The organism is Streptomyces sp. NPDC006393, assembly GCF_040628575.1.
GTDB lineage: Bacteria > Actinomycetota > Actinomycetes > Streptomycetales > Streptomycetaceae > Streptomyces.
Genome location: NZ_JBEXZD010000022.1, coordinates 1 through 56,401, shown reverse-complemented (window position 1 = coordinate 56,401; position 56,401 = coordinate 1). Strand labels below are relative to the sequence as shown.

The following is a 56,401-nucleotide window of genomic DNA, read 5'->3' as shown; positions in this document are numbered from 1 at the left end:
CGACATCTTCAGGCCACTGAGCTTGAAGGTTCCGGCGGTGGTCGCCCACGCCGTCTGCTTCACGCCGGTCAGCGTGGCCGAGTCGGCCTGCTGGGCGAACCCGTACGGGTTCGACATCTCGCCGTTGCCCTTCATGCCCGGACCCTTGTTGGCGTCCTTGGCGGCCACACCGATGTCGATGTTGTTGAAGGTGGCGTCGGCGTTGAGGTCGGCGACGTCGATGTAGAGGTTGTCGGCCTCGACCGGCTTGTCACCGCCCGCCTTCAGGACCAGGCTCACCGAGCCCAGCAGCGGGATGTCCGGCGTGACGACGGACTGGCACATGTTGTTGATCGAGGCCTTCTTGAAGGCCGAGACCGCGACCGGGTGTGCCGTCTTCTGACCGTCCAGGGTGTAGCCCTGGTCGATCGCGCCGTACTGCTCGAACCCGGTGCCGACCAGCTTGTCGGCCGACACCTTGAACGACTGGCCGGAGACGCTGAACGACGCGGCGAGAGCACCCTGCGCCAGGGCCACGCCTATCGCCGCCGTGGCGGCCACGCTGGGCACCATGACGACGGCGAACCGCTTCCATCTGGTCCCGCCACGCACCTGGGACTCCATATTTCCTCCTTCTCGGACGTACATCTCCTGGCCTCGGCTCGCCCCCGGGTCGGCGGCGGAAGCCGGGCAGGGATGGGAGAAGTGCTACGTCCTCGGGAAGGAGAGCGCCCGCACTCGGAGGCGCGAACCGCGCCCGAATCACCGGCGATCACCCCCGAGCGACAACCACTGGTCGCGCCTGACACGCATCACGCACAACCTTGCTGGACAGGCTTCGCCGGGAAGGACGAAGACCCCCCTGCCCAAGAGCCGGCGCCACTGCCGCCGGCTCTGCTCGGTGGGGACCCAGACATCCCGCGACCCGACCGGCTGCCGGGGTACGGGAATGGACCGAGCGTCGCCGATCGTGGTGCATTCTCGCCGCCCGCACAAGGGGGTTCGTTACTGGCTAGTAACGGCCGGATAACCGCGTGGCGACGCACCGGCCCCGAACGGCGACACTCGGTGGTAACAAGGGCCGGTACAAAACTGTTGATGACTGGATAGAAGCGGGCAGAACAACGCCCTCGACTTACTCGCAGTAACAGCGGCCGCGATTACCAAGTTTTGGTAAAGCGCGGCCGCTGTGACGACTCGTCGGCAGATCTTTCACCCGGGCATCACATGCCCTGACGTTTAGCGACTGGTCAGCCGAGGGGCTTGGGAACGGCTCAGAACAGCGCCCGCGCGAGCGCCCGGCGCGCCCCCGCCACCCGGGGGTCCTCGGCTCCGACCACCTCGAAGAGCTCCAGCAGCCTCAGCCGCGCCGCGTCCCGGTCCTCACCGGCGGTGCGCCGCACGGTCTCGATCAGCCGGCCGAAGGCGTCCTCCACATGGCCGCCCACCAGGTCCAGGTCGGCGGCGGCGATCTGCGCGGCCACGTCGGCCGGCTTCTCGGCCGCCTCCTGACGCACCCTCTGCGGGTCCATGCCCTGCACCCGCTGGAGCAACTCGGCCTGCGCGAGACCCAGTTTGGCCTCGGGGTGGGCCGGGTCGTCGGCCAGTACGTTCTTGTACGCCTGGACGGCGCCGCCCAGGTCACCGGCGTCCAGGGCCTGCGCGGCGGCGTTCAGGAGCGCGTCGTACGGGCCCTCCTTGGGCTGGGGGGCCTCCTCCGCGCCGCCCGGCCGGGCGTCCGGGTCGACCGTCAGGCCGGTCAGGCCGAAGCGCTGCTCGGCGACCTGCACCAACTGGTCCAGCGTCTGCCGGATCTGGGCCTCGCCCGCGGCCCCCTGGAACAGGGGCAGGGCCTGGCCGGCCACCACCGCGAAGACCGCGGGGATGCCCTGGACCCCGAACTGCTGCATCAGCAGCTGGTTGGCGTCCACGTCGATCTTGGCGAGGAGGAAGCGCCCGTCGTACTCGAGGGCGAGCCGCTCCAGGACCGGGCTCAGCTGCTTGCAGGGCTGGCACCACTCGGCCCAGAAGTCGATGACGACCGGGACCTCGGCGGAGCGCTGGAGGACGTCTCGTTCGAAGGTGGCCTCGTCGACGTCGATGACGAGATCGGCCGGGGCGACGGCCCCTGCCCCGCCCTCCCGGGCGGCTTGGGCGCGCGCCTGCTCCGCCTTCGCCTTGGCCTCCTGGGCCGCCTTCACCGCGGCGAGGTCGACGACTCCGCTCATGGACATGTTCCGTGGCTGCATGCGTCTATCCTCCCCCGATCCACGTGCCTGAGTGAAAACGGCTGGGAAAGCCGGTTCGTTCCGGGCGCCTGGTCCCCACCGGGCGCCGGTGTGCTTGATGGTGCGTGATGCCGTTCTGTCCTGCTGTGCGGCGGTGCCGCGGTGTGGTCGTCGCTCGGGCGCGGGCTGCCGCCCACGCTTTCGATACGACCCGTAGCGTAATGGCACGGGGTGCCTTCGCGAAACCGCGCCTCGGTGATCTCCCTCACGACCGCTCACGAACGGCGGATTTCGGTCCGGTTATGGTCATGGGATGCAGAGCCGCACCTCGCCCGCCCGTGCCGGCCGCCCGCGCAGCGCCGCCGCGGACGCGGCGATCCTGGCCGCCACCCGCGCGGCCCTGGTGGAGCTCGGCTGGTCCAAGCTCACCCTGCAAGACGTGGCCACCCGGGCCGGGGTCGCGAAGACCACGCTGTACCGCCGCTGGGCAGGCAAGAACGAACTGGTCGTGGACGCGGTCGCCGAGCTTTTCGACGAACTCCGGCTGCCCGACCGCGGCAGCCTCGCGGCCGACATCGAGGGCGTGGTCCTTCAGTTCGCGGCGATCCTGGCCCGCCCCGAGGCCAAGAGCGGCCTGATGGCCGTCGTCGCCGAGTCCACCCGCGACGACGCGCTGCGGGAACGGATCCGCGCCTCGATCGTGGAACGCCAGAAACGGCTGGTTCTCGAGGGCCGCGCCCGCGCCCAGGCCCGCGGCGAACTCCCCCTGGAACCAAGCCCCCAGGAGGCCTCCCGCACCGCCGACCTCATCTTCGACGTGGTGGCGGGCGCGGTCGTCCACCGCACCCTGTTCAGCGCGGAACCGGCGGACGAGGAGTGGGTACGGAGCTTCACCCGGGTGCTGTTGCTGGGGCTGGGCTCTGCATCCGCCTAGGGCCTGTCCGGCGGATCATGGCGCAGACGCGCGGGCTCACCTGGGTCGATCGGCGCCGCCGTTTGCCTGCGCCTTGATCCGCCGGACAGGCCCTAGCTGCGGGCAGTCGTGCCTCCCCCAGTGCTCAACGCCTGGGAGGTACCCCCAGGGCGGCACGGGTGGGCGGTGGGGGTGCCCCCGCGCGAGCGCATTCGAGCGTGGGGGAGGCACCCGCACGCGCGGGCAAGCGCCCCCCCACCTCGCGCCCGCCCCCGCTCCGGTCACCTAGAAGCCCGCGGGCTCCGTGTACACCCCCCACTCGTCCCGCAGCACCCCGCAGATCTCGCCCAGCGTCGCCTCGGCCCGCACCGCCTGAAGCATCGGCTCGATCATGTTCGCCCCGGACCGCGCGGCCGCCAGCATGGCGTCCAGCGCCGAGCGCACCGCCGTCTCGTCCCGCGCGGCCTTCCGCTCGGAGAGCACCCGCACCTGCTCCCGCTCCACCTCGTGGCTCACCCGCAGGATCTCCAGGTCCCCGGTGACGGACCCGGTGTGCACGTTGACGCCGACGACCCTCTTGTCGCCCTTCTCCAGCGCCTGCTGGTACCGGAACGCCGACTCGGCGATCTCGCCGGTGAACCAGCCGTCCTCGATGCCCCGCAGAATGCCGGAGGTGATCGGCCCGATCGGGTGCTGCCCGTCGGGGTGGGCGCGCAGCCCCCGCTCCTTTATCTGCTCGAAGATCTTCTCGGCGTCCGCCTCGATGCGGTCCGTCAGCTGCTCGACGAACCACGAACCGCCCAGCGGGTCGGCGACGTTGGCGACACCCGTCTCCTCCATCAGCACCTGCTGCGTGCGCAGCGCGATCTCGGCGGCCTGCTCGCTCGGCAGCGCGAGGGTCTCGTCCAGGGCGTTGGTGTGCAGCGAGTTGGTCCCGCCGAGCACCGCCGCGAGCGCCTCCACGGCCGTACGCACGACGTTGTTGTACGGCTGCTGCGCGGTCAGCGAGACACCGGCGGTCTGCGTGTGGAACCGCAGCCACTGCGCCTTCTCGCTCTTCGCGCCGTAGACGTCCCGCATCCAGCGGGCCCAGATGCGGCGCGCCGCGCGGAACTTGGCGATCTCCTCGAAGAAGTCGACGTGCGCGTCGAAGAAGAAGGACAGGCCGGGGGCGAACACGTCCACGTCCAGGCCGCGGCTGAGCCCCAGCTCGACGTAGCCGAACCCGTCGGCCAGCGTGTACGCCAGTTCCTGCGCGGCCGTCGCCCCGGCCTCGCGGATGTGGTAGCCGGAGACGGACAGCGGCTTGTACGCGGGGATGCGCGCGCTGGTGTACTCCATCAGGTCGCCGATGAGGCGCAGGTGCGGCTCGGGCTGGAAGAGCCACTCCTTCTGGGCGATGTACTCCTTGAAGATGTCCGTCTGGAGGGTGCCGTTGAGGACGGAGGCGTCCACGCCCTGCCGCTCGGCGGCGACCAGATACATGCAGAAGACGGGGACGGCCGGCCCGCTGATGGTCATCGACGTGGTGACGTCGCCGAGCGGGATGTCCTTGAACAGGACCTCCATGTCGGCCGCGGAGTCGATGGCCACCCCGCAGTGGCCGACCTCGCCCAGCGAGCGCGGGTCGTCGGAGTCGCGGCCCATGAGCGTGGGCATGTCGAAGGCGACCGAGAGCCCGCCTCCGCCGTTGCGGAGGATCATCTTGTAGCGCTCGTTGGTCTGCTCGGCGTTGCCGAATCCGGCGAACTGCCGGATGGTCCACGTCCGCCCTCGGTAGCCGGTCGGATACAGGCCGCGGGTGTAGGGGTACTCACCGGGCCAGCCGATCCGCTCGAAGCCCTCGTAGTTGTCCCCGGGCCGGGGTCCGTACACCGGCTCCACGGGGTCACCGGAGAGCGTGGTGAAGTCCGCGTCGCGCTTGCGTGCGGCGTCGTACCGGGCCTGCCAGCGTCGGCGGCCCTCTTCGATGGCGTCAGCGTCCATACCTTCGAATTTACTAGGACGTCCTAGTAAATGTCGACGGCAGACCGCCGTACGGAGGTGTGACGTACGACGGTCCGCCGGAGTCCGAGGTCGCGGTCACGCCTCGGCGACCGCGGGCGCGGCGTCCGCGACCGTGGCCTCGAGCTCGCGGCTGACCTTGCGCTCCACGAAGAAGGCGGCGGTCGGGATGGTCCCGGCCAGCAGCACCCACAGCTGCTTGGCGACCGGCCACTTCGCCTTGGAGCCCAGGTCGAAGGCGAAGACCAGGTAGATCACGTACAGCCAGCCGTGCGCGATGCCGATGACGGTGGTGAACTTGGCGGCGCCGTCGATCTGGAGGCCGTACTTGGCGATCACGCCGAGGGTCAGCAGGACCAGCAGCACGCCGGTGACGTAGGCCATGACGCGGTAGCGGGTCAGCACGCTCTTCTTCATGGAGTCGAGCGTAACCGCCCGTTCCGGGAGATCTTGTCCCGGGTCACCCCCGGCGGTCCGCGGGTCGCTCCGCGGGCCGAGGGGCGCCGTCAGTCCTCTTCGAAGTCGTGTGCGGCGACGCGGAGCGGGCGCAGCATCGCGAAGATCTCCGCGCACTCCTCGGCGTCGTAGGCGCCCAGGCCGAAGTCCATCGCCATCAGGTCGCGGGTGGCCGACTCGACCACCTCGCGCCCCTTGTCGGTGATCACGGCGAGGGTGCCGCGGCCGTCGTTGGGGTTGGGGCGCTTGGCCACCAGGCCGGACCTGACCAGGCGGTCGACGGTGTTGGTCACGGACGTGGGGTGCACCATGAGCCGCTCGCCGATCTTGGACATCGGCAGTTCGCCGGCCTTGGAGAAGGTGAGCAGCACCAGGGCCTCGTACCGCGCGAACGTCAGTTCGTACGGCTTGACCACCGCGTCGACCTCGGCGAGCAGGATCTGGTGCGCGCGCATGATCGAGGTGATCGCCGCCATGGACGGCACATTGCCCCAGCGCTGCTTCCAGAGCTCGTCGGCGCGGGCGATGGGATCGAACGGGAGACTGAGGGACTTCGGCACGTCACCAGACCCTACCCGCCGGTCATATCCCGGTCAGCCCTGTCTCGCTCCTCGGTCGATCCCGGGGCCGATGCCGCGTCGGGCGGCCCTGGCGAGCAGCGCGCAGGACGCCGTACCCAGCGCCCCGGCCCCCGCGATCGTCGTCGTCACCCCGGCGAACTCCGCCGCGACGCCCGCCAGGGCCATGCCCACGCCCTGGATCGTCATGAGACCTGCCGTGAGCAGGGTCATCGCCCGGCCGCGCAGCTCCTCGGGCACGGCCCGGACGAACCACTGGTCCAGGCCCAGCGTGTACGCGGACCCCGCACCGGACACCAGCAGCAGAAGCAGTGAGACGGCCAGACCCGGGTGGAAGGCGCAGCCGAGGTACGGCAGCAGTGTGACGCACACCAAGGGAAGGGCGATCCGCTCCCGGGCGGCGGGCCGCAGTCGCGAGCCGGCGTACAGCTCGCCCGCGACGGTGCCGACCGGCAGCGCGCACATCAGCAGGCCGAGGCCGGTGGAACCGGTGCCGAGCGCGGCGGCGTACGGAGCCGCCAGCGCCTCGGGCACCACCGCGAACATCGGCGGCACCCAGAACAGCAGGAGCAGCAGCCGGACCCGGCGGTCGGCGAGCACCTGCCCGGCGCCCCGGAGCGAGTCGCCCACCAGGGCGCCCGGTGCGCCGCCGCGCGCCGGACGGCGCCGGGTGCCGAAGCGGAGCACGGTGGCGGAGACCAGGAAGGTGCCCACGGTGATCAGCAGCGCGTGCCGGGGGCTGACCACGCTGAGCAGCAGGCCGCCGAGGCCGAAGCCGACGAGCAGGGCGCTCTGCGAGACGATCCGCAGCAGGGAGCGGCCGAGGACGAACAGGTCGCCGTCGCCGAGGATGTCGGTGAGGGTGGCCATGCGCGTCCCCTGGAACACGGGCGACACGACGGCGAGGGCGCACCGCAGGGCGAGCACGACGCCGATGTGCGCGCCGGGCACCGTCATGAGAGCCACGCAGGCCGCGCACACCAGATCGCACACCACCAGGACCCGGCGGGCGGGGAAGCGGTCGGCGATCCCCGCGAGGAGCGTGCCGCCCACGACGTACGGCAGGAAGCCCAGTGCGAAGGTGAGGGCGCTGATCAGGGGGGAGCCGGTGAGGTCGTAGACGAGGACCGAGAGGGAGATCTCGCTGACGATCACGCCGAGGAGGGAGAGGGCGTGGGCGGCGAAGACGGCCCGGAACTCGGGGACGGCGAGGGCCTGGGCGTAGCCGGGAGCGACGTCGTGGGCGGCGGTGCGGGTCTCGGTCGGCGCGGAAGAAGCGGCGGGGCGCTGTTGCATACAGGGCAGGGTGCGGTGGGGGTGGCGCACGGCCTAGAGTTTCGGCGTCCGCCGAATCTTCGCCCCGGGGTGGGTCGCCGTCATGCCGTTCCGTCTGCACTTCGGGGACGACGACCTGCTGCGGTGCCGGTTCGCCGTGTCGCCGCTGTGGGAGACGCAGGAGGCGGTACGGACGCTGGGGCGGCCCGATCGGCACGGGTACCACCCGCACTGGCTGCGGCGGATCCGGCAGGCCGCGCGGGAGCTGGATCTGGCCCCGCTGTGGCTGCTCATGCCGTCGCGCGGGCACAGCCCGGACTTCCTGGGACCGCCACCGATCGGGCCGGCGGCCACGTTCGAGGAGGAGATCGCGGCGGTACGGGCGGCCGACCCCGCGGCGGCCCGGCGGGATCTGGCGCTGTCGCTCGCCGACACCGCCGGTGCGCTGGAGTCCACGCGCGGGCGGGCGCTGCTGGCCGATCCGGAACGCGCGGTCCAGGAGTTGGCCGATCTGATGGAGGCCGCCTGGCATGTGCTGGTCGAGCCGGAGTGGCCGCGGTTGCGTGCGCTGCTCGAGGCCGACGTGGCCTTCCACTCCCGGCGGCTGGCCGAGGTGGGGCTGGGCGCGCTGTTGCCGGAGCTGGACCGGCGGCTGTCCTGGGACGGGCGGACGCTGACCGTCGACTGGCACGGCGAGCACGGGCGTGAGCTGGGCGGGCAGGGGCTCGTGCTGATGCCGAGCGTCTTCTGCTGGCCGGACGTGATCAGCGGCTTCGAGCCGCCCTGGCAGCCGACGCTGGTGTACCCGGCACGGGGACTGGCCGGGCTGTGGGCGGAGCCGGGCGCGCGGAGCGCGTCGGCGCGGGCGCTGGTACGGCTGCTGGGGCGGGGGCGGGCGGCCGTCCTGACCGCGCTGACCGATCCGGCGACGACGACCGCCCTGGCGCATCGGCTGGGGCTGGCGCCGTCGTCGGTGTCCGCGCACCTGGGGGTGCTGCGGGACGCGGGGCTGCTCACGTCACGGCGGTACGGGCATCAGGTGCTGTACGAGCGGACGCCGCTGGGGATGGCGCTGAGCTCCGGGGACCGCTCCGGCGACTGAGCCGCTCGGGCGGCGCGTCGCGGTGCGGCCGTCCTGACCGCGCTGACCGATCCGGCGACGACGACCGCCCTGGCGCATCGGCTGGGGCTGGCGCCGTCGTCGGTGTCCGCGCACCTGGGGGTGCTGCGGGACGCGGGGCTGCTCACGTCACGGCGGTACGGGCATCAGGTGCTGTACGAGCGGACGCCGCTGGGGATGGCGCTGGCCTCCGGGGACCGCTCCGGCGACTGAGCCGCTCGGGCGGCGCGTCACGGTGCGGTCGTCCAGTGCGTCGTGGGTCGGGGCCGTGGGGGTGCGTCCAGCCCGCCGCACACGGACATACGGCCCGGAGGAATCATGGTGGGCGGAGGAGGGACCGCAGTACGCGGCGGGCTGTGACGCACCCCCACGGCCCCTTCCGCCGTCGTGCGGCCGCGGGGTTCGTCGGCTATTCGCTCTGCGCGGCCAGGTGGCGTTCCACCGTCTCCACCTTGGAGGTGAGGCCGTCCGTCACGCCGGGGCGGATGTCCGCCTTGAGGACCAGGGAGACGCGCGGCGCGCGTGCCTCCACCGCGGCCACGGCGCGTTTGACGACGTCCATGACCTCGTCCCACTCGCCTTCGACGGAGGTGAACATCGCGTCGGTGCGGTTGGGGAGGCCGGACTCGCGGACCACTCGGACCGCGTCGGCCACGTACTCCCCCACGTCCTCGCCGACGCCGAGGGGGGTCACGGAGAAGGCGACGATCATGCGTTCACGATCCCTTCGCGGCGGGCGCGGGAGGCGATCACGGCGTCCTCGGCCTCGCGCTTGAGCCTGCGCTCGGCGAAGAAGCCGCCGGTGGGCAGGACGGAGAGGACGAAGTAGAGGGCGGCGGTCTTCAGCGGCCACTTCGTGCGGTTCCAGGCGTCGGCCCAGAAGATCACGTAGAGGATGAACAGGACGCCGTGGATCGAGCCCATCACCGGTACCGCGTTGAAGTCCGTGGTCCGCTTCAGGACCGAGCAGACCAGCAGCAGGATGAAGGACACCGCCTCGGGGGCGGATACCAGGCGGAGGCGGCGGAGGGCGGTGGCGGTCTTGATGTCCACGGATCACCTTCGGTGGGAGAGACGCGCGTTTGTGAACGCGGGCACAAAGTTTCGTCCATTGTGGCAAATCGTCCGGGGATGGAGGGGAGGGGGTGTCCCCACCCGTGTCCGCCGCTACCTTCGCACCGTGGCGATGTTTCGACTCCAAGGCAGCAAGGTGCTCGCCGTCGACATGACCGGGGACGCCGTGAAGGCGAAGAACGGCTCGATGGTCGCGTACGACGGGCAGATGGCCTTCAAGAAGCTGACGGGCGGCGGTGAGGGCCTGCGCGGGATGGTGACGCGGCGGCTCACCGGTGAGCAGATGACGGTGATGGAGGTGCGGGGGCAGGGGACCTGCTGGTTCGCCGACCGGGCGTCCGAGATCAATCTCGTGCGGTTGCAGGGCGAGAAGCTGTTCGTCGAGTCGAGCAATCTGCTGGCGACCGACGAGGGGCTCAGGACGGGGACGACGTTCACCGGGCTGCGGGGCGCCTCGCAGGGCAACGGGCTGTTCACGACCACCGTCGAGGGGCACGGGCAGGCGGCGATCCTGTCGGACGGGCCGGCGGTGGTGCTCCGGGTCAGCCCGCAGTATCCGCTGATCGTCGATCCGGGGGCGTATGTGGCCCATCAGGGGAACGTGCGGCAGTCCTTCCAGTCCGGTGTGACCTTCCGCACGCTCCTGGGTGAGGGCGGCGGGGAGGCCTTCCAGATCCGGTTCGAGGGGGACGGGCTCGTGTACGTGCAGCCGAGCGAGCGGAACACGATCGCGGGGGACGTGTGACATGACCTTGCGGGAGATCAACTCCAAGATGATCGAGGCCACGGTGGTGCCGGGGCAGCGGCTGTTCAGCCAGCGGGGGGCGATGCTGGCGTACAAGGGGGATGTGTCGTTCACGCCCAACATCCAGGGCGGTCAGGGCGGGCTGATGTCCATGATCGGACGGCGGGTGGCGGGTGAGGCCACGCCGTTGATGACCGTGGAGGGCAGCGGGACGGTGTTCTTCGGGCACGGCGGGCACCATGTGCAGGTCATCAACCTGTCGGGCGACACCTTGTACGTGGAGGCGGACCGGCTGCTCGCCTTCGAGGGCACGCTCCAGCAGGGCACGATGTTCATGGGCGCGCAGGGCGGGGTCATGGGCATGGTGCGCGGCCAGGTCACCGGCCAGGGGCTGTTCACCACCACCCTCAAGGGGCACGGCGCGGTCGCCGTCATGGCGCACGGCGGCGTCTTCGAGGTGCCGATCACCCCGCAGCGCCCGGTCCACGTCGACCCGCAGGCCTACGTCGCCCACCACGGGGACGTACGCAACAAGCTCTCCACGGCGCTGGGCTGGCGCGACATGGTGGGGCGCGGCTCCGGCGAGGCCTTCCAGCTGGAGCTGAGCGGCAACGGCGCGGTGTACGTGCAGGCCTCGGAGGAGAAGCTGTGAGCGGTTACGGAACGGCCGGGCCCGTGGTGCACGACCCGATGAGCCTGCCGGCGGACGACAACGTCAACAGCTACACCTTCTGCGTGGAACTCAAGGGAAGCCAGTGGTTCCTGCAGAAGGGGAAGATGATCGCCTACTACGGGACGATCGAGTTCAACGGTGTCGGGCACGGGCGGCTGGACCGTCTGGTGCGCACCTCGTTCCATTCGCCTCTGCACGCGAGCGACTGGGTCGTGGCGGAGGGCTCGGGCAAGATGCTGCTCGCCGACCGGGCCTTCGATGTCAACTCCTACGACCTGGACGACGGCAATCTGACCATTCGCTCGGGCAATCTGCTTGCTTTTCAGCCAAGTCTCGCGCTCAAACAGTCGATCGTGCCGGGCTTTCTGACCCTGATCGGAACCGGGAAGTTCGTGGCCGCGTCTAACGGGCCGGTGGTGTTCATGGAGCCGCCGCTCAGGGTGGACCCGCAGGCGCTCGTCGGGTGGGCCGACTGCCCCTCGCCCTGCCATCACTACGACCATGGGTACATGACCGGGGTGATGGGTGGTCTACGTGCGATGACGGGCCTGGGCGGGGCCTCCGGGGAGGAGCATCAGTTCGAGTTCGTGGGAGCCGGCACGGTCCTGCTCCAGTCGTCCGAGACCCTCATGGCCGAGCAGGCCACGGGAGTGGTTCCGCACGAGCCCGGGGTACCCGGTGGCGCGGGAGTGTCCGGAAGCCACGGACCGCAAGCCGGCGCACCGCGCCTTCCCGGACAGCTCGGAGACCTCCAGCGTCGCTTCGGGCTGTGAGCGGTAGTCTGCGGAGTGTGACGGCTCGAACGCGTGCGCGCCGTCACACCACCCTCACTAGTTCGCCTTTCAACTTTTTAGGTAGACTTCATTCATGGAGACCGAGACGGCCACGCGCTGGCTGACCGATGCGGAGCAGTGCGCCTGGCGCACCCACCTGGAGGTCAACAGGCTGTTGACGTACCAGCTCGAAAAGGACTTGCAGCCGTTCGGCCTGACGATCAACGACTACGAGATCCTGGTGAATCTCTCCGAGTCGGAGGACGTGCGGATGCGGATGAGCGACCTCGCGTCCGCCACCCTCCAGTCCAAGAGCCGGCTCTCGCACCAGATCACCCGCATGGAGAACGCGAACCTGGTGCGCCGTGAGAACTGCGAGTCCGACCGCCGGGGACTGTACGCGGTCCTCACCGAGCACGGCATGGAGACCATGCGGAAGGTCGCGCCGCACCACGTGGCGTCCGTGCGGAGGCATTTCATCGACCTGCTGGAGCCCGAGGCGCTGATGGAGCTGGACAAGGCCCTCAAGCCCATCGCCGAGCATCTGCGGGGGCAGCGGGGGCGCCCCTGAGGGCCCCTGAGGGCCCCTGAGGGCCCCTGACGGTACGGAGAAGGCGGAGCCCCTGGGGGCTCCGCCTTCTCCATGTCCGTGCCACTGACCGGGCTCAGGCCTGCGTCAGGCCCTCCACCAGCTCGTCCGCCGCGCGGTACGGATCCAGCTCGCCGGCCACGATGCGCTCGGCGAGGGCACCCAGATGGCGGTCTCCGTGGAGGTCGCCGATGCGTTCGCGCAGGGCCGTGACCGCGATCGTCTCCACCTCGTGCGCGGCGCGGGCCAGGCGGCGCTCGGTCAGGACGCCGTGCTCCTCCATCCACGCCCGGTGCTTCTCCAGGGCCTCGACGACCTCGTCGACGCCCTCGGCGCGGGCCGCCACCGTCTTGACGATGGGCGGGCGCCAGTCGCCGGGGGCGCGGGACTCGCCCAGGCCCAGCATGTGGTTCAGCTCGCGGGCCGTGGCGTCGGCGCCGTCGCGGTCGGCCTTGTTGACGACGTAGACGTCCCCGATCTCCAGGATGCCCGCCTTGGCCGCCTGGATGCCGTCGCCCATGCCGGGGGCCAGGAGGACGACGGAGGTGTCCGCCTGGGAGGCGATCTCCACCTCCGACTGGCCGACGCCGACCGTCTCGACCAGGATCACGTCGCAGCCCGCCGCGTCCAGGACGCGGATGGCCTGCGGCGCGGCCCAGGCCAGGCCGCCCAGGTGGCCCCGGGTCGCCATCGAGCGGATGTAGACACCCGGGTCGGAGGCGTGCTCCGACATGCGGACGCGGTCGCCGAGCAGCGCGCCGCCGGAGAAGGGCGACGACGGGTCGACCGCCAGTACGCCGACCCGCTTGCCCTGCTTGCGGTACGCGGTGACCAGCGCCGAGGTGGACGTCGACTTGCCGACGCCCGGGGAGCCGGTGAGGCCGACGACGTACGCGTTGCCGGTCAGCGGGGCGAGCGCCGCCATGACCTCCCTGAGCTGCGGGGACGCCCCCTCCACCAGGGAGATCAGCCGGGCGACGGCCCGCGGCCGCCCTTCCCTGGCCTGGGCCACCAGCGAGGAGACGTCCTGCATCACTGCTCCGTTCACATCATCCGCGTAAAGAGGTTCGGTCGTCGGGCGGGGCTTACGCCTTCGGCACCCGGACGATCAGCGCGTCGCCCTGGCCGCCGCCGCCGCACAGCGCCGCCGCGCCCACGCCGCCGCCGCGGCGCTTCAGCTCCAGCGCCAGGTGCAGCACGAGCCGGGCCCCGGACATCCCGATCGGGTGACCCAGGGCGATGGCGCCGCCGTTCACGTTCACCTTTTCCGTGGACACGCCGAGGTCCTTCATTGACTGCACGGCCACGGCGGCGAACGCCTCGTTGATCTCGATCAGGTCCAGGTCGGAGACCTCCAGGCCCTCCTTCTTCAGGGCGTGCAGGATCGCGTTGGAGGGCTGCGACTGGAGGGAGTTGTCCGGGCCGGCCACGTTGCCGTGGGCGCCGATCTCGGCGATCCAGTCCAGGCCCAGCTCCAGGGCCTTGGCCTTGCTCATCACGACCACGGCCGCCGCGCCGTCGGAGATCTGCGAGGAGGAGCCGGCGGTGATCGTGCCGTCCTTGGCGAAGGCCGGGCGCAGCTTGGCCAGGGACTCGGCGGTGGTGTCGCCGCGGATGCCCTCGTCCTTGCTGAACAGGACCGGGTCGCCCTTGCGCTGCGGGATCTCCACCGGGGTGATCTCGGCCTCGAAGACGCCGTTCTTCTGGGCGGCGGCGGCGCGCTGGTGGGAGAGGGCGGCGATCTCGTCCTGCTCGGCGCGGCCGATGCCCAGGCGCGTGTTGTGCTTCTCGGTGGACTCGCCCATCGGGATGGACTCCCACGGGTCGGTCAGGCCGTCGTGGGCCATCGCGTCGATCATCTGCACCGCGCCGTACTTGAAGCCTTCGCGGGACTTCGGCAGCAGGTGGGGCGCGTTGGTCATGGACTCCTGGCCACCGGCCACGACCACGTCGAACTCACCCGCGCGGATCAGCTGGTCGGCCAGCGCGATCGCGTCCAGGCCGGACAGGCACACCTTGTTGATCGTGAGCGCCGGGACGCTCATCGGGATGCCCGCCTTGACCGCGGCCTGACGTGCCGGGATCTGCCCCGCGCCGGCCTGGAGCACCTGGCCCATGATCACGTACTGCACCTGGTCGCCGCCGATCCCCGCACGGTCGAGGGCGGCCTTGATCGCGAAGCCGCCGAGGTCGGCTCCGGAGAAGGACTTCAGCGAGCCGAGCAGCCGGCCCATGGGCGTACGGGCGCCCGCGACGATCACCGAGCTGGTCGTACCGGGAGTTCCAGAAGACATGAGCTGCGATCCCCTTACCGGCCTGCACAGCCGAGGAGTGAACGAGGGTTTACTTCGAATGTACTGAGGGGCGGTCGGCTCCGTCATCGGGCCGTCGGTGTGATCGCGCGCACGTTGCGTAACCACCGGGTTGGCGTTGCACTGAAACCATGCTGACGCGAATCGACCACATCGGGATCGCCTGCCACGACCTCGACGCCACCGTCGAGTTCTACCGGACCACCTACGGCTTCGAGGTGTTCCACACCGAGGTCAACGAGGAGCAGGGCGTGCGCGAGGCCATGCTCAAGATCAACGAGACCTCCGACGGCGGCGCCTCCTACCTGCAGCTCCTGGAGCCGACCCGCGAGGACTCCGCCGTCGGGAAGTGGCTCGCGAAGAACGGCGAGGGCGTCCACCACATCGCCTTCGGTACGGCGGATGTGGACGGCGACGCCGCCGGGATCCGCGAGAAGGGCGTACGCGTTCTGTACGACGAGCCCCGACGCGGCTCCATGGGGTCACGGATCACCTTCCTGCACCCCAAGGATTGTCACGGCGTCCTGACAGAACTGGTCACTTCGGCGGCTGTTGAGTCGGCTGAGCACTGACCCTCGTACATAAGGGCCGGTAGGGTTGGGGGCGGTCGTCCCTGACGCAGGGGCGGCCGGGTTCTGCCGTCGCGGCCGGGTTGTGCCGTCGTGGGCGGCGGAACCTCGCCGGGGTCCGGGTTTCGGGGGACGAGCGACGGGGCAGCAGCCCATGCTCCGCCGTTGATCTGACACCATTCCCCCGGGGGCCCCGTTCGGCGGATGGACGGAGCTCGTTTGGACAGGCTTGCGACCAGGGGACGGATGGGACCGCGCAGTGCGGGGCTACGAACGCCAGGAGCGAGAGCCGGCGGCTGACGTCGACCACCTCTCTCGGTTCGAGGCCGAGATGGATCGGCTGAAGACCGAGCGGGAAAAGGCGATCCAGCACGCCGAGGACCTCGGCTACCAGGTCGAGGTGCTGCGCGCCAAGCTGCACGAGGCGCGGCGCACCCTCATGACCCGGCCCGCCTACGACAGCGCCGACATCGGCTACCAGGCGGAGCAGTTGCTGCGCAACGCGCAGATGCAGGCCGACCAGCTCCGCGCGGACGCCGAGCGGGAGCTGAGCCAGGCCCGCGCGCAGACCCAGCGCATCCTCCAGGAGCACGCCGAGCAGGCCGCGCGCCTCCAGGCCGAGCTGCACCAGGAGGCGGTGACCCGCCGCCAGCAGCTCGACCAGGAGCTGGCCGAGCGCCGGCAGACCGTCGAGTCGCACGTCAACGAGAACGTGGCCTGGGCGGAGCAGCTGCGCGCCCGCACCGAGCAGCAGGCCCGCAGGCTCCTCGACGAGTCCCGCGCCGAGGCCGAGCAGGCGATGGCCGCCGCCCGCGCGGAGGCGGAGCGGCTGACCGCCGAGGCCCGGCAGCGGCTCCAGAGCACGGCCGAGGAGGCCCGCGCCGAGGCCGAGCAGATCCTGCGCCGGGCCCGTACCGACGCCGAGCGCCTGCTCAACGCCGCCTCCACCCAGGCCCAGGAGGCCACCGACCACGCCGAGCAGCTGCGCAGCAGCACGGCGAGCGAGTCCGACGCCGCCCGCCGCCAGGCCACGGAGCTGAGCCGCGCCGCGGAGCAGCGCATGGCGGAGGCCGAGGAAGCCCTGCGCAAGGCGCAGTCCGAGGCCGAGAAGACGGTCACCGAGGCCAAGGACGCCGCGGCCAAGGCGCTGGCGAGCGCCGAGTCCGCCAACGAGCAGCGCACCCGCACGGCCAAGGAGCAGGTCGCCCGGCTGGTCGAGGAGGCCACGAAGGAGGCCGAGCAGACCAGGTCCGAGGCCGAGCAGCTGGTCGCGGACGCCCGCGCCGAGGCGGAGAAGATCGTCGCCGAGGCCGCGGAGAAGGCCCGTACGATCACCGCCGAGGAGAGCGCCACCCAGCTGTCGAAGGCGGCCAAGACCGCCGAGGACGTGCTGAACAAGGCCGCCGAGGAGGCCAAGCGGACCACGAAGGCCGCGGCCGAGGAGGCCGAGCGGATCCGCACCGAGGCCGAGGCGGAGGCGGACCGGCTGCGCGCCGAGGCGCACGACATCGCCGAGCAGCTCAAGGGCGCGGCGAAGGACGACACCAAGGAGTACCGCGCCAAGACCGTCGAGCTCCAGGAGGAGGCGCGCCGGCTGCGCGGCGAGGCCGAGCAGCTGCGTTCCGAGGCGGTCGCCGAGGGCGAGCGGATCCGGGCCGAGGCCCGGCGCGAGGCCGTGGCGCAGATCGAGGAGGCGGCGAAGTCCGCCGAGGAGCTGCTGGCCAAGGCCAAGGCGGACGCCGACGAGCTGCGCGGGACCGCGACCGCGGACAGCGAGAAGGTGCGTACCGAGGCCATCGAGCGCGCCACCACGCTGCGCCGGCAGGCCGAGGAGACCCTGGAGCGCACCCGCAAGGAGGCCGAGCGGCACCGCGCGGAGGCGGAGGAGCAGGCGGAGACGGTCCGGGCGGACGCCGAGCGCGCCGCGGCCGAGCTGCGCGAGGAGACCGAGCGGGCGCTGGCCACCCGGCAGTCGGAGGCCGCCGAGGAGCTGACCCGGCTGCACACCGAGGCCGAGGAGCGCCTGACCGCAGCCGAGCAGGCGCTGACCGACGCCCGTGAGGAGGCCGCGCGGATCCGCCGCGAGGCCGGCGAGGAGGCCGAGCGGCTGCGCACCGAGGCCGCCGAGCGGATCCGCGCCCTTCAGCAGCAGGCGGAGGCCGAGGCCGAGCGGCTGCGGGACGAGGCCGCCTCGGACGCGTCCGCCTCGCGCGCGGAGGGCGAGGCGATCGCCGTACGGCTGCGTTCGGAGGCCGCGGCGGAGGCGGAGCGGCTCAAGGCGGAGGCCCAGGACACCGCGGACCGGGTCCGTGCCGAGGCGCAGGCCGCCGCGGAACGGCTGGGCTCGGAGGCGTCCGAGACGCTGGCCGCCGCCCAGGAGGAGGCCGCCCGGCGCCGCCGCGAGGCCGAGGAGCTCCTCGGCGCGGCCCGGCAGGAGGCCGACCAGGAGCGCGAGCGGGCCCGCGAGCAGAGCGAGGAGCTGCTGGCGTCGGCGCGCAAGCGCGTGGAGGAGGCGCAGGCGGAGGCCACCCGGCTGGTGGAGGAGGCCGACCGGCGCGCCACCGAGATGGTCACCGCCGCCGAGCAGCACGCGCAGCAGGTGCGGGACTCCGTCGCCGGGCTGCACGAGCAGGCACAGGAGGAGATCGCCGGGCTGCGCTCGGCCGCCGAGCACGCGGCGGACCGTACGAGGCGGGAGGCCGAGGAGGAGGCGGACCGGGTCCGCACCGACGCCTACGCCGAGCGGGAGCGGGCGAGCGAGGACGCGTCCCGGCTGCGGCGCGAGGCGCAGGAGGAGACCGAGGCCGCCAAGTCGCTCTCGGAGCGCACGGTGTCGGAGGCGATCGCGGAGGCGGAGCGGATCCGCGCCGATGTCGCCGAGCACGCCCAGCGGGTGCGTACCGAGGCATCGGACGCGCTGGCCGAGGCCGACCAGGCCGCGGCCCGCACCCGGGCGGACGCCCGCGAGGACGCCAACCGCATCCGGTCGGACGCGGCGACGCAGGCGGACACGCTGATCTCCGAGGCGCGCGCGGAGGCCGACCGGTTGCAGACGGAGACCATCGCGGAGGCCGACCGGCTGCGGACGGAGACCATCGCGGAGGCCGACCGGCTGCGGACGGAGACGATCGACGAGACGGACCGGCTGCGCGCGGAGACGGCCGCGGAGGCCGAGCGGGTGCGGGCGGAGTCCGTCGCCAGGGCGGAGAAGCTGATCTCGGACGCCACGGGGGACGCGGAGCGGCTGCGTGCCGAGGCCGCGGAGACCGTGGGTTCCGCGCAGTCCCGTGCCGAGCGCATCCGCACCGAGTCCGAGCGGCTGAAGGCCGACGCCGAGGCGGAGGCCGAGCGCACGCTGGCCGCCGCCCGCGAGGAGGCCGAGCGGACCCTGGACGAGGCCCGCCAGGACGCCAACAAGCGGCGTTCGGAGGCGGCCGAGCAGGTCGACACGCTGATCACGGAGACCACCGCCGAGGCCGACAAGCTGCTCACCGAGGCGCAGGCGAGCGCGGTCAAGACCAAGGCGGACGCGGAGTCCCAGGCCGACACGATGGTGGGCGCGGCCCGCCAGGAGGCCGAGCGGCTCGTGTCCGAGGCGACCGTGCAGGGCAACACGCTGGTGGAGAAGGCCCGTACGGACGCGGACGAACTGCTCGTCGGCGCCCGCCGGGACGCCACGCAGATCCGCGAGCGCGCCGAGGAGCTGCGCGAGCGCCTGACCGCCGAGATCGAGGAGCTGCACGAGCGGGCCCGCCGCGAGGCCGCCGAGACGATGAAGTCGACGGGCGACCGCTGCGACGCGCTGATCAAGGCCGCCGAGGAGCAGCTGGCCAAGGCGCAGGCCAAGGCCAAGGAGATCGTCTCGGACGCCAACTCCGAGGCGGGCAAGGTGCGGATCGCCGCGGTGAAGAAGGCCGAGGGGCTGCTGAAGGAGGCCGAGCAGAAGAAGGCCACGCTCGTGAAGGAGGCCGAGGAGCTGAAGGCCGAGGCGGTCCGCGAGGCGCGGCGCACGGTCGAGGAGGGCAAGCGCGAGCTGGAGATCCTGGTGCGCCGGCGCGAGGACATCAACGCGGAGATCTCCCGGGTCCAGGACGTCCTGGAGGCGCTGGAGTCCTTCGAGGCCCCCTCGTCCGGCAAGGACGGCGGCGTGAAGGCGGGCGCGACGGTGGGTGCACCCCGGTCGGGCGGCAAGGGGTCCGAGGGCTAATCTTGGCGTGGATTCCGGGCGTTTCGGGGGCTTCCTCCGAGGTCGTCCGGGAGCTTCCGGGTGCCCTCCGGGGGGCTTCCACCCGGTCCTTGGCAAGCCGTCCGGCGGTCAGCCACTCAAAAGAGGTGTCATTCTCCAGATCAAACACGTATCCGCTCGATGACACACCGCTTCGGCCCCTAGGATTCGACCTATCACCTCACCGGTCTCATTCGACAGGAACCCCATGAGCGACACTTCCCCCTACGGCTTCGAGCTTGTGCGGCGTGGGTACGACCGCGCTCAGGTGGACGAACGTATCTCCAAGCTCGTCTCCGACCGTGACAGCGCTCTTTCCCGCATCACCGCTCTGGAGAAGCGCATCGAGGAGCTCCACCTCGAGACGCAGAACGCCCAGGCCCAGATCACCGACGCGGAGCCGTCGTACGCGGGTCTCGGCGCGCGGGTCGAGAAGATCCTGCGCCTCGCCGAGGAAGAGGCCAAGGATCTGCGTGAGGAGGCCCGGCGCGCGGCCGAGCAGCACCGCGAACTCGCCGAGTCGGCGGCCCAGCAGGTCCGCAACGACGCCGAGTCCTTCGCCGCGGAGCGCAAGGCCAAGGCCGAGGACGAGGGCGTCCGGATCGTCGAGAAGGCCAAGTCCGACGCCTCCCAGCTGCGTGCCGAGGCGCAGAAGGACGCGCAGTCCAAGCGGGAGGAGGCGGACGCCCTCTTCGAGGAGACCCGCGCCAAGGCCGCGCAGGCCGCCGCCGACTTCGAGACGAACCTCGCCAAGCGCCGCGAGCAGTCCGAGCGCGACCTGGCGTCCCGTCAGGCCAAGGCCGAGAAGCGGCTCGCGGAGATCGAGCACCGCGCCGAGCAGCTGCGCCTGGAGGCGGAGAAGCTGCGCACCGACGCCGAGCGCCGCGCCCGCCAGACCGTCGAGACCGCCCAGCGCCAGGCCGAGGACATCGTGGCCGACGCCAACGCCAAGGCGGACCGCATCCGTTCGGAGTCCGAGCGCGAGCTCGCGGCGCTGACCAACCGCCGCGACTCCATCAACGCGCAGCTGACCAACGTCCGCGAGATGCTGGCCACCCTCACCGGTGCCGCGGTCGCCGCCACCGGCGCGCCGGCCGAGGACGAGCCGATCTCCCGCGGGGTTCCGGCCCAGCAGTCCCGCTGACGCACGCCCCGCCGGGGCCGGACGTCGTGGAGCCCCCCGCCGCCTTCCGGTGGCGGGGGGCTTTGTGCGCATCTAGCGTGGCCGCATGATCGAGCTGTCGGGGCTGACGAAGCGGTACGGCGAGAAGGTGGCGGTGGACGACCTCACCTTCACGGTGCGACCGGGCATCGTCACCGGCTTCCTCGGGCCCAACGGCGCCGGGAAGTCCACCACCATGCGGATGATCCTCGGCCTGGACCGTCCCACCGCCGGAGACGTGCGCATCGACGGCCGGCACTACCACGAGCTGGCGGATCCGCTGACGTACATCGGCGCGCTGCTGGACGCCAAGGCGGTGCACGGCGGCCGCCGCGCCTACCACCATCTGCTGTGCCTCGCCCAGAGCAACGGCATCCCCACCGGCCGGGTGCACGAGGTGCTGGAGGCGGTGGGTCTGACGGCGGTGGCCCGGAAGAAGGCGAAGGGCTTCTCGCTCGGCATGAGCCAGCGGCTGGGCATCGCGGGCGCGCTGCTCGGCGATCCGCGGATCCTGATGTTCGACGAGCCGGTCAACGGCCTCGACCCCGAGGGCATCCTCTGGATCCGGAGCCTGATGAAATCGCTGGCCGCCCAGGGCCGTACGGTCTTCGTCTCCTCCCATCTGATGAGCGAGATGGCGCTGACCGCCGACCACCTCGTGGTCATCGGCCAGGGCAGGCTGCTGGCGGACACCTCCATGGCCGAGTTCATCGAACGCAACTCCCGCTCCTACGTCCGGATCCGCACCCCGGACCGCGAACGGCTGCTCGACGCGCTGCACGGCGCCGGAATCACGGCCGTGGAGGGCGGTGGCGGGCACCTGGAGGTCGACGGCGGCAAGGCCGAGCGGATCGGTGAGCTGGCCGCGCGGCACCAGGTGGTGCTGCACGAACTGAGTGTCCGGCAGTCCTCCCTGGAGGACGCGTTCATGCGGCTGACGGCCTCCTCGGTGGAGTACCACGCCCGCACGGAGCCGCCGCCCGAGCGGCCGTGGGGCACCGGCTGGGACACGGGAACCGCGAAGGCCGTGGCCGACACGGCCACGACGACGGCGGCGGAGGGCTGAGGCATGGCGGCGACCCAGGTCATCCGGTCCGAGTGGACCAAGATCCGGTCGGTGGCGTCCACCGTGTGGACGCTGTCCCTGGTGGTGGTCGTCACCGTCGCGCTCGGGATGCTGATCTCGGCGCTGACGAAGCACGAGTTCGGCAACATGCCCCCGCGCGAGCGGCTCTCCTTCGACCCGACGCTCGTCAGCTTCGCGGGCATGACACTGGGCCAGCTGGCGATGATCGTGTTCGGGGTGCTGGTGGTGTCCAACGAGTACAGCACCGGCATGATCCGCACCTCGCTGGCCGCGGTCCCCCGGCGCGCCGCGTTCCTGGCGGGCAAGGTGGCCGTCGCGACCGCTCTGGCCCTGGTCGTCGGCATGGTCACCAGCTTCGCCGCCTTCTTCCTCGGGCAGGCGATGCTCGGCTCACCGCTGCGGACCTCGCTCGACGCCCCCGGCGTGCTGCGCGCGGTCATCGGCGGCGGGCTCTACATGGCCCTCATCGCGATGTTCTCGATGGGCGTCGCCGCGATGCTGCGCTCGCCGATGCTGTCGCTGGGCATCCTGATGCCGTTCTTCTTCCTGATCTCCAACGTCCTCGCCAACGTGTCCGCGACCAAGAAGATCGGCCAGTACCTGCCCGACCAGGCCGGCAGCCGGATCATGCAGGTGGTCCCCCGGGTCGGCGACGACACCCCGTACGGCCCCTGGGGCGGCCTGGGGATCATGGTGCTGTGGGTGATCGCGGCGCTCGCGGGCGGCTACGCGCTGCTGCGGCGGCGGGACGCCTGAGATTCCTGCCTCTCCACCCCCTCGGTTTTACTTTCTTTTGGCTGGAACCGTCAGCGCCCGGATATCCTCCTAACCCTTACGGGGGCGTGTGCCCCGCTGTCCTGAAATCCCGGGACGGGTACCTTCCGATGGGACCGGAGCATGATCGAGGCAGTCGGCCTGACCAAGCGCTATGGCGACAAGACCGCCGTGTACAACCTCTCCTTCCAGGTACGGCCCGGCGCCGTCACCGGCTTCCTGGGCCCCAACGGGTCGGGCAAGTCGACGACCATGCGGATGATCCTCGGCCTGGACAACCCCACCGCGGGCGCGGTGACGATCGGCGGCTACCCGTACCGCAAGCTGCCCAACGCCCCGCGCCAGGTGGGCGCCCTGCTGGACGCGAAGGCCGTGCACGGCGGCCGGAGCGCCCGCAGCCACCTGCTGTCCCTGGCCCAGCTGTCGGGCATCCCGGCGCGCCGCGTCGACGAGGTGCTGGGCGTGGTCGGTCTTCAGGACGTGGCCAGGAAGCGTTCCAAGGGCTTCTCGCTGGGCATGGGGCAGCGGCTCGGCATCGCGGCGGCGCTGCTGGGTGACCCGCAGGTGCTGCTGTTCGACGAGCCGGTGAACGGTCTGGACCCCGAGGGCATCCTCTGGGTGCGGAACCTGATGAAGGCGCTGGCCGCCGAGGGACGGACCGTGTTCGTCTCCAGTCACCTCATGAGCGAGATGGCGCTGACCGCCGACCACCTGATCGTCATCGGGCGCGGGCAGCTGCTCGCCGACATGAGCGTGACGGCCTTCATCTCGGCGAACTCCGCGGACTTCGCCCGGGTGCGCACCCCGGACACCGAGCCGGAGCAGCGGGAGAAGCTGAGCTCGGCGCTGACCGAGGCCGGTGGGCATGTGCTGCCCGAGCCGGACGGCGCGCTGCGGGTGACGGGTCTGCCGCTGCCGCGCATCAGCGACCTCGCGCACGAGTCCGACGTACGGCTGTGGGAGCTGTCGCCGCACCAGGCCTCGCTGGAGGAGGCGTACATGCGGATGACGCAGGGCGCCGTCGACTACCGCTCGACGATCGACCAGAAGGCGGGGCTGATGCAGCCGCTGCCGCCCGGCGCCCAGCCGCCGGTCCCGGTCCCGGGCCAGGGCCAGCCCGGCTGGTACGCCCCGCCGCCGCCCCAGCAGGGCGGTCAGCCCTTCGCCGCACCGCCGCAGCAGCCGCAGCCGCAGCCGGGCCAGGGTCCCTACGGCGCCCAGCCCCACCCCCAGCCGTACGGCGCTCCGGGTGCGGGCGCGCCGAACCCGTACGCCCAGCCCGCCGCCGCGCCCGCCGCGCCCTCCGTGCCGGCCGCCCCCGCCGCTCCACCCGCCGCGCCCGCCGCCCCCGCGCCGGAGGCCGCCGCCCCCGCCCCCGCCGTCGACACCACCAAGTCCGAGGACGCCCGATGAGCACGCCGCAGACTCCGATGCCGCAGGCCGCGCCGCCCGCCTGGGAGGTGGCGGCCGGCGGCCCGTACCCCGGTTACACCTCGCCGATCCCCGTGGTCCGTACGCACCTGGGGCACGCCCTCGCCTCGGAGTGGACGAAGATCAAGTCGGTGCGCTCCACCATGTGGACGCTCGGTGTGTTCGTCCTGCTCGTGCTCGGGATCGGGCTGCTGACCGGTCTGGTGATCGCCAACTCCTCGTCGGACCTCTCCGGTGACGAGAACCCGCTGTCGCTGGGCTTCTTCGGGCTGCTGCTCGGCAGCATCTGCCTCATCACGCTCGGCGTGCTGACCACGGCCTCCGAGTACGGCACCGGCATGATCCGCACGACGATGACGGCGTGCCCCAGCCGGGGGCGGGTGCTCGCGGCGAAGGCGCTGGTGTTCTTCCTGGTCGCCTTCACGATCACGCTGGTGTCCACGGCGCTGGTCGCCTTCCTCCAGATGGCCCTGCTGGAAGGCAGTGGGGCCCGGCAGCCGACCGGGGCGGAGTGGTTCAAGGGCACGGTCGGCGTCAGCCTCTACATGGCCCTGCTCGGGCTTGTCTCGCTGCTCGTCGGCTCGGTGCTGCGGCACTCGGCGGGCGGCATCACCATCATGATCGGTGTGGTCCTCGCCCCGCTGGTGATCGCGCTGTTCATGTTCACGCAGTCGCTGGAGAAGGTGCGCCAGGCCCTGTTCGAGTACTCCATCCCGAACCAGTTGAGCGTGTTCTACTCCAACTCCCTGAGCCGCTCCGGCCCTTCGGGCTGGGACCCGCTGTGGATCATCCTGGGCGCGACGGTGGTCGCCGCCGCCGGCGCCTGGGCGCTCCTGCAGAAGCGGGACGTCTAGAACGAACCGGACATTCAGGGCCGGTTCAGAACCTCGGCGCGTCACGGGACCGCCGCACCCGCGTGGTGCGGCGGTCCCTCGCGTTCCAGCAGGCCTTGTGCCAGTGCCGGCGGTCGTCCACCCCGGCGTGCTCGGGCCAGGCCACCACGTGCGGGACGCCCGAGCCGATCACCTGGTCGCAGCCCGGGCAGCGGTAGGTCTTGCCCGCCGCGCTGGCGCCCGCGACATGGCGCACGCTCCACTCCTCGCCCTGCCAGCTCTCCGTGGACTGCCAGCCGCCGTAACGGCTCGCCGCGTCGTCCTCGGCGCTCCGGCCGGACGAGCCGGCTCCCTTGGGGCGGTTGCGACGCGGCGACACGGGACACCTCACCGGGTTCTGCTGAAGGACGGGTTCACCTCCAGCGTACGCGGCGCCGACAGGGGCGTACGTCAGGATCCGCCACGATCTGAATACCCGGCCAAATCCTGTCAACCCGCCCTCAAGGACGTCCGATTCCGCAGACAATCCGGAAATCCCTTCGCCAGGCCGTGTCCTCGTCACGTGTCGTGCGGTTATGCCCGGTGGGGGAGCTCCGCGTCGGAGCCGAGGAAGCAGGAAAAAGCAATGCGTGTAGGAAGTTTCGTGTTGGCCGCCCAGTTCCCGGGCCAGGGCCAGGGGGAGGCGCTGCACCGCGCGGTCCGTACGGCCGAGGTCGCCGAGGAGGCGGGGCTGGACGCGGTCTGGCTGGCCGAGCACCACTTCGTACCGTACGGGACGTGCCCGTCGGCCATCACCCTGGCCGCGCTGCTGCTCGGCCGTACCCGCAGGCTGAGGGTGGGGACGGCGGTCAGCGTGCTGCCCACCGTCCACCCGGTGGCGCTCGGCGAGCAGGCCGCGCTGCTGCACGTGACGAGCGGCGGCCGGTTCTCGCTGGGTGTGGGACGCGGCGGGCCGTGGGTCGACCTGGAGGTGTTCGGGACCGGTCTCGAGGCGTACGAGAAGGGGTTCCCGGAATCACTCGATCTGCTGGTCCGCTGGCTGCGCGACGCGTCGGTGTCGGCCTCGGGGGAACGATTCAGCTTCCGGGAGGTCCCCGTCGTGCCCCGCCCCTCCGAGGCGCTGCACGAGGTCCCGGGCCCCGAGGTCGTCGTCGCCTGCACCTCCCCGGCTAGCGTGCGGCTGGCCGCCGAGCGCGGTTTGCCCATGCTCCTCGGGATGCACGTCGGGGACGAGGAGAAGGCCGAGATGGTCGCCCTGTGGCGGCGCTGCGCGCGGGCGGCCGGACGGTCCGGGGAGGAGATCCGGGACGCCGCGCATGTCTCCGCCGGCGTCTGCCAGATCGCGGACCGGCGCACGGACGCGGCCGAGACCCTGCTGAAAGCGATGCCGGGCTGGCTGAAACAGGGGCTGGACGCGCATGTCACGGTGGACGGCCGCAGCCGCCGGATGCGCGATCCGCTGGCCTACACGGAACTGCTCTGCGGGCTGCACCCCGTGGGCACCCCGCGCCTGTGCGCCGACCGGCTGGCGGCGACCGCCGAGCGGACCGGCGTCTCCCGGTTCGCCCTGCTCGTCGAGGGCTCCGGCGACCTCGCGGCGACCGAGGAGAACGTACGCCGGCTCGGCGCCGAGGTACTCCCCCACCTCGGCTGAGCCGGCGGCCGTCACCGGAGGGCCTGCCGCCCCGGCACTGAATGCACCTCCCGCGTGCGGGGCGGCAAGCGGACGACTGCCCCGTCAGCAGTCCCTGAGCTCCGGTGACTGGTTGAGCAGCTGGGCGCGCACCGACGTGAACTTCGCCAGCCTCTCGTCGGCCGAGGCGTCCAGCGGGAAGACCGCCACCCGGTGGCAGTTCTGGAAGGCCAGCCGGACACCGAAGTGCCGCTGGAGCGCGCCCCGTATGGCGTCACTCGCGAGCGCACGCAGCAGCTGACCGCGATGCTGCTCACTCGGCGGCGGCGTCTGGTTGTCGGCGAACTCTCCGCCGTCCACCTTCAGCTGGGCCACCAGGGAGCTGATCATCTCCCATGCGTAGGGCAGGGAGGTCCGGACGCAGTCGACGAATTCAGCTTCGTCGACCTCGCCTCGCTCGGCCTGTTCGAGTAGGGCCGGTGAGACGTCGAGCGACATGGGTTCTCCTCTCGCACCCCCGGTGAGCAGGGGTTGCCGGACAGATAAGGGAGTGGGCGATACCGAACACGGTGCGTACACACATCGCGACCTCCCGTTCTCTACGGTAGGCAACGAAACGAGGCCCCACCAGGCGAATGCACGTACAGACAGGGCGGGTTGGGCACACAATCGGCCATAAGTGAACACGGGTGATCCAGGGAAAAATGGGACGAGCCACAAGGGGCCGGTCAACCGCCGGGAAGGGGGTCCCGGTGACCGAATCGCGCGCGGCCCGGTGCGTCGAGTAGCGTTGCGGACCATGCGTCTCGTCATTGCCCGCTGCTCCGTCGACTACGCGGGCCGGCTCACCGCCCACCTCCCGTCAGCGCCCCGCCTGATCCTGGTCAAGGCGGACGGCAGCGTCTCGATCCACGCGGACGACCGCGCCTACAAGCCCCTGAACTGGATGTCGCCGCCGTGCACGCTGAAGGAGGGCACCGGTGACGAAGAGGGCGTGTGGACCGTCGTCAACAAGGCGGGAGAGAAGCTCATCATCACGATGGAGGAGGTCCTGCACGACTCCTCGCACGAACTCGGCGTGGATCCGGGGCTGATCAAGGACGGCGTGGAGGCGCACCTCCAGGAGCTGCTCGCCGACCGCATCGAGACGCTCGGCCAGGGCTACACGCTCATCCGGCGCGAGTACATGACGGCGATCGGCCCGGTGGACATCCTGTGCCGGGACGGCGAGGGGCAGACCGTCGCCGTGGAGATCAAGCGGCGCGGCGAGATCGACGGCGTGGAGCAGCTCACCCGCTATCTGGAGCTGCTGAACCGCGACCCGCATCTCGCCCCGGTGCGCGGCATCTTCGCCGCGCAGGAGATCAAGCCGCAGGCCCGGGTGCTGGCCACCGACCGCGGCATCGGCTGCCAGGTGCTGGACTACGACGCGCTGCGCGGCATCGAGGACGACAAGCTGCGGCTGTTCTGAGAGCGGCGGCCGTCCGGCACACGGCGGAGGGGCCCGACCCGGGTGACACGGGTCGGGCCCCTCCTCCTTGTGCCTCAGATCACCGAGCCGGAACCGCTGCTCGGGGAGCCGGACTCCGCGTCGCCGCCCGCCGAGCCGCTGGACGTGGCGGGGGCGCTGGAGGTGGCGGTGCGGGTGGGGGCGGAGCCGCCGGCCGAGTCGGAGGTCTCCGGGGTCGTGCTCGAGGTCTCGGACTGCGACGGCGTCATGGTCGGTGCCGACTTCGACGGGGAGGCCGAAGGCGACGGGGACGACGTCGACGGCGACGTGGACGGCTTCGTGGGGGTCGACTCCGTCGGAGTCGGCGAGGTCGGCGGCCTGTTCGACGTGCTGCCCCCGCTCCCCGGCCGCTTCGTCCCGCTCGGATCGTCCGACGGCCCGGTGGTGCCGGCCGGCGGGGTCGGGTCGTCCGATGTGCCGTAGGTGCCGTCGGGGCCCGGGTTGGTGGGGCTGCTGGTGGTGCCGGGCGTGGTGGCGCGGCCGGTGCCGGTGTCGCCGCCGCCGTTCTGCGGGGTGTCGGCGTCCAGGCTGCCGTCGTCCGTGCCCTGGCTGGCGGACGGGTTGACGCCGACGTTGTCGGAGGGGTCGTTGGCGTCGTTGTGGGAGGTGGCGCCGAGCGTCACCACCGTGCCGAGGACGGCCGCGAGCAGCGCGCCCGCGCCCGCCGCGACCAGGTTGCGCCGGGCCAGGCCCTTGAGCCCGACCCGGTGTTTCGCCGGGGCGTCCGGTGAGGAGGCGTACGACGACGCGTATGTGCCGGAGGCCGAGCCCGCGGCCGAGGGCTGGTAGGTGACGAGTGTGGTGGTCTCGTCACCGGGCTTCCGGAGCGCCGGGAACGGGGAGGGGACGCCGCCGGGCGGCGAGGCGGACTCCTCGGTGCGGGCGTCGGGCACCTCGTCCCCGGCCATCGCGCCGAGGCCCGGCAGGGCGGCCGGACCCGGGGTCGTGCCGGAGCGGTCGGCGACCAGGGCGAGGGCGCGACGGCCGGCGACGGTGCCGCGCTTGTCGGCGAGGGCGCCGCGCAGCCCGATGGACGCCTCCAGTTCGGCGCGGGCCCGGTCCAGCAGGCCGCCGCAGAGCGCGACTATGCCCAGCTCGTGGTGGAAGTAGGCCTGGTCGGCGACCTCGCCGGAGAGCCGGGAGGCCTCCGTGCCGAAGCGCAGCGCGCGTTCCCAGGCGCCCCAGTTGAGGCCCGCGGCGAACGCGGGGGCGGCGGTGCGGGCGAGCCGGACGGCGATGCTCTCCTCGCCCTCGCCGGGCGCGGTGGTGGCGGGGACGAGCACGGCCAGCGCGGCGAGGACGGCGTCGGCCTCGGCGGCGACCCGCTCGGGCGTGACCGAGGGGTGGCCGGCCCACCAGGCGTAGTGCTGGGCGGCGGTGCGGGCCTGTTCCTCGGCGTCGTCGCCGTATCCGGCGGCCTCCAGCTGGGTGAGGACCCCGGCGGCGAGCCGGTGGCGGGAGCCGGCCGGGGAGACCAGGCCGCAGCCCGCCAGCTCGGCCAGCGCGGCGTCGGCGTGGGTGTCGCCGACCAGCGCGGGCAGGTGGGCCTGGTGGGGCACCTCGCCGCCGAGTGCGACGGCGAAGCGCAGGGTGGCGCGGGCGGAGGCGCTGAGCCGGGAGGCGAGCAGCGGGGCGGGCGCGGCGGCCTCGCCGAGCGAGGGCAGGGGCACGTCGTCGCCGCCCCCGTCGTAGGGGCCGTCCGTGGGCGGGGTGTCGGCGAAGACGCCGAACTCCTCGACGGCGTCGGTGCCGGCCCGCAGCCGGTCGCGCTGGCGCAGCAGGGCGCCGGCCTGGACGAACCGCAGGGGCAGGCCCTCGGACTCGAACCAGAGGTCGCCGGCCCAGTTGGCCTCTTCCTCGGTGAGCACCCGGCCGACGCCGCGCTCGATGAGCTCGACTCCGGCGGCCCGGTCGAGACCGCCGAGGAAGACCTCCTCGACCGCGGACTCGGCGGACGGCGCCGGCACGTCGGGGGTGGCGGCGATCAGGAAGGCGCACTCGGGCGTGGCCTCGAGGAGTTCGTCCAGGGCGCTGCCGCCGAACTCGATGTCGTCCAGGACGACGACCGCGCCGATCTCACGGACGTGGTCGAGCAGTTCGTCCCGGCCCGGGCGGTGCCGGGGTGCGTCGTGCACGGCGTGGAAGAGGTCGTGCAGCAGGTCGGTGACCGTGCGGCGGTGGCCGGTGAGGCGGACGACGCCGTCGGGGGCGAGGTCCACGCAGTCCTCGGCGACCAGGTCGAGAAGGCTGGTGCGGCCGGAGCCGCCGGGTCCGGTCAGGCGCACGGAGCGGCCCCGGGCGAGCAGCCGGACGAGCCGCTCGCGTTCGTCCTGGCGCTCCAGCAGCGGCTCCGCGGACGGGGCGGGTCCCGGTGGGACGGGCGGCCTGGCCGCGCGGTCGGCGTCGGCGCGCTCGGCCGCCGTGTACCGGGGCGCCCGGTCCGGGCGTTCGCCGGGCGGGCACGCCTCTATCTCGCTGCCGTCGACGGGGTTGACGGTGAGCAGGAAATCGCCGGCGACGACCTGCACCGTACGGGCCGGTGCGGGCGTGTGCGATGCGAAGTCGGATGCGAGGGAGTCCCTGGGGGGCCGACGGCTCGGCGCGTGGCCGTCGCCGTCATGGCCCATGCCCTCGGGATCCCGGTTGTTCGGGTCCATGGGTTCCATAGGTTCCAAGCCCCCCAAAAGCGTCTCGTGTGCTGGGCGGAGTCCGGCGACCCAGCCCACCCCCGGCCTTGCCGCACACCACGCTGTCGCTTCTGGTCCGGGCCCGCTCGAGGGTTGCGAGGCAGCGGGCGACCGAACCCTAAACCTTCGCACAGTATCTCCGACAGCCCGGGGTGCTACGCCGACCGGGACGTCACAGTCTCGTGAGGATTGCGTGCGACGTACGGTTCGGTACGGTCCGCCCGGTCCCTGCCGTCGCCCGGTTCACACCGGTACGCGCCGCTCCGCGGACCGACGGCAGGCCTCAGACGCGGGGCAGTGAATCCACGCCGATGCCGCCCTCGATGGCGAGGATGCGGTGCAGCCGGGTGGCCACCAGCAGGCGCTGCATCTGCGGCGGTACGTCGCGCAGCACCAGCCGCCGGCCGCAGCGGCCGGCGCGCCGGTGGACACCCATGATCACGCCGAGTCCGGTGGCGTCCCAGGAGTCGAGCTCCGACAGGTCGAGGACCAGGTCGCCCGCGCCGTCGTCCACGGCCGAGTGCAGGACCGTACGGGCGTCCGCCGCGCTGCGGACGTCGAGGCGGCCCCCGACGACCACCTCGGCGTGGTCGCCCCTGATGTACATATGCGCTCCCCGTGAATGCGGTGGCGTGCTCCGTGTGACGGTTGGCTGTGCAACGTCTGACTGCTTCTGTGACGGTCCGGTTGCTGGTTGTTGGCGAATCGATACCGAATTCACCCTCACGGGTGAGGCAGACAGCCGTTGTACGGCCCGGACCGGCTCTGGTGCTCGTTCTAGTGCTTGTAGAAGCCCTGCCCGCTCTTGCGGCCGATGTCACCGGCGTCCACCATCCGGCGCATCAGCTCCGGCGGGGCGAACTTCTCGTCCTGGGTCTCGGTGTAGATGTTGCTGGTGGCGTGCAGCAGGATGTCGACGCCGGTGAGGTCCGCGGTGGCGAGCGGGCCCATGGCGTGGCCGAAGCCCAGCTTGCAGGCGAGGTCGATGTCCTCGGCGGTGGCCACGCCCGACTCGTACAGCTTGGCCGCCTCGACGACGAGGGCCGAGATGAGACGGGTGGTGACGAAGCCGGCCACGTCGCGGTTGACGACGATGCAGGTCTTGCCGACGGACTCGGCGAACTCCCGTGCGGTGGCGAGGGTTTCGTCGCTGGTCTTGTACCCGCGGACGAGTTCGACGAGCCGCATCATCGGCACCGGCGAGAAGAAGTGCACGCCGACGACCCGCTCCGGGCGCTCCGTCACGGCCGCGATCTTCGTGATCGGGATGGCGGAGGTGTTGGAGGCGAGCACGGCGTCGTCGCGGACGAGCTTGTCGAGCGTGCGGAAGATCTCGTGCTTGATGTCGAGCTTCTCGAAGACCGCCTCGACGACGATGTCGGCGTCGGCCGCCGCGTCCAGGTCGGTGGTCGTGGTGATACGGGCGAGGGCGGCCTCGGCCTCCGCGGCCTCCAGCTTGCCCTTGGAGACGAACTTGTCGTACGAGGCCTTGATGCCGTCGATACCACGCCGGAGCGCCTCGTCCGTGACGTCACGCATCACGACCTCCCAGCCCGCCTGCGCGGAGACCTGGGCGATGCCCGATCCCATGAGACCGGCCCCGATGACGGCGAGCTTCCGTGCCACTGACGACTCCCCTTTGAAACGACCGCACGAAACGACTGTGCGTGGACTGGCGCGCTGTTGAGGACTTACCCGCTGTTTACGTGTGCCTCTCGGCCGGACACTAGCGCCCGTGAGGGGTCGTGCGGCGGAGTTAGTAACGCGTTTCACGTCTCAGGGGATGAGACGCCGGTCACGTGGCCGCGTTTGCGAACGAGTCAACTCCCCCGGGCGGCGGCGGGAAGCCTCGGATGCCGGTCGCCGCCCGTCGCCGGCGTCAGGCGGCCACCCGCCGCCGCGCCCGCCCGTGCAGCCTCAGCCAGAAGGTCTGCAACGACTCGTCGGGACCGCCCGGTTCGAAGCGGTTGCGGACCTTGCCGAGCGGGTTCCACACCCGCCCGTCCGGCATCGCGCCGTGACCCGCGCGACGAAGGCGTCCGCGCACGCCCGCATCCCGCCCGCGTCCGGCACACCCTGATCCGCCCCGCCAGATCTCACTCAAGCAGCACGAGGCGGCACCCGTGCGCCGCGTCGAGATCCCAGGTCTCGTCGAAGCCGGCCCTGAGGGTTTTTCCCAGGCTGTGCAGAAGGTGGTCGGCTGCAGCCGACCTGAGGCGTAGGTGTGCGAGGGCACGAGCGTGCCGTTCGTTCTTGTGCTCCGTGGTCGTCCTCAGGTCGTACGTGTTCTGCAACGATCAGTAAGGAAAAACTCAGACGTACACGCGCTTGACCGCGGTGTCACCGAAATACGCGAGCGTCCTGCGACGCCGTTCGAAGTGCTCATCGAAAGGCCTGTACATGTACCGAATTCGCTCGCAGCCGCCATCAGCGAACGGCTGCAACCGACAGGTGACCACGTCTCAAGCCCACACCGCTTTGACCACGGCGTGGCCTTCTGCGGCGGCCCGCCCGTAGAACCCTCGAAGGTCCTGGTGAATGTCCAGGAATTCCTGCCTGACCTGCGCCTCTTCCCCGAGCCGGCCGCTGAGATCGGCACCGGCGATGTTCCAGAGCTCGTCGAAGGAGACTGTCGCGAGGAATTCTGCGGCCTGCGACACCCCAGACGGCTCCAGAATCATCAGCGGCGGGTTGGAGGGGTCGGCGTCAGCGCTGTGTCCCACCGGGCGGCCGCCGTAAATCGGCAGCGTCCAGGGCTTGTCGACGTCCGTATCGGGGACCTCGGCTGCGGCGTAGAGGTCATTGACGGAGCTGAAGACCTTCTCGATCGAGTCGGCGATACCTGCCGCGTACTCGTCGGGGTGGTTGTCCCAGGCCTCGGACATGAACGCCGCAAGCCAGCTGTGGTCGTCCCGGATCTCGGACTCCGCGACGGCGCGAAGATGCAGGTGGATGCTCACCGCGAGGTGACCTCCCTTTCGGCGGCCCGCCTGTCGGGCCGGACGGACAGAACTTACTCGATGACACTGACGGTGAGACGTCGCGTTCCTTGACGCGAGATGCCCGGCATCCGTGTGCCACGGGGAAGGCGGGGGGCCGCACGGCAGCCATGCACCGCATGGAATTCCTTTCACCGTGCAGCCCTCCGCGTATTACTTGCGGAGGCCGGCCGGCCGGGCGGACCCGGCACGGCCGACCGTGATCAGGCAATCAAGGCATACGCCTCTTTGAACATCGCTCCCGCGGCGGCGAAGCTCGGCACGTCGTCCGCAACACCCACACCGCCGGTGCCCACGTCCTCGACCACCGTCCCGACCGAAAGCGCGGTGGCCGTGAGGCCGAGGCCCACGCCGGAAAGGATGTCGACGAAGGAGTGGCCCGCGCTGTCGTCTCCCGTGCGCTTGCGCTCGTCGTCGTCGGTCTCGTAAGCGATCACGCCCGGAGAGATCTGTGACGGCCAGACCTTGACCATTTCATTCGGCTTCGCATAGTTCGGAACCACTCCCGGCGGGAAGTCGAATCCGACCTTCGCCACACGCTTGTCACCGGAAGCCTTGAGCTGTTCCTGTAGGTACTTGACCTTGTTCTCGACTTCCTTCTTACCTCGCCGCTCCGCGTCTCCACCGGCATGCTTGGCATCCCAGACGTAGACCGCGTCGTCGGTCCAGTACAGGAGGTCGGCATAACCGACTCCCTTGCCCGGCTTCTTGGACGAACCTCCGGCGATCGTGTTGCGATCGTCCCGGGGGCCACCGGAGGCGCTCAGGTCCATGCTCACCGCGCCTCCGCCCATCGGCTGGAACGCGGCCAGATATGTCGCCACGAACATGATCGCAGTGTCGTGTCCACCGTCGTACTGATCGAAGTGGCACGCGCCGCAGAAGTCGTTCGGGTTGAAGAGCTGCGAAACCGTGTCACCACAGGAGGCACACGTCCCGCCACCGCCACCGCCGCCACCGCCGCCGTCCAGCATGTGCCCGTCGAGTTCGACGAACGTCGTCGGGTTACCGCCGCCGAAGGCGTACCGGTTGCTGGTGTACGGGTCGACGCCGAGGTGCATGTCGGCCAGCGCCCCGTTGTACATGTCACGGGTGGTGAAGCGGTTCAGACCTGGGCTGTAGTTGCGGAAGCCCATGTCGTAGGTGCCGGCCTGGGCGTCCCAGCGCTTGGCATTGAACCGGTAGGGGTTGTACGCCTCCTTGGTCGGGTCGGCCGCGTCCGGCTTGTCGATGCCGGTGAACTCGGACTCGTCGTCCTTGCCGTAGGCGGTGTAGCCGTACGTGGCCTTCGTGTCGCCGTTCTTGTCCGTCAGGGTTTCGACGTCGGAGTGGCCGTTGTAGCCGTAGTAGCCGTCCTCGGTCGTGCCGTCGCTGTTGTGCTTGACCTGCGACAGGCGTTCGCCCCACGGGCTGTACTGGTACGACTTGGTCAGCGTGCCGGCGACCTTCTCGTCCAGGACCTCGTTCGACAGGCCCAGGTACTCGAAGTCCGTCGTCTTGCCGTCCGCCGTCTTGGACGTGGTGCGATCGAGCGGGTCGAAGGTGTAGGTCGTCGACTTCATCGCGCCGGTGTCGTCCCTCTTCTGGGACTCCACGACGTGGTCGAACCCGTCGTACACGCTCCGCTCGATGACCTGACCGCCCGAAGTGACGGACTCCGTGCGGCCGAACGGGTCGTAGTTGTAGCCGGCCGTGCTGCCGGAGACCGTCGCGGTGAGCAGTCGGTTGCGGTCGTAGTTGTAGGTGGTGGTCGTGCCCTTGACCGTCTGGCTGATGACGTTGGCGTTGTTGTCGTGGACGTACGTCTCGGTGCCCGCACCGTTGCCCGTCTTGACCGACTGCTTCAGCCGGTCGGCCGGGTCATAGGTGTAGTCGGTGGTCGAGGACAGGTACGACGCGTGGTCGTCGGCGTTCATCTTCTTCGCGACGTCCTGCGCCTTGTTGCCGTTGGGGTCGTAGGCGTAGGTGTGCGAGTCGACGAGTGTGCCGTTGGGCTTCTTCTCTGTCGACGTCTTGAGTGCGGCGTCCAGGTAGTACGTGTAGTCGACGGTGTTGCCGTTGGCCTTGGTCTCCTGGAGTTTCTGACCGCGGTCGGTGTACGTGTACGACGTCACCTTGGGGCTGGTGTCCGTCGCTGTTTTGCCGACCGAGACCGTCTTGACCAGTTCACGCAGGTCGTAGGTGTATTCGGAGAACTGGTCCGGGTGGGTGATGGTGTCCGGCTGACTGTCCGCGTCGTAGGTGTACGACGTGGACTTCTTCTCCACCCCGGCCTGGTTCTCGGTGACCTTCTGGACCTGGTTGAGTCCGGTGTAGGTGATCGTGTAGTTGTCGATCTCCGCGGTCGACGAGGTGTCGTCGATCTGGGTCAGGTTGCCGTTGAGGTCGTAGGAATAGGCGAAGTCGTCCTTCTCCGTGTCCGCCGGGTCGCCGCTGGTGTCGCGGACGAGCTTGACCGCGTCGGCGACCACGACTCCGCCGCTGTTCTGGAACAGCTGCAGCTTCGCCGCGGCGCTCTGCTCGAAGGCGAAGGAGCCCAGCGAGACCCAGGTGCCCTGGTTGGCGGTGGCGTTCTGGTCGACCGTCTTGTCGGCCGTCCCACCGTCGTAGGTCACCGTGTACTTGGCCGTGGTCGCGGCGCCCGTCACCTTGGGGAACTTCACGTACGCCGCGTACGTGCCGTCCTTGGGGATGTTGAGCGTCCAGGTGTAGGCGTCCGTGCCCGTGCCGGCCGTGTGGGTCTCGTGGTCGTACCCCTGCTGGCCGGTGATGTCTCCCTTCGTCCAGGTGCCGGTCCTGGAGGTGTTCTGGGTCTCGGAGTTGTCCACCAGGACGACCGACTTGCCGGCAGGGACGCCGTCGTCCGCGCGGGACTTCAGCGAGCCGTCGGGGTAGAACGACCACGTCATGGTGCGGTCGGAGGAGCCGCCCGCCGAGGTCAGGGTCCGCTTGGTCTGCTGGCCCAGCTCGTTGTAGTCGTAGGTGGTGACGATGTCCCACGGGTCGGTGGACGACTTCACCCAGCCGTTGTCGTAGTAGCTGTAGGTGGTGTCGTTGCGGACCGTCTCACCGTCCGACGGAGGCAGCGAGGTCTTCGCCACCCGTCCCATCTTGTCGTAGGCGGTCTCCCTGTAGACGTTGGGATCGTTGTAGCGACTGTCCGCCGGGTCGTACGGCTGGTACCTTGACCGGCCGGTTCAGCTCGTCGTACTCGGTACGTGTGGTGAACGCGGTGGTCGTACCGGCCGCGACGGCCCGCGGGCTGATCACCTTGGTGGTGTTGCCGACCTGGTCGTACTCGTACTTCGTCGTGCGGTACGAGAGGGTCGACGTGCCGTCGTGCGGGACCTTGACCTGGGTGCGCTTGCCGCGCTCGTCGTAGGTGATGAGCGTGGTGTTGTTCTCGGCGTCCGTGGTCGACGTGACCAGGGAGTCCTTGTCGTATCCCTTCTTGGTGGTCTTGCCGGCCGCGTCCGTGACAACCGTGACCCGGTGGTCCAGGTCGTAGCCGCTCTTGGTCGTGTAGTCGGTGGTGTCGGCCGTCGCGTTCTTCTTGGGGTCGATGACCTTGGTGACGTTGCCGACGTCGTCGTACTCGTACGAGACCTTGTCGCCCTTCGCGTTGACCACGGAGGTGAGCTCGTCGATCTCGTCGTAGTGGTTCGTCGTGACGTAGTCGGTCGGATCCGTCGTCGTCGCCGTGCCCTTGGGCTCGGTCGTCGTCTTCAGGTTGCCGACCTTGTCGTAGGTGTACGTCGTGGTGCGCGTGGCGGTCTGGTTGTTCGCAGGCGCCGTCGCCGAGGACACCTGGTCCGCGTTGTCGTAAACCGCTGTGGAGACCGCGCCGTTGGGTGCCGTCGCCTTGGTGACGTTGTCGTTCTCGTCGTACACCGGCGCCGGCGTGGTGATCGTGACGCCCGTTTCCTTGGGCACCGTGTTGACCAACGGACGCCCGAACGTGTCGTACGTCTGCGTGGTCACCTTGCTGTTGGCGTCGGTGACCTGGGTGACCTGGCCGCGCTCGTCGTAGACGAACGTCGTCGAGAAGGTCTTCGGGTCCGTGATCGTGTCCGGGTAGCCGGTGGGCCCGAAGCCGCTGTACGTCGTGGCGTGGCCGTTGGCGTCCGTCGCCTTGGTCAGCTCACCGTACGCGTCGTAGTCGTACTTCGTGGTGTAGTCGTCCGGCACCGTCGTGGTCGCGACACCCTTGGGATCCGTGACCGTCTTGACGTTGCCGAAGCTGTCGTACCCGAACTGCCAGGCCCGCCCCTCGGGGGACGTCTTGCGGAACAGGTCGGCCGAGAAGCCGTCGGCGCGGCTCTGGTACTCGTACTTCGCGGCGTTCGCCGGCCACTTGCTGGAGTCGGTGACGCAGGTGGACGTCTGGTCCGGCACGCCCGACTTGTTGTTCTCCGCATCGCGCTGCCAGAGCGGGTAGCCCGTCTTGGCGTCGTAGCAGTACGCGGTCTTGGCGCCGTTGGCCTCCTCCAGGTACGTGACGTTGTTGTCCGCGTCCCAGCTCATCCTCGTCGTCTGGGACTTGGCGTTGGTCGTCTGGACCGGGCGGCCGAAGTCGTCCGTGACGTACTGGGTGGCGTGGTTCTCGGCGTCCGTCACCGTGGTGTCGGTGAACTTCGTGTTCGCCGTGTCCGCCGCGTAGGCGAACGCCGTGTCGCCGCCGAGGCGGTCGGTGATGGTCTTCGTCCACCAGTGGTAGGCGGGGTCGTCACCGGCCTGCGGGGCGTAGTACGCAAGCGCCGTGTCGTGGCCGCGCGGGTCGGTGGCCTTGACCAGCTTGACGTTCTTGTTGCCCTGGGTGGCGTCGTAGGTGAACTTGAAGACCTTGGGCTGCCCGGAGCCGTCACCGTCGGTGAACTGGCCCAGCAGGCCCTTGGCCGTGTAGTAGAAGGAGATCTTCCGGCCAGAGATGTCCGTGACGGACTTGATGTGGTCGTAGATCTTGGAGTTGGTCAGCTTGCTGCCGGTGACCTTGGCGCCCGTGTCGTCGATGTAGTCGTACGACGCGTCGTCCTTCTTGTAGTAGTCGACCGTCAGCGACTGCCGGGCCGCCGGGTCGGTGATGTAGGTGAGGAACTTCGTCGGCTTGTTGTTGGACTTGCGCTCCTCGTACGTGTACGTCTGCGTGTTGCCGTTCTTGTCGACGACCGACGTCACATAGCCGTCGCAGCCGAACAGGAAGCGCGTGCCGTCCGGGCGCAGCAGCGTCCAGGCGTCGGTGGTGTTGTCCTTGTCCGGTGTGCAGTCCAGGCCCGCCTTGGCCGTGATCCGGTAGTGGACGCCCGCGGGGGCCTTCCAGGTGCCGTCGGACTGCTTGCGGAAGACGTGTGTGGTGCCGTCGCCGTCGGGCAGGCGGATCTCGGTCGGGTTGGGGTTGGGGTGGAAGTCCAGCGGCGCGCCGAGCCGTATCGGTCCGGCGAACTGCATGGACCAGCCGGCGCCCGAGACCGTGTCGGACGTGTCCAGCGAGTTGTACGCGAACCGTGCGAACGTCGTCAGTCCACGGCCGGGGTTGGAGAACGCGTTGTACGACCACACGCTGTTGCCGGAGGCCAGGTTGTTCATCACCGTAGAGCCGGCCCCGGTGTTCTTGCCGGTGTAGGAGTAGAACTTCTCCAGGCCGAGCGAGTTGGAGGTGGGGTCCTCCACGGCCACGTTCTGCTTCAGTGGCTGGATGGACGTGTTGGTGGCCGACAGCCAGGAGCCGTCGGAGACCTTCTTCACGTCCCAGCCGAGCACGTAGTCGGTGCGCTTGTTGCCGGAGTCGGAGTTGATCGGCGTCTTCACCGTGGCCTGGATCGTCGCCGACTGGCCCGGCGACAGGGCCGGGATCGCCGTCGAGGCCTGATTGCCGCCGGTGGTCACGTCCGTGCCGTCGGGGAGCTTCCAGGTGTACGACAGGACGCGCTCGCCGGCCGCCCACGCACTCGACGTGGTGTTGGTGACCGTGAAGTCCACCGTGTAGGTGGAGTTCGGGGTCATCCTGGCCGGGGTCTGCGGGGCGTAGTACGTGTCGTCCGTGGTGGAGTCGACGTAGATCACGCGCAGCAGCGGGCCGAGCTGCGGGTCGGCCGCCTCCGAGGCCAGGAAGAGCGTGCGCTCCTGCGGGCCCGTGGCCGACTCGTCCTTGAGCTTGATCAGGGCGCCGTGGTTGGAGGCGGGCGTCTTGATCCAGCCCTGGGTCAGGGACGTGGCGTCCCACCAGTGCCGGCCGACCTCGGAGACCTGGGCGACCGTGTCGGAGACGGTGCCCGAGTAGTCACCGCCGGCGGTCGTCCACGCGGTGGTGGAGGTGGCGTTGTTCCAGGTGGCCTGTGTCTCGTTGAAGTCCTTGGTCAGGCCGTGCAGCTCGTAGATCGCGCCGTCCGTGCCGGTCGTGGTCTCCGCGCCCCACATGAACAGCCGCGACTCCAGCACGGTGGCCGTCGTCGGGATCACGCTGGTGGAGAACTTCAGCGCGGCGCGGGCCTTGCCGTAGGTGGTGGAGTCGTTGCCGACCTCCAGCCACTTCTGGCCGACGCCGAACGAGGCGATGGTGTCCTCGTTGGTGGTCGGCTGGCCCGAGGACAGCGTGGTGTCCGTGACCCCGGACGTGCCCTGGATCAGGCGCATGGTGCGGCCCGCCTTGGGCACGCCGACGATCCGGGTGGGCGAGCCGAGCAGCCGGCCATTCTTCGTTTTCACCGCGAGCTGGTAGTAGTACGACCGGCCGATCTCCTGCGATGAGGAGTCCGGGGTCGGTGTCGCGGTGGTGTCCGTGTACGCGGTCAGCGACTTGTCGATCGGTGCGACCAGGGTCGCCGCGGACGGCGTGAACGCCTGCTGCGTGGAGCGGTGCAGCTGGTACTCGGCGACGTCGTAGCCGGGGTCGCCGGTGGTATTGGTGTACGCCTTCCAGCTCAGCTCCGGGCCCGTGGAGTGGATCACCGTCGGGGAGTTCAGGGCGGTACCGACCTTGCCGTAGGTGACCGTCAGCCGCGGGATCGTCGCCGTCTCGCCGCCGTAGTCGCCGTCACCGGACTCGTAGCGGGGACCGCCCAGCGGGGCCGTGGACGACTCGTCCGTCGCCTTCAGCACGAAGCCGTAGTTGGTCGCGGAGCCGTCGATCCACTGCTGGACGGTGTCGGTCACCGGGAACTTGTGCCACTGGTTGTACTCGCCGGTGTTCTTCACGATGGTCGCCGGGTTCACCCAGCGCACCGCGTCCGCGAGCACCGCCGTCGACGTGGAGGCCGGGCCGTCGCCCAGGACGACCTTGCCCGCCGTGCCGGCCGCGAAGTCGATCTGCGAGCCGCCGTTCAGGGACGACCACACGCCATTGGTACCCGACTGCTGGTTCACCGTGTAGGTGGCCGTGCCGTCCTTGGACGTCACCGTGTACGGCGCGTTCGTGGCCCGGTCGGCGGCGGCCACGTAGTGGACGTCCACCCGGTACGACGCCGTCTCCGGGATCTTCGGCTGCCAGGTGTAGGTGTCCCCGGCCACCGCGTCCTTGTTGTAGTGGTAGTCCTGCCCGATGGCGTACTGGGTCAGTGTGGAGCCGGACGCCGGCCAGCTTCCGGTGGCCGCCGTGGTGCCCGCGTCCCCGTCGTCGGCCTGCACGCTGGTGCCGGACAGCTCGCCGACCAGCGCACTGGTCTTGGACCAGGTCGCCGTCGACTCGTCCCATTCCCCGGTCGCCCGGTAGGCGCCGATGGTGACGTCGTCGGCGTTGGTGGTGTGCGCCTGGTCGAAGTACATCTCCAGGCGGGCCGAGTCGATCTTCGTGCCCGACGGGATCTCGTTCAGCGGGAACTTGATCAGCGAGCGGGAGATGCCCGTGTCGGTCTTGCCCGCCGCGAGCTTCCAGCCGGTGTTGAAGTTCACCGACGCCTGGTCCGACAGGACCATCGTGTCCTGCGAGTCGGAGGGGGACGGCGCGATCGTGATCGTCGGGTCGATGACGACCGGGTACTGGCGCTCCTTGGCCGCGAGCCACTTCGCGTCGGGCGTGACCGTCAGCTTCCAGCCGTCCCCGTCACGGGTCAGCCTCTGCGTGACCTTCGTGCTGTAGGTCCTGCCGAAGACCGAGGTGTCCGCCTTCTTGGCGTCCGTCATGTACGGCGCCGGGATCACCATCACGGGCGTGTTCGGCAGCTCGCCGTACAGCGCGATCGAGCCGTCCTCGCGGGCCTTCGGGGTCAGCCCGGCGGTGTCCAGGGTGAACGTGAACCGCACCGGGCGGGCGGGGCGTTCGGCGAGGGTGATGTTCTCCTTCACCCGTCCCGGGCCGACACCGTACTCCAGATCGGCACCGTTGACCGCGTCCGCGTACGTGACCTTGGAGCCCTTGACCGTGGGCTCGAGCTGCCGGCCCGCGCCCTCGAGGCCCAGGGTGACCGAACGGCCGTCCGGCGCCTGGAACCGCACCAGCTTCCCGGGGTCCTCGCCGAACCAGCTGCGGCCCTCGTTGGTGGTGTTGGCGAAGTCGAAGCCCTGCGCGTCCGACGCGCGGACCGTGGTGTCGATGTTCTTCCAGGACTTCGACTTCGCGTCCCGGTAGGAGGTCGGCACCGCCGACAGCTCCGCCTCGACCCGGCCGTCCGACAACTGCCAGAACCGCGCACTCGACGTGCGCCTGCCCGTCAGCTCCCTGACCCGGCCGGCCTTCGCCGCGATCGTTCCCTTCGGCAGCTTCTGCCGGTCGGCCATGTCCAGTTCGTCATGGGACGGCGGCTCGTCGAGCGCATGCTTGTCATCACTCGTGAACCATCCCTTGACGGCGTCGACAATTCCCTTGCCGTCACCGTCGTCGTGTACGGGCGCGGCATATGCGATCTGGGGTAGCGCGCTACTTGTCAGCGCGGCCACGACCAGGCACGCGATAAGCCTGCCCCGTGTGGGTCTCACTGCAACCCATTCCTTTTCTCGGACGTCATAGAAGGTGCCGAAACGGTCCGGCATGCCCTGGTGAGCAGGCCAGACGTAGCGGCGCCGCGGTTCTAATCATTGAACTGACGCCGTGTCAAGCACACGCGCAAGCCCGACAGTTCCCCCATCACGGAATATCGCCGCCCGGTTTGTCCCTCCGCTTGCGAACGCCACTCTCCATCGCGTATAAGGAGCCGGTTCGGAGCGGAAAGGGAATGCGCATGGGCGAGGGGAAATCGTCGGCGGAGAATGCCGGGAAATCATCGGAAGCGACGGCGGAAGCATCGGAATCCCCGGACGCGCCGGAAAGCACGGAGTCCGCGCCCGGTGCCCCCGCGCGCCGCAGGCCCGATCGCGCCGGCGTGCTCGTGGCCGCTGCCGTACTGGCAGCGTGCGGCGGCCTGGTGCTGTACGGGGTCCTCGACGGCGGTGACGGCGGGAAGGAGTCGGCACGCTCCCGGACCCCGACCGCCTCCGTCACCTACGAGGTGACCGGCCGCGGCACCGCCGACCTCACCTTCCAGGCCGGCAGCGAGTCCGGGAAGGCGACCGTGGTCCGGGGTGCCCATCTGCCCTGGCGCACCACCGTCGACGTGCCGGTCGGCCATGACCCGCTCATCAGCATTGTCCTCGACAAGGACGGCGGCACCGCGCGCTGCGCTCTCGCCATCCGCGGCAGCCACGTCCAGAGCGCCACCGCCATGGGTTCCTTCGGCCGCGCCACCTGCTCCGGCACACTGCCGACGGCGGAGGCCGAGACGTCGGGCTGAGCCCGGTCCACGTCCCCTCTTCGCTCCCTACTTCATGAAGGGTTTCCTGTGCTGTCCGACATGTCCCCGACGAGGGAATCCGAGTTTTCCGTCCTCCGCGCCCGCAGACTGCTCGCCGCGGCCGCTGCCGGCGGGGCGCTGCTCCTCGTGAGCGGCTGCGGAGGCGGCGCGGGCGACGCGCGGTCCGCCGAGCAGGTGGCGGCGGACGTGACCGGCTCCGCAGCCACGCCGACCGGCTCGGCGCGCGCGTCCGCTTCGGCGTCCTCGTCGACCTCGGCGTCGGCGTCCGCATCGGCCTCCGCTTCGTCGTCGGCATCCGCGTCCGCGTCCGCCGAGCCCGGCGCCAAGGCGTCGTCGAAGCAGACGGCGTCCGTGGCCCGTTCCGGCTCCAAAAGCGGTTCCGGCTCCGGAAGCGGCGATGCGCAGAGCTCCGCCGCCGGCAGCGCACCCGACTTCCCCGTCCCCGTCCAGGTGGGCGACGCCACGCAGATCATCACCGTCAAGGCGAGCGGCTCCTACGCCACCGTCACGGCCTGGTCCAAGGGATCCTCGGGCTGGAAGGCGCAGTTCGGCACGAGCGCCGGGCGGGTGGGCTCGAACGGCGTGACGGACGGATCGACGCGCCGCCAGGGGACGTACACGACGCCCTCCGGGACGTACACCATCACGGAAGGGTTCGGTGTCTCGTCGAGCGGCACGAGCATGCCGTACCACGTGGTCGACTCCGACGACTGGTGGGTGGAGGACCCCGAGTCGAAGTACTACAACTCCATGCACGGCGAGGCGGGGGCCGACTTCCCGCTCACCGAGTCCGGCGACCGGGGCAGCGAGCACCTGATCAACTACTCCACCCAGTACGCCAAGGCCCTCGTCATCAACTTCAACCGGTGGCCCGCCACGCCCGGTCGCGGCGCGGGGATCTTCCTGCACGTCAACGGGTCCGGCGCCACCGCCGGGTGCGTGTCTGTGCCGAGGGCCACCATGGATCAGATCATGGGCTGGATCCGGCCCGGCGCCCACCCGCGCATCGCCATCGGCTGACGGACGCGCACGGCGGGGCCGACTACTCCGGCCGCGCGGCCAGCTCCAGGAACGCCGTCCAGGCGGCGGGCGCGACGGTGAGGTGGGGGGCCTCCGGGGTCTTGGAGTCCCGGAGGTGGATGGCGGTGGGGTGGGCGGCTACTTCGAGGCAGGCGCCGCCCTCCTCGCTGCTGTAACTGGACTTGTGCCAGTCGTAGGCGACCTCGAGGCACTCGCCGCCTTCGCTGCCGCTATAGCTGGACTTGAACCACACAAGTGCGGTGCCGCTCATGCCTCTCCTAACAGTCGGTCCAGCAGTTCCCTCGTGTCCTCGGTGTTGAGGGCCTGCGTTCGCAGCATCGCATACTTCTGGGTCAGGATCGCCACCTCGTCGCGATCAGCGATCAGTTGACTGCCGCGCTGCGTTTCGGTGTAGGCGAGCCGCTGGTATTCGGGGGTCTCAAGGAGGACGAACGGGCCGTCGAGCCCGGCATGTGAGGTGCGCCCCAGCGGCAAGATCTGAACGCTGAGGCCCGGCGTGTCTGCGTACTCGCGCACCTTGCGCACCTGCTCGACGTAGACATCCTTCCCGCCCAGGAAGTCCCGCAGGACCGGCTCCCAGATCACGAAGCTCGTGGTCGGCGGGACCTTGCGGTGCAGAATCACCTGACGCTCCATACGCGCCGTGACGAGCTGCTCGATCTCATCCTCGTCGAAGACCGGCACACGGCTGCGGAAGACCGCCCTCGCGTACGCCTCCGTCTGAAGCTGACCGGGCACGGCCAAGCTCGCATACACCGAGATCGCGACAGCCTCCCGCTCCCGGTCCAGATACTCCTCCGCCCACAGCGGCACGAGATCCACCTCCGGCATGTACTTCAGCGCCTCACTCAACGCCCCCTTGGTGCCGAGGAGTTCGTCGAGCCGCTCGGCGAGGTCCGGCTTGAGCGGCCGTCGCCCCTGCTCGATCGAGGCGATCTGCTGCTCGCTGACGAAGAACCGCTCCGCGAGCGACCGCTGCGTGTATCCGGCGGCCTCGCGGAAGACCGCGAGCAGGGCGCCCACCATTTTCATCGCCGAGGCGTTCCTGCGCGCCCTGGACCGTGACCGTGTCGTGGTGCTCATGCGGTCGAACTCCCCACCCGCGTGCCTACGTTCACTGGCGCGTGTCCGTACGGTCGGGCCGTACGGATGCGCGCACTGTTCCATGATGACCACGGAGCGTAACTCTCGTCAGGTGAACACCGAAAACCGACTCCCCTCCCCACGTGAGCGCTTCTACCGGCGCGAACGCCGGTCCGTTCCCGCCGCCCGCGCCTTCGCGCGGGGTGCGCTGGCCGACTGGAACGTGACCGGCCGCGCGGACGACGTCGTGCTGTGCGTCAGCGAACTGGCCACCAACGCCCTGGTGCACGGCGCACCGCCCGGCCGTGGCTTCCTGCTGCGGCTGCTGCCGTACGACGGCGGCGGGCTGCGGGTGGAGGTGCACGACAGCGGGGACGGGGTGCCGGCCGTCCCGCGGCCGGACGCCGGGGAGCCGGGCGAGGGCGGGCGCGGGCTGCTGCTGGTGGCGGAGCTGGCGGACAAATGGGGGGTGGGCGGGCGCAGCCCCGGCAAGGTGGTGTGGTGCGAGTTCGCGGCTACGCTGGCCGCATGGTCAATCTGACGCGTATCTACACCAGGACCGGCGACAAGGGCACCACCGCACTCGGTGACATGAGCCGGGTCGCCAAGACCGATCTGCGCATCGCCGCGTACGCCGACGCCAACGAGGCGAACGCGGTGATCGGCACCGCGATCGCGCTGGGCGGGCTCGGCGAGGAGATCGTGAAGGTCCTGGTCCGCGTGCAGAACGATCTGTTCGACGTGGGGGCGGACCTGGCCACGCCGGTGGTGGAGAACCCCGAGTTCCCGCCGCTCAGGGTCGAGCAGTTCTACATCGACCGGCTGGAGGCGGACTGCGACCGGTTCAACGCCGAGCTGGAGAAGCTGCGCTCCTTCATCCTGCCCGGGGGTACGCCCGGCGCGGCGCTGCTGCACCAGGCGTGCACGGTCGTACGGCGGGCCGAGCGCTCGACGTGGGCGGCGCTGGAGGTGCACGGCGAGATCATGAACCCGCTCACCGCGACCTACCTCAACCGCCTGTCGGACCTGCTGTTCATCCTGGCGCGGACGGCGAACAAGGAGACCGGCGACGTGCTGTGGGTGCCGGGCGGAGAGCGTTAGCCCCGATACCCGCCCGGCCGCCCTGCCTCAGCGGTCGTCGTCGCTCGCCGCGTCCCGGTCGGCCGCCGCGACCGCGGACTCGGCCGCGTCCACCTTCTTCTGCATGTCCGCGTAGCCCGAGGGAGAGCCCGAGGGCGCGGCGGACGAAGCGGATCCGGACGGCGCCGCCTTCGGGGCCGTGCCCGCGTGGCCGGCGCAGCCGGTGGTGAGGCCCACCAGCAGCGCCGCCGACACGGCCGCCGCCCGCGCGGAGCGCATCAGCTCCCCTTCTTGTTCGTGCTCTTGCCGTTGTCGTTGGCCTGGCACCAGGTCTTCACCGACGCCAGGTCCTTCTTGCGCTGCTCCAGGTCGGTGCGCAGCGACGTGCGGTGGTTCAGGCGGTCCTGGAGGAAGGTGGCGATCTCGGTGTGGCCCGCCTTCTTGGCGTTGTCGACGCGCTTCTGCAACCGGGCGACCGAGCCTCGGGTGCCGGCTCCCGCGTCCAGCCGCTTCAGGGCCCGGTCGATGCGCCGGTCGAGCTTCGGCACCCGCTTGCACAGCGCGTGCGCGCCGTCACCGGTGGGCCCGGGTGCGGGGGCGCTGTCGGCCGCCGCCGCACTCGTGGTGCCCGCGAGGACCGCCGTCACGGCGAGTCCCGTGAGCAGCGTGCGCGTCCGTCGTCGTGCGTCCATCTGCCTCTCCGTCCGTTCGCATGCGTTGTCACGCATGTTCTTCGTGCGTGTTCCGGACGGGGTGTGGTCCGTCGTCCGTCCGGTGCGACGCAGGCTAGGGACGGTCTTTGGGAAAACTCTGTGGCCGGTTCGTCCCGGCTGTGCCGATCAGCCAGTCCCGCGGACCCGGCAGCTCGCCCCCGCCGCCCGATTCGCCGCCCGACGCACCGCCTGACGCGCCGCCCGAGGGCAGCCGCACCTCGAAACGCGCCCCCGTGCCGCCGGGCGCGTCCGTGACGGTGACGCTCCCCCGGTGCAGCGCCGCCTGCTGGGCGACGAGGGTGAGCCCGAGTCCGGAGCCGGTGCTGTCCGGGCCCCGCTGGAACCGCTCGAAGATCCGTTCCCGGGCCTCGGGCGGTACGCCTGGCCCCTGGTCGTCCACGGTGATCACCACCTGGTGCCCGGCGCCGCGCACCCCGACCGTCACCCGGAGCCGTCCGTGCGCGTCCCGGCCGTGGGCCAGGGCGTTGCCGAGCAGGTTGTCCAGGAGCAGCCGCAGCCCCGGCTCCCAGCCGTGCACGGCGAGGCCGGGCGGGGCGTCCAGGGCTATCCGGGCGTCCGGGGCGCGGCGGCGGGCCTCGGCCACGGCGGCGTCGGCGGCCTCGGAGACGTCCACGGTGCCCAGCGCCTCCGCTTCCACCAGGTCCCCGCGTCCCAGCTCGCGCAGCATCACCAGCAGGCCGAGCAGCCGGGCGTGCTCGCGCCTGAGGTCGGTGAGAACCTCGGTGCGGTCCGGTTCGGGCAGGTCGGGGTGGCCGGCGAGGATGTCGAGGTTGGTGCCCATGCTCATCAGCGGGGTGCGCAGTTCGTGGGTGGCGGCGGACGAGAAGGAGCGGGCCGTGTCCAGGGCCTCGGCGGTGCGGGCGGCCTGCTCGTCGTAGCGGGCGAGGACGGTGCGCACGGTGGCCGCCAGCTCGTCGACCTCGGTGACACCGGTCGGCCGGTGGTCGAGCCGGGCGGCGGAGGTGCGCGGGTCGAGTCCGGCGGTGCGGCGGGTGAGGCGGCGCAGGGGCGCGCTCGCGCCGCCGGCCAGGCCCCAGGCGAGCAGTCCGGACAGGGGCGCGGCGAGCAGCGCGGTCAGGACGACGCGACGGCGTACGGCCCCCAGTTGGGCCCGGTCGGCGGTGTCCGGCGAGAACACCCACAGGGTGCCGGAGGTGGCCGGGCCCTTCAGCGGCCGGGACAGGACGCGCCAACTGCGGCCGCCGGCGCGGACGGTGACCGGCCCCGGGGCCTGGCCGGGCAGGCTCACCGAGGTGTCGGGCTGCGGTCCGCCGCTGAAGGTGGCGTCCGGGGCGACGACGCGTACGCCGACGTCGAGGGCGGAGCTGAACAGCTGCCGTTCCCTGGTGTCGGCGGCCTTCGGGCGGCCGTTGCGGGTGGCGCGCAGCAGGGCGCGGGCGTCCGGGGCGATCGCGGCGGCCCGGCGGCGCAGATGGTCGTCCTCCACGCGGTGCAGGTCGCGGGCGACGAGGTGCAGCAGCAGCCAGCCGGAGGCGGCCACCAGCAGCGGGACGGTGCAGCCGACGGCGAGCCCGATACGGGTGGAGAGCCTCACGGCGCGTCCCGCAGGACGAAGCCGACTCCGCGCACGGTGTGGACCAGCCTCGGCCGCCCGTCCGTCTCCAGCTTGCGCCGCAGGTAGCTGACGAAGGTGTCGACCGTGTCGGTGCGCACGTCGAAGTCGTAGCCCCACACCCGCTCCAGGAGCTGGTCGCGGGTGAGGACCAGCCCGGCGTTGCGGGCGAGCACCTCCAGCAACTCGAACTCGCGCCGGGTCAGCTCCAGCGCCCGCCCGTCGCGCTCGGCGGTGCGCGCCGCCGGGTCGATCACCAGGCCCGCCACGCGCAGCACCTCACGGCCGGCGGGCGGGCGGCGGCGCAGCAGCGCGCGCAGCCGCAGTACCAGTTCCTGCAAGGCGAACGGCTTGACCAGGTAGTCGTCGCCGCCCGCCTGGAGCCCGGCGATGCGGTCGGCGGTCTCGTCCAGCGCGGAGAGCATCAGCACGGGCAGGTCCTGGCCGGCCGCGCGCAGCCGGGTGCACACCTCTATCCCGCTCATTCCGGGCATCGACACATCCAGGACCAGCACGTCCGGCGGCGCCTGCCCGATGGCCTCCAGCGCCTCGGCCCCGCCGAGCGCGCTGCGCACCGCGAACCCGCTCAGCCGCAGCCCGCGCTCCAGTGAGCGACGTATCGCCGCATCGTCGTCGACGACCAGCACGTCCCCGGCCCGCCCGGCATCCGACATCCGCCCTCCTCATCGCCCGGTCAGCGTACGACCGTCCTCGGAGCGCGCGGACCCGGCGGCAGCTTTCTTGGGGAAGAGCAGACAGGTCGGGGCGATCGGGCCGTGATCAGAGCCGACGGCGGAGGCGACGGTGAAGACGCACGTCAGCCGCCTGCTGGGCACGCTGGAGCTGCGCAGCCGGGTCCAAGCCGCGGTGCCGGCACAGGAGTTGGGGACCCAGGGACCACTCCCTGCCCAGTGGTCCAGACCTATTGACCTATGGTCCAGACCTTTCTACGCTCGCAGCACTGCGGGCGTGATGGCTCAGTCATGCTCCTGACAATAACCAATAATCCCCCGACAAGGGAGGCGCAGCATGCGCTTCAGACACAGAGCCGCGGCAGGGTTCGCGACCCTGTTGCTTCCCCTGGCCGGACTGGTCGGACTCGCCGACTCCGCCAACGCCGCGGCCGAGGCGACCTCGGCCACCGCCACCTACACCAAGACCCAGGACTGGGGCTCCGGCTTCGGCGGGCAGTGGACCATCAAGAACACCGGTACCACCGCGATCAGCTCCTGGACCCTGGAGTGGGACTTCCCCTCCGACACCAAGGTGACCTCCGCGTGGGACGCCTCGGTGACCAACTCCGCCAACCACTGGACCGCCAAGAACACCTGGAACGGCAACATCGCCCCGGGTGCCTCGGTCTCCTTCGGCTTCAACGGCACCGGCTCCGGCTCCCCCAGCAACTGCATGGTCAACGGCGGCAGCTGCGACGGCGGGCCGACCGTGCCGGGCGACAACCCGCCCTCCGCGCCGGGCGCTCCGACCGCCTCCGGCATCACCGACACCTCGGTGAAGCTCAGCTGGGGCGCGGCCACCGATGACAAGGGCATCAAGAACTACGACGTCCTACGTGACGGCAAGACGGTCGCCACCGTGACGACGACCTCGTACACGGACAGCGGTCTGACCGCCGGCACCGACTACTCCTACACCGTCCAGGCCCGTGACACCGCCGGTCAGACCGGCCCGGTCAGCGGATCGGTCGCCGTGCACACCACCGGTGGCACGACCACCCCGCCGCCCACCGGCGGCAAGGTGAGGATGGGCTACTTCACCGACTGGGGCATCTACGCCCGCAACTACAACGTCAAGAACATCGTGACGTCGGGCTCCGCGTCCAAGATCACGCACATCAACTACGCCTTCGGCAACGTCACCGGCGGCAAGTGCGCGATCGGCGACTCCTACGCCGACTACGACAAGGCCTTCACCGCCGACAACTCCGTCAGCGGCGTCGCCGACACCTGGGACCAGCCGCTGCGCGGCAACTTCAACCAGCTGCGCGAGCTGAAGGCCAAGTACCCGAACATCAAGGTGATCTACTCCTTCGGTGGCTGGACCTGGTCCGGCGGCTTCGCGGAGGCGGCCAAGAACCCCGCGGCCTTCGCCCAGTCCTGCTACGACCTGGTGCACGACCCGCGCTGGTCCGATGTCTTCGACGGCATCGACATCGACTGGGAGTACCCGAACGCCTGTGGTCTGACCTGTGACTCGAGCGGCCCGGCGGCCTTCAAGAACCTGATGGCCGCGCTGCGCGCCAAGTTCGGCAAGGAGCTCGTCACCGCCGCGGTCACCGCGGACGGCTCCGCCGGCGGCAAGATCGAGGCGACCGACTACGCCGGTGCCTCGCAGTACGTCGACTGGTACAACGTGATGACGTACGACTTCTTCGGCGCCTGGGACGCGAAGGGCCCGACCGCCCCGCACTCCCCGCTCACGTCCTACAACGGCATCCCGAAGGACGGCTTCACCACCTCCGACGCGATGGCCAAGTTCAAGGCCCAGGGCGTGCCCGCGAGCAAGCTGCTCATCGGCATCGGCTTCTACGGCCGCGGCTGGACCGGCGTCACCCAGGACGCCCCGGGCGGCACCGCCACGGGCCCGGCGGCCGGCACCTACGAGCAGGGCATCGAGGACTACCACGTCCTCAAGACGGCCTGCCCGACCACCGGCACCATCGCCGGTACGGCCTACGCGCACTGCGGCAGCAACTGGTGGTCCTACGACACCCCGGCCACCATCAAGTCGAAGATGGCCTGGGCCAACAGCCAGGGCCTCGGCGGCGCCTTCTTCTGGGAGTTCAGCGGTGACACCAGCAACGGTGAACTGGTGAGCGCCCTCAGCAGCGGCCTGTCGTAAGCAGACAAGGCCCCCTGAAACACGGAGCTCCCCCGGACCTGGTCCGGGGGAGCTTCGTCATGAGCACGGTGCCCTACGCGACGTTCACCCTCTGTCCGGGCGGGGCCGCCTCCAGCCAGGCCAGGAATCCGGTCAGGGCGTCCTCGCTCATGGCCAGTTCCAGCCGCGTGCCCCGGTGCAGACAGACGAGGATCACCGCGTCGGAGAGCAGGGCGAGTTCCTCCTCGCCCTCGGGCAGCCGGCGGCCGGCCACCTCGATCGACGCGCGCTCCAGGGTGCGGCGCGGGCGGGGGGCGTAGGAGAAGACCCGGAACCACTCCACGCGGTCGCCGTTGTAGCGGGCGACGCCGTAGCTCCAGCCCTTGCCGCTGGTGTCGGGCTTCTCCGCCACCTCCCAGCGCAGACTGCAGTCGAAGGTGCCGCCGGAGCGCTGGATGAGCCTGCGTCGCAGCCCGAAGACGAACAGTCCCACCACCACGAGCGCGACCACGACCCCGCACACGCTCAGAGCGAGGACCATCGATACCGACCTCCTCGTCTCCTAGGTAATGGAACGGAAAAAACACCCACATCCGCCTCAGCCGCGGCCGGTACCGGATTGCTCCGGTACCGGCCGCGGCTGAGTGGTGTCATCGCATGGCGCTCGGTTCAGCGCGCCGCCGCAGCCGCCCGCAGACGGACGTCGGCGCGCCGCTGGGCGACCTCGTCCTCGTCCGCCTTCGCGCGCTCCAGCTCCTGCTCCGTGCGCTGGACGTCGATCTCCTCGGCGAGCTCGGCGATCTCGGCCAGCAGCGACAGCTTGTTGTCCGCGAACGAGATGAAACCGCCGTGCACCGCGGCGACGACCGTTCCACCTTCACTCGTACGGATGGTCACCGGGCCCGACTCCAGCACACCGAGCAGCGGCTGGTGACCGGGCATGACGCCGATGTCGCCGGACGTGGTGCGCGCGACGACCAGGGTGGCCTCGCCGGACCAGACCTGGCGGTCGGCGGCGACCAGCTCGACGTGCAGCTCAGCAGCCAAGGGTGGCTCCTCGGGTCACCACCCGGCGGTAGTGCCGGGTGTTGGGGTCAATTCTAAGGGGCGTGAGGAAGGGGGCGGGACGCGCCCGCCCCCTTCCGGGTGTGAGTCGTGAGACTCACTTCGTGTGAGCCGCGAGACCCACTGCGAGCTCAGGGCTCAGGAGACGCCCAGCTCCTTCGCGTTCTTCTTCAGGTCCTCGAGACCACCGCACATGAAGAACGCCTGCTCCGGGAAGTGGTCGAACTCGCCGTCGCAGATCGCGTTGAACGCGGCGATCGACTCGTCCAGCGGCACGTCCGAACCGTCCACGCCGGTGAACTGCTTGGCGACGTGGGTGTTCTGGGACAGGAAGCGCTCCACGCGACGGGCGCGGTGGACGACGAGCTTGTCCTCCTCGCCGAGCTCGTCGATACCGAGGATCGCGATGATGTCCTGGAGGTCCTTGTACTTCTGGAGGATGTTCTTCACGCGCATGGCCGCGTTGTAGTGGTCCGCCGAGATGTACCGCGGGTCCAGGATCCGGGACGTGGAGTCCAGCGGGTCCACGGCCGGGTAGATGCCCTTCTCGGAGATCGGACGGGACAGAACCGTCGTCGCGTCGAGGTGGGCGAAGGTGGTCGCCGGGGCCGGGTCGGTCAGGTCGTCGGCGGGGACGTAGATCGCCTGCATCGAGGTGATCGAGTGACCGCGGGTCGAGGTGATGCGCTCCTGGAGGAGGCCCATCTCGTCGGCCAGGTTCGGCTGGTAACCCACCGCGGACGGCATACGGCCGAGCAGGGTGGAGACCTCGGAACCGGCCTGCGTGAAGCGGAAGATGTTGTCGATGAAGAACAGCACGTCCTGCTTCTGGACGTCGCGGAAGTACTCCGCCATCGTCAGGCCCGCGAGGGCCACGCGCAGACGGGTGCCCGGGGGCTCGTCCATCTGGCCGAAGACCAGCGCGGTCTTGTCGATGACGCCGGAGTCCGACATCTCCTCGATGAGGTCGTTGCCCTCACGGGTGCGCTCGCCGACACCGGCGAACACGGAGACACCGTCGTGGTTGTTGGCGACGCGGTAGATCATCTCCTGGATGAGCACCGTCTTGCCGACGCCGGCACCGCCGAACAGACCGATCTTGCCGCCCTTGACGTACGGGGTCAGCAGGTCGATGACCTTGACGCCGGTCTCGAACATCTCGGTCTTCGACTCGAGCTCGTCGAAGTTCGGGGCCTTGCGGTGGATGGACCAGCGCTCGCCCTCGTAGGACTCGTCGACGTTCAGCACCTCACCGAGGGTGTTGAACACCTTGCCCTTGGTGAAGTCGCCGACCGGGACGGTGATGCCGTCACCGGTGTCGACGACCGGGGCCTGGCGGACCAGACCGTCGGTCGGCTGCATGGAGATGGTGCGGACCAGGCCGTCACCCAGGTGCTGGGCGACCTCCAGGGTCAGCGTCTTCTTCTCGCCCGCGTTCGCCGGGTCGGCGACCTCGACGTGGAGGGCGTTGTAGATGTCCGGCATCGCGTCGACGGGGAACTCCACGTCGACGACCGGGCCGATGACCCGGGCGACGCGGCCCGTAGCCGTCGCGGTCTCAACAGTGGTGGTCATTTATCGGTCACTCCCCGCGGTCGCGTCGGCCAGGGCGCTCGCGCCACCGACGATCTCGCTGATTTCCTGGGTGATTTCGGCCTGGCGGGCCGCGTTGGCAAGACGGGAGAGCGTGTTGATCAGCTCACCCGCGTTGTCGGTGGCCGACTTCATCGCGCGCCGCGTGGCGGCGTGCTTCGAAGCGGCCGACTGGAGCAGCGCGTTGTAGATGCGGCTCTCCACGTAGCGCGGCAGCAGGGCGTCGAGGACGTCCTCCGCGGAGGGCTCGAAGTCGTACAGCGGAAGGATCTCGTCCTTCTGCCGCGTCTGCTCCGCCACCTCCTCGAGGCGCAGCGGAAGCAGCCGGGAGTCGATCGCCGTCTGCGTCATCATCGAGACGAACTCGGTGTAGACGATGTGGAGTTCGTCCACGCCGCCGTCCGCCGTCTCCTTCTCGATGGCCTCGATCAGAGGCGCCGCCACCTTCTTGGCGTCCGCGTACGTGGGCTCGTCGGTGAAGCCCGACCACGACCCCGCGATCTTGCGCTCACGGAAGTTGTAGTGGGCGACACCACGCCGGCCGACGATGTAGGAGTCGACCTGCCTGCCCTCGCGCTCCAGGCGCTCGGTCAGCTGCTCCGCGGCCTTGATGGCGTTGGAGTTGAAGGCGCCGGCCAGACCGCGGTCGCTCGTCAGGAGCAGAACCGCGGCACGGGTCGGGTTCTCCGCCTCCGTGGTCAGCGGGTGCTTGGTGTTCGAACCGGTGCCGACCGCGGTGACCGCGCGGGTCAGTTCCTGCGCGTACGGCGTGGAGGCCGCCACCTTGCGCTGCGCCTTGACGACGCGCGAGGCGGCGATCATCTCCATCGCCTTGGTGATCTTCTTGGTCGCGGTGACGGATCGGATGCGACGCTTGTAGACCCGGAGCTGGGCTCCCATGAGTCAGGTCCCTTCCTTACGTCACTTGGCGGCAGCGGCCGGGGTGTCCTCGCCGAGCAGCTTGCCGTCCGAGGTCTCGAACTGCTTCTTGAAGTCGGCGATGGCGTCGGCGACGGCGGTGAGCGTGTCGTCCGACATCTTGCCGCCCTCCTTGATGGAGGTCATGAGGCCCTGCTCCTTGCGGTGCAGGTACTCCAGGAGCTCCTTCTCGAAGCGGCGGATGTCGGCGACCGGCACGTCGTCCATACGGCCGGTGGTGCCGGCCCAGATGGAGACGACCTGGTCCTCGGTGGCCATCGGCTCGTACTGGGCCTGCTTCAGCAGCTCGACCATGCGCTGGCCGCGCTCCAGCTGGGCCTTGGAGGCCGCGTCCAGGTCGGAACCGAAGGCGGCGAAGGCCTCCAGCTCACGGAACTGGGCGAGGTCCACACGCAGGCGGCCGGAGACCTGGCGCATCGCCTTGTGCTGGGCGGAACCACCGACTCGGGAGACGGAGATACCGACGTTCAGCGCGGGGCGCTGACCGGCGTTGAACAGGTCCGACTCCAGGAAGCACTGGCCGTCGGTGATGGAGATGACGTTGGTCGGGATGAACGCCGAGACGTCGTTGGCCTTGGTCTCGACGATCGGCAGACCGGTCATCGAACCGGCACCCATGTCGTCGGAGAGCTTGGCGCAGCGCTCCAGCAGCCGGGAGTGCAGGTAGAAGACGTCACCCGGGTAGGCCTCGCGGCCCGGCGGGCGGCGCAGCAGCAGGGAGACGGCACGGTAGGCGTCGGCCTGCTTCGAGAGGTCGTCGAAGATGATGAGGACGTGCTTGCCCTCGTACATCCACTGCTGACCGATGGCCGAACCGGTGTACGGCGCCAGGTACTTGAAGCCGGCCGGGTCGGACGCCGGGGCGGCGACGATGGTCGTGTACTCCAGCGCGCCGTTCTCCTCCAGCGCGCGGCGGACCGACGCGATCGTCGAGCCCTTCTGGCCGATGGCGACGTAGATGCAGCGGACCTGCTTGTTCGGGTCGCCGGTGCGCCAGTTGTCGCGCTGGTTGATGATCGTGTCGACGGCCAGGGCGGTCTTGCCGGTCTGGCGGTCGCCGATGATCAGCTGACGCTGACCGCGGCCGATCGGGGTCATCGCGTCGAC

The 56,401-nt window shown here is 70.5% G+C and carries 48 protein-coding genes and 3 pseudogenes (1 of these 51 cut by a window edge); 22 read left to right on the top strand and 29 right to left on the bottom strand.

Going from position 1 to position 56,401, the window contains the following annotated elements; genetic code table 11:
• Positions 1-603 carry the 5' portion of a DUF6230 family protein gene (locus ABZ484_RS12700; RefSeq protein WP_030170093.1) on the bottom strand. 30 nt of this gene lie to the left of the window's left edge, so the window shows 603 of its 633 coding nt (coding positions 1-603); the start codon lies at positions 601-603; its stop codon lies beyond the left edge, outside the window.
• Between the two features lie 650 nt (positions 604-1,253).
• Positions 1,254-2,228: a tetratricopeptide repeat protein gene (locus ABZ484_RS12695; protein ID WP_358865890.1), complete on the bottom strand. Its 975-nt coding sequence runs from the start codon at positions 2,226-2,228 to the stop codon at positions 1,254-1,256.
• A 292-nt stretch (positions 2,229-2,520) separates the two neighbouring features.
• Between ABZ484_RS12695 and ABZ484_RS12690 the strand changes: the two genes are divergently transcribed.
• A complete protein-coding gene (locus ABZ484_RS12690) occupies positions 2,521-3,141 on the top strand; it encodes a TetR/AcrR family transcriptional regulator (protein ID WP_358865889.1) in 621 nt (206 codons plus the stop codon).
• Positions 3,142-3,405: 264 nt separating this feature from the next.
• Here the strand turns inward: ABZ484_RS12690 and ABZ484_RS12685 are convergent, their stop codons facing one another.
• The 4 genes from ABZ484_RS12685 to ABZ484_RS12670 all read right to left on the bottom strand — a co-directional run bounded on the left by ABZ484_RS12685 (position 3,406) and on the right by ABZ484_RS12670 (position 7,454).
• Positions 3,406-5,106 (bottom strand): methylmalonyl-CoA mutase family protein, encoded by a 1,701-nt coding sequence (locus ABZ484_RS12685; RefSeq protein WP_358865888.1) that lies wholly within the window; start codon positions 5,104-5,106, stop codon positions 3,406-3,408.
• Between the two features lie 96 nt (positions 5,107-5,202).
• Positions 5,203-5,541 (bottom strand): DUF3817 domain-containing protein, encoded by a 339-nt coding sequence (locus ABZ484_RS12680; RefSeq protein ID WP_358865887.1) that lies wholly within the window; start codon positions 5,539-5,541, stop codon positions 5,203-5,205.
• Positions 5,542-5,630: 89 nt separating this feature from the next.
• On the bottom strand, positions 5,631-6,140 hold the full coding sequence (locus ABZ484_RS12675) for a MarR family transcriptional regulator (RefSeq protein ID WP_030170104.1): 510 nt from the start codon (positions 6,138-6,140) through the stop codon (positions 5,631-5,633).
• 33 nt (positions 6,141-6,173) lie between these two features.
• Complete coding sequence (locus ABZ484_RS12670) at positions 6,174-7,454, bottom strand: MFS transporter (RefSeq protein WP_358865886.1); 1,281 nt, start codon at positions 7,452-7,454, stop codon at positions 6,174-6,176.
• Between the two features lie 82 nt (positions 7,455-7,536).
• Here ABZ484_RS12670 and ABZ484_RS12665 point away from each other — a divergent pair, with 82 nt between their 5' ends.
• Positions 7,537-8,535 (top strand): DUF5937 family protein, encoded by a 999-nt coding sequence (locus ABZ484_RS12665; protein ID WP_358865885.1) that lies wholly within the window; start codon positions 7,537-7,539, stop codon positions 8,533-8,535.
• Positions 8,536-8,559: 24 nt separating this feature from the next.
• A pseudogene (locus ABZ484_RS12660) lies at positions 8,560-8,766 on the top strand (helix-turn-helix domain-containing protein); the annotation flags it as partial.
• Between the two features lie 196 nt (positions 8,767-8,962).
• On the opposite strand, the gene ABZ484_RS12655 reads toward ABZ484_RS12660, so the two are convergent.
• Both ABZ484_RS12655 and ABZ484_RS12650 read right to left on the bottom strand, forming a co-directional pair.
• Positions 8,963-9,265 carry an MTH1187 family thiamine-binding protein gene (locus tag ABZ484_RS12655; protein WP_358865884.1) on the bottom strand — a complete coding sequence of 101 codons (303 nt, stop codon included), beginning with the start codon at positions 9,263-9,265 and terminating at the stop codon, positions 8,963-8,965.
• Positions 9,262-9,606: a DUF3817 domain-containing protein gene (locus ABZ484_RS12650; protein ID WP_306191759.1), complete on the bottom strand. Its 345-nt coding sequence runs from the start codon at positions 9,604-9,606 to the stop codon at positions 9,262-9,264. The genes ABZ484_RS12655 and ABZ484_RS12650 overlap by 4 nt, the downstream gene beginning before the upstream one ends.
• A gap of 133 nt (positions 9,607-9,739) precedes the next feature.
• On the opposite strand from ABZ484_RS12650, the gene ABZ484_RS12645 reads away from it, so the two are divergent.
• The 4 genes from ABZ484_RS12645 to ABZ484_RS12630 all read left to right on the top strand — a co-directional run bounded on the left by ABZ484_RS12645 (position 9,740) and on the right by ABZ484_RS12630 (position 12,389).
• Positions 9,740-10,372 carry an AIM24 family protein gene (locus ABZ484_RS12645; RefSeq protein ID WP_358865907.1) on the top strand — a complete coding sequence of 211 codons (633 nt, stop codon included), beginning with the start codon at positions 9,740-9,742 and terminating at the stop codon, positions 10,370-10,372.
• A gap of 1 nt (position 10,373) precedes the next feature.
• The gene (locus tag ABZ484_RS12640; RefSeq protein ID WP_358865883.1) at positions 10,374-11,024 is read left to right on the top strand and encodes an AIM24 family protein; all 651 of its coding nucleotides are present in this window, start codon (positions 10,374-10,376) and stop codon (positions 11,022-11,024) included.
• Positions 11,021-11,818 carry an AIM24 family protein gene (locus tag ABZ484_RS12635; RefSeq protein WP_358865882.1) on the top strand — a complete coding sequence of 266 codons (798 nt, stop codon included), beginning with the start codon at positions 11,021-11,023 and terminating at the stop codon, positions 11,816-11,818. Before ABZ484_RS12640 ends, ABZ484_RS12635 begins: the two co-directional genes overlap by 4 nt.
• Before the next feature lie 94 nt (positions 11,819-11,912).
• Positions 11,913-12,389: a MarR family transcriptional regulator gene (locus tag ABZ484_RS12630; RefSeq protein ID WP_358865881.1), complete on the top strand. Its 477-nt coding sequence runs from the start codon at positions 11,913-11,915 to the stop codon at positions 12,387-12,389.
• A gap of 94 nt (positions 12,390-12,483) precedes the next feature.
• On the opposite strand, the gene meaB is transcribed toward ABZ484_RS12630, so the two are convergent.
• Positions 12,484-13,440 (bottom strand): methylmalonyl Co-A mutase-associated GTPase MeaB, encoded by a 957-nt coding sequence (gene meaB / locus ABZ484_RS12625; protein ID WP_358865906.1) that lies wholly within the window; start codon positions 13,438-13,440, stop codon positions 12,484-12,486.
• A 52-nt stretch (positions 13,441-13,492) separates the two neighbouring features.
• Positions 13,493-14,701 (bottom strand): acetyl-CoA C-acetyltransferase, encoded by a 1,209-nt coding sequence (locus ABZ484_RS12620; protein ID WP_358865880.1) that lies wholly within the window; start codon positions 14,699-14,701, stop codon positions 13,493-13,495.
• Between the two features lie 149 nt (positions 14,702-14,850).
• Between ABZ484_RS12620 and mce the strand changes: the two genes are divergently transcribed.
• From mce to ABZ484_RS12585, 7 genes are all read left to right on the top strand, one after another.
• Positions 14,851-15,291: a methylmalonyl-CoA epimerase gene (mce, locus tag ABZ484_RS12615; protein WP_086730238.1), complete on the top strand. Its 441-nt coding sequence runs from the start codon at positions 14,851-14,853 to the stop codon at positions 15,289-15,291.
• A 256-nt stretch (positions 15,292-15,547) separates the two neighbouring features.
• Positions 15,548-19,495: a polarized growth protein Scy gene (gene scy / locus ABZ484_RS12610; protein WP_358865879.1), complete on the top strand. Its 3,948-nt coding sequence runs from the start codon at positions 15,548-15,550 to the stop codon at positions 19,493-19,495.
• A 226-nt stretch (positions 19,496-19,721) separates the two neighbouring features.
• Positions 19,722-20,657 (top strand): cellulose-binding protein, encoded by a 936-nt coding sequence (locus ABZ484_RS12605; protein ID WP_358865878.1) that lies wholly within the window; start codon positions 19,722-19,724, stop codon positions 20,655-20,657.
• Between the two features lie 85 nt (positions 20,658-20,742).
• Positions 20,743-21,741 carry an ATP-binding cassette domain-containing protein gene (locus tag ABZ484_RS12600; protein WP_358865877.1) on the top strand — a complete coding sequence of 333 codons (999 nt, stop codon included), beginning with the start codon at positions 20,743-20,745 and terminating at the stop codon, positions 21,739-21,741.
• Positions 21,742-21,744: 3 nt separating this feature from the next.
• Positions 21,745-22,518, top strand: a complete 774-nt coding sequence (locus ABZ484_RS12595; RefSeq protein WP_358865876.1) for an ABC transporter permease subunit — start codon at positions 21,745-21,747, stop codon at positions 22,516-22,518.
• A 141-nt stretch (positions 22,519-22,659) separates the two neighbouring features.
• Positions 22,660-23,949 (top strand): ABC transporter ATP-binding protein, encoded by a 1,290-nt coding sequence (locus ABZ484_RS12590; RefSeq protein ID WP_358865875.1) that lies wholly within the window; start codon positions 22,660-22,662, stop codon positions 23,947-23,949.
• Entirely contained in the window at positions 23,946-24,821 is an 876-nt protein-coding gene (locus ABZ484_RS12585; protein ID WP_358865874.1) for an ABC transporter permease subunit, read from the top strand. The genes ABZ484_RS12590 and ABZ484_RS12585 overlap by 4 nt, the downstream gene beginning before the upstream one ends.
• Positions 24,822-24,846: 25 nt before the next feature.
• Here ABZ484_RS12585 and ABZ484_RS12580 read toward each other — a convergent pair whose 3' ends face one another.
• On the bottom strand, positions 24,847-25,179 hold the full coding sequence (locus tag ABZ484_RS12580) for an ATP/GTP-binding protein (protein WP_358865873.1): 333 nt from the start codon (positions 25,177-25,179) through the stop codon (positions 24,847-24,849).
• A gap of 246 nt (positions 25,180-25,425) precedes the next feature.
• Between ABZ484_RS12580 and ABZ484_RS12575 the strand changes: the two genes are divergently transcribed.
• On the top strand, positions 25,426-26,454 hold the full coding sequence (locus tag ABZ484_RS12575; RefSeq protein ID WP_358865872.1) for an LLM class flavin-dependent oxidoreductase: 1,029 nt from the start codon (positions 25,426-25,428) through the stop codon (positions 26,452-26,454).
• Between the two features lie 84 nt (positions 26,455-26,538).
• On the opposite strand, the gene ABZ484_RS12570 is transcribed toward ABZ484_RS12575, so the two are convergent.
• Positions 26,539-26,931: an SCO5389 family protein gene (locus ABZ484_RS12570; protein WP_030170159.1), complete on the bottom strand. Its 393-nt coding sequence runs from the start codon at positions 26,929-26,931 to the stop codon at positions 26,539-26,541.
• A 301-nt stretch (positions 26,932-27,232) separates the two neighbouring features.
• On the opposite strand from ABZ484_RS12570, the gene nucS reads away from it, so the two are divergent.
• Entirely contained in the window at positions 27,233-27,904 is a 672-nt protein-coding gene (gene nucS, locus ABZ484_RS12565; RefSeq protein ID WP_358865871.1) for an endonuclease NucS, read from the top strand.
• 74 nt (positions 27,905-27,978) lie between these two features.
• On the opposite strand, the gene ABZ484_RS12560 is transcribed toward nucS, so the two are convergent.
• From ABZ484_RS12560 to ABZ484_RS12535, 6 genes and pseudogenes are all read right to left on the bottom strand, one after another.
• On the bottom strand, positions 27,979-30,600 hold the full coding sequence (locus ABZ484_RS12560; protein ID WP_358865870.1) for an ATP-binding protein: 2,622 nt from the start codon (positions 30,598-30,600) through the stop codon (positions 27,979-27,981).
• Positions 30,601-30,913: 313 nt separating this feature from the next.
• Positions 30,914-31,237, bottom strand: a complete 324-nt coding sequence (locus tag ABZ484_RS12555; protein ID WP_358865869.1) for an STAS domain-containing protein — start codon at positions 31,235-31,237, stop codon at positions 30,914-30,916.
• 170 nt (positions 31,238-31,407) lie between these two features.
• Positions 31,408-32,256 carry a 3-hydroxyacyl-CoA dehydrogenase family protein gene (locus tag ABZ484_RS12550; RefSeq protein ID WP_358865868.1) on the bottom strand — a complete coding sequence of 283 codons (849 nt, stop codon included), beginning with the start codon at positions 32,254-32,256 and terminating at the stop codon, positions 31,408-31,410.
• Positions 32,257-32,509: 253 nt separating this feature from the next.
• Positions 32,510-32,677, bottom strand: coding sequence for a hypothetical protein (locus tag ABZ484_RS12545; protein ID WP_358865909.1), 168 nt, complete (start codon positions 32,675-32,677; stop codon positions 32,510-32,512).
• Between the two features lie 415 nt (positions 32,678-33,092).
• Positions 33,093-33,590, bottom strand: a complete 498-nt coding sequence (locus tag ABZ484_RS12540) for a DUF1877 family protein (RefSeq protein WP_358865867.1) — start codon at positions 33,588-33,590, stop codon at positions 33,093-33,095.
• 1,013 nt (positions 33,591-34,603) lie between these two features.
• Positions 34,604-41,537: pseudogene (locus ABZ484_RS12535) on the bottom strand (DNRLRE domain-containing protein); the annotation flags it as partial.
• 1,382 nt (positions 41,538-42,919) lie between these two features.
• Between ABZ484_RS12535 and ABZ484_RS12530 the strand changes: the two are divergent.
• On the top strand, positions 42,920-43,327 hold the full coding sequence (locus ABZ484_RS12530) for a hypothetical protein (protein WP_358865866.1): 408 nt from the start codon (positions 42,920-42,922) through the stop codon (positions 43,325-43,327).
• A gap of 60 nt (positions 43,328-43,387) precedes the next feature.
• Positions 43,388-44,368 (top strand): L,D-transpeptidase family protein, encoded by a 981-nt coding sequence (locus ABZ484_RS12525; protein WP_358865865.1) that lies wholly within the window; start codon positions 43,388-43,390, stop codon positions 44,366-44,368.
• Positions 44,369-44,390: 22 nt separating this feature from the next.
• Here the strand turns inward: ABZ484_RS12525 and ABZ484_RS12520 are convergent, their stop codons facing one another.
• Together ABZ484_RS12520 and ABZ484_RS12515 are read right to left on the bottom strand one after the other, a co-directional pair.
• On the bottom strand, positions 44,391-44,639 hold the full coding sequence (locus ABZ484_RS12520) for a DUF397 domain-containing protein (protein ID WP_358865864.1): 249 nt from the start codon (positions 44,637-44,639) through the stop codon (positions 44,391-44,393).
• A complete protein-coding gene (locus tag ABZ484_RS12515) occupies positions 44,636-45,472 on the bottom strand; it encodes a helix-turn-helix transcriptional regulator (protein ID WP_358865863.1) in 837 nt (278 codons plus the stop codon). The genes ABZ484_RS12520 and ABZ484_RS12515 overlap by 4 nt, the downstream gene beginning before the upstream one ends.
• A gap of 112 nt (positions 45,473-45,584) precedes the next feature.
• Between ABZ484_RS12515 and ABZ484_RS12510 the strand changes: the two genes are divergently transcribed.
• Complete coding sequence (locus ABZ484_RS12510; RefSeq protein WP_358865862.1) at positions 45,585-46,013, top strand: ATP-binding protein; 429 nt, start codon at positions 45,585-45,587, stop codon at positions 46,011-46,013.
• Entirely contained in the window at positions 46,001-46,573 is a 573-nt protein-coding gene (locus ABZ484_RS12505) for a cob(I)yrinic acid a,c-diamide adenosyltransferase (protein ID WP_358865861.1), read from the top strand. The genes ABZ484_RS12510 and ABZ484_RS12505 overlap by 13 nt, the downstream gene beginning before the upstream one ends.
• A gap of 27 nt (positions 46,574-46,600) precedes the next feature.
• On the opposite strand, the gene ABZ484_RS12500 is transcribed toward ABZ484_RS12505, so the two are convergent.
• From ABZ484_RS12500 to ABZ484_RS12485, 4 genes are all read right to left on the bottom strand, one after another.
• Positions 46,601-46,831 carry a hypothetical protein gene (locus tag ABZ484_RS12500; protein WP_358865860.1) on the bottom strand — a complete coding sequence of 77 codons (231 nt, stop codon included), beginning with the start codon at positions 46,829-46,831 and terminating at the stop codon, positions 46,601-46,603.
• Positions 46,831-47,244, bottom strand: coding sequence for a hypothetical protein (locus ABZ484_RS12495; protein WP_358865859.1), 414 nt, complete (start codon positions 47,242-47,244; stop codon positions 46,831-46,833). Before ABZ484_RS12495 ends, ABZ484_RS12500 begins: the two co-directional genes overlap by 1 nt.
• A gap of 94 nt (positions 47,245-47,338) precedes the next feature.
• Entirely contained in the window at positions 47,339-48,841 is a 1,503-nt protein-coding gene (locus tag ABZ484_RS12490) for a HAMP domain-containing sensor histidine kinase (RefSeq protein ID WP_358865858.1), read from the bottom strand.
• Positions 48,838-49,533 carry a response regulator transcription factor gene (locus ABZ484_RS12485; protein ID WP_358865857.1) on the bottom strand — a complete coding sequence of 232 codons (696 nt, stop codon included), beginning with the start codon at positions 49,531-49,533 and terminating at the stop codon, positions 48,838-48,840. The genes ABZ484_RS12490 and ABZ484_RS12485 overlap by 4 nt, the downstream gene beginning before the upstream one ends.
• Positions 49,534-49,651: 118 nt before the next feature.
• On the opposite strand from ABZ484_RS12485, the pseudogene ABZ484_RS12480 reads away from it, so the two are divergent.
• Together ABZ484_RS12480 and ABZ484_RS12475 are read left to right on the top strand one after the other, a co-directional pair.
• Positions 49,652-49,747 (top strand): annotated as a pseudogene (locus tag ABZ484_RS12480) (DNA-binding response regulator); the annotation flags it as partial.
• 141 nt (positions 49,748-49,888) lie between these two features.
• A complete protein-coding gene (locus tag ABZ484_RS12475) occupies positions 49,889-51,718 on the top strand; it encodes a glycoside hydrolase family 18 chitinase (protein WP_358865856.1) in 1,830 nt (609 codons plus the stop codon).
• A 73-nt stretch (positions 51,719-51,791) separates the two neighbouring features.
• Here the strand turns inward: ABZ484_RS12475 and ABZ484_RS12470 are convergent, their stop codons facing one another.
• The 5 genes from ABZ484_RS12470 to atpA form a co-directional block, all read right to left on the bottom strand.
• The gene (locus tag ABZ484_RS12470; RefSeq protein WP_358865855.1) at positions 51,792-52,238 is read right to left on the bottom strand and encodes a DUF2550 domain-containing protein; all 447 of its coding nucleotides are present in this window, start codon (positions 52,236-52,238) and stop codon (positions 51,792-51,794) included.
• A gap of 128 nt (positions 52,239-52,366) precedes the next feature.
• Entirely contained in the window at positions 52,367-52,744 is a 378-nt protein-coding gene (locus ABZ484_RS12465) for a F0F1 ATP synthase subunit epsilon (protein WP_030170208.1), read from the bottom strand.
• A 156-nt stretch (positions 52,745-52,900) separates the two neighbouring features.
• On the bottom strand, positions 52,901-54,337 hold the full coding sequence (gene atpD, locus ABZ484_RS12460) for a F0F1 ATP synthase subunit beta (RefSeq protein ID WP_358865854.1): 1,437 nt from the start codon (positions 54,335-54,337) through the stop codon (positions 52,901-52,903).
• Entirely contained in the window at positions 54,338-55,255 is a 918-nt protein-coding gene (locus ABZ484_RS12455) for a F0F1 ATP synthase subunit gamma (protein ID WP_358865853.1), read from the bottom strand.
• Between the two features lie 21 nt (positions 55,256-55,276).
• Positions 55,277-56,401: F0F1 ATP synthase subunit alpha (atpA, locus tag ABZ484_RS12450; RefSeq protein WP_358865852.1), on the bottom strand; the 1,125-nt coding region annotated here is incomplete at its 5' end.

Coding starts and splice junctions, on each gene's coding strand:
- ABZ484_RS12640 (WP_358865883.1), top strand. CDS start 10,374: ATGACCTTGCGGGAGATCAACTCCAAGATGATCGAGGCCACGGTGGTG.
- ABZ484_RS12685 (WP_358865888.1), bottom strand. CDS start 5,106: ATGGACGCTGACGCCATCGAAGAGGGCCGCCGACGCTGGCAGGCCCGG.
- ABZ484_RS12670 (WP_358865886.1), bottom strand. CDS start 7,454: ATGCAACAGCGCCCCGCCGCTTCTTCCGCGCCGACCGAGACCCGCACC.
- ABZ484_RS12505 (WP_358865861.1), top strand. CDS start 46,001: ATGGTCAATCTGACGCGTATCTACACCAGGACCGGCGACAAGGGCACC.
- ABZ484_RS12495 (WP_358865859.1), bottom strand. CDS start 47,244: ATGGACGCACGACGACGGACGCGCACGCTGCTCACGGGACTCGCCGTG.
- ABZ484_RS12515 (WP_358865863.1), bottom strand. CDS start 45,472: ATGAGCACCACGACACGGTCACGGTCCAGGGCGCGCAGGAACGCCTCG.
- ABZ484_RS12500 (WP_358865860.1), bottom strand. CDS start 46,831: ATGCGCTCCGCGCGGGCGGCGGCCGTGTCGGCGGCGCTGCTGGTGGGC.
- ABZ484_RS12470 (WP_358865855.1), bottom strand. CDS start 52,238: ATGGTCCTCGCTCTGAGCGTGTGCGGGGTCGTGGTCGCGCTCGTGGTG.
- ABZ484_RS12630 (WP_358865881.1), top strand. CDS start 11,913: ATGGAGACCGAGACGGCCACGCGCTGGCTGACCGATGCGGAGCAGTGC.
- ABZ484_RS12680 (WP_358865887.1), bottom strand. CDS start 5,541: ATGAAGAAGAGCGTGCTGACCCGCTACCGCGTCATGGCCTACGTCACC.
- meaB (WP_358865906.1), bottom strand. CDS start 13,440: ATGCAGGACGTCTCCTCGCTGGTGGCCCAGGCCAGGGAAGGGCGGCCG.
- ABZ484_RS12695 (WP_358865890.1), bottom strand. CDS start 2,228: ATGCAGCCACGGAACATGTCCATGAGCGGAGTCGTCGACCTCGCCGCG.
- ABZ484_RS12555 (WP_358865869.1), bottom strand. CDS start 31,237: ATGTACATCAGGGGCGACCACGCCGAGGTGGTCGTCGGGGGCCGCCTC.
- ABZ484_RS12600 (WP_358865877.1), top strand. CDS start 20,743: ATGATCGAGCTGTCGGGGCTGACGAAGCGGTACGGCGAGAAGGTGGCG.
- ABZ484_RS12665 (WP_358865885.1), top strand. CDS start 7,537: ATGCCGTTCCGTCTGCACTTCGGGGACGACGACCTGCTGCGGTGCCGG.
- ABZ484_RS12570 (WP_030170159.1), bottom strand. CDS start 26,931: ATGTCGCTCGACGTCTCACCGGCCCTACTCGAACAGGCCGAGCGAGGC.
- ABZ484_RS12455 (WP_358865853.1), bottom strand. CDS start 55,255: ATGGGAGCCCAGCTCCGGGTCTACAAGCGTCGCATCCGATCCGTCACC.
- ABZ484_RS12560 (WP_358865870.1), bottom strand. CDS start 30,600: ATGGACCCGAACAACCGGGATCCCGAGGGCATGGGCCATGACGGCGAC.
- mce (WP_086730238.1), top strand. CDS start 14,851: ATGCTGACGCGAATCGACCACATCGGGATCGCCTGCCACGACCTCGAC.
- nucS (WP_358865871.1), top strand. CDS start 27,233: ATGCGTCTCGTCATTGCCCGCTGCTCCGTCGACTACGCGGGCCGGCTC.
- ABZ484_RS12525 (WP_358865865.1), top strand. CDS start 43,388: ATGTCCCCGACGAGGGAATCCGAGTTTTCCGTCCTCCGCGCCCGCAGA.
- ABZ484_RS12485 (WP_358865857.1), bottom strand. CDS start 49,533: ATGTCGGATGCCGGGCGGGCCGGGGACGTGCTGGTCGTCGACGACGAT.
- ABZ484_RS12620 (WP_358865880.1), bottom strand. CDS start 14,701: ATGTCTTCTGGAACTCCCGGTACGACCAGCTCGGTGATCGTCGCGGGC.
- ABZ484_RS12590 (WP_358865875.1), top strand. CDS start 22,660: ATGATCGAGGCAGTCGGCCTGACCAAGCGCTATGGCGACAAGACCGCC.
- ABZ484_RS12645 (WP_358865907.1), top strand. CDS start 9,740: ATGTTTCGACTCCAAGGCAGCAAGGTGCTCGCCGTCGACATGACCGGG.
- ABZ484_RS12655 (WP_358865884.1), bottom strand. CDS start 9,265: ATGATCGTCGCCTTCTCCGTGACCCCCCTCGGCGTCGGCGAGGACGTG.
- ABZ484_RS12595 (WP_358865876.1), top strand. CDS start 21,745: ATGGCGGCGACCCAGGTCATCCGGTCCGAGTGGACCAAGATCCGGTCG.
- ABZ484_RS12475 (WP_358865856.1), top strand. CDS start 49,889: ATGCGCTTCAGACACAGAGCCGCGGCAGGGTTCGCGACCCTGTTGCTT.
- ABZ484_RS12575 (WP_358865872.1), top strand. CDS start 25,426: ATGCGTGTAGGAAGTTTCGTGTTGGCCGCCCAGTTCCCGGGCCAGGGC.
- ABZ484_RS12520 (WP_358865864.1), bottom strand. CDS start 44,639: ATGAGCGGCACCGCACTTGTGTGGTTCAAGTCCAGCTATAGCGGCAGC.
- ABZ484_RS12690 (WP_358865889.1), top strand. CDS start 2,521: ATGCAGAGCCGCACCTCGCCCGCCCGTGCCGGCCGCCCGCGCAGCGCC.
- ABZ484_RS12605 (WP_358865878.1), top strand. CDS start 19,722: ATGAGCGACACTTCCCCCTACGGCTTCGAGCTTGTGCGGCGTGGGTAC.
- ABZ484_RS12585 (WP_358865874.1), top strand. CDS start 23,946: ATGAGCACGCCGCAGACTCCGATGCCGCAGGCCGCGCCGCCCGCCTGG.
- atpD (WP_358865854.1), bottom strand. CDS start 54,337: ATGACCACCACTGTTGAGACCGCGACGGCTACGGGCCGCGTCGCCCGG.